Annotated in this window: 60 protein-coding genes (2 of these 60 cut by a window edge); 10 read left to right on the forward strand and 50 right to left on the reverse strand. The window is 45.0% G+C overall.

Annotation, left to right across the window (positions count from 1 at the left end):
* Positions 1-896, reverse strand: partial view of a ribonuclease Z gene (rnz, locus tag AAHT65_RS19325; protein WP_003325526.1) — the 5' portion only. The gene continues 31 nt to the left of window position 1, outside the view; only the first 896 of its 927 coding nucleotides appear in the window; its start codon is at positions 894-896; its stop codon lies beyond the left edge, outside the window.
* A 230-nt stretch (positions 897-1,126) separates the two neighbouring features.
* On the opposite strand from rnz, the gene zwf reads away from it, so the two are divergent.
* Positions 1,127-2,599, forward strand: coding sequence for a glucose-6-phosphate dehydrogenase (gene zwf, locus AAHT65_RS19330; RefSeq protein ID WP_003325525.1), 1,473 nt, complete (start codon positions 1,127-1,129; stop codon positions 2,597-2,599).
* A 107-nt stretch (positions 2,600-2,706) separates the two neighbouring features.
* Here zwf and gndA read toward each other — a convergent pair whose 3' ends face one another.
* The gene (gndA, locus tag AAHT65_RS19335) at positions 2,707-4,116 is read right to left on the reverse strand and encodes an NADP-dependent phosphogluconate dehydrogenase (RefSeq protein ID WP_003325524.1); all 1,410 of its coding nucleotides are present in this window, start codon (positions 4,114-4,116) and stop codon (positions 2,707-2,709) included.
* Between the two features lie 109 nt (positions 4,117-4,225).
* Positions 4,226-5,470 (reverse strand): DNA polymerase IV, encoded by a 1,245-nt coding sequence (locus tag AAHT65_RS19340; protein ID WP_088117537.1) that lies wholly within the window; start codon positions 5,468-5,470, stop codon positions 4,226-4,228.
* 78 nt (positions 5,471-5,548) lie between these two features.
* On the opposite strand from AAHT65_RS19340, the gene AAHT65_RS19345 reads away from it, so the two are divergent.
* The 3 genes from AAHT65_RS19345 (at position 5,549) to AAHT65_RS19355 (ending at position 7,591) form a co-directional block, all read left to right on the forward strand.
* The gene (locus AAHT65_RS19345) at positions 5,549-5,830 is read left to right on the forward strand and encodes a hypothetical protein (protein WP_003325522.1); all 282 of its coding nucleotides are present in this window, start codon (positions 5,549-5,551) and stop codon (positions 5,828-5,830) included.
* 29 nt (positions 5,831-5,859) lie between these two features.
* Positions 5,860-6,693: a membrane protein insertase YidC gene (locus tag AAHT65_RS19350; RefSeq protein ID WP_063638508.1), complete on the forward strand. Its 834-nt coding sequence runs from the start codon at positions 5,860-5,862 to the stop codon at positions 6,691-6,693.
* 163 nt (positions 6,694-6,856) lie between these two features.
* A complete protein-coding gene (locus AAHT65_RS19355) occupies positions 6,857-7,591 on the forward strand; it encodes a YqjF family protein (protein WP_088117538.1) in 735 nt (244 codons plus the stop codon).
* A 54-nt stretch (positions 7,592-7,645) separates the two neighbouring features.
* Here AAHT65_RS19355 and AAHT65_RS19360 read toward each other — a convergent pair whose 3' ends face one another.
* Genes AAHT65_RS19360 through mce form a run of 3 tightly spaced genes read right to left on the reverse strand, consistent with a single transcriptional unit; the run spans position 7,646 to position 10,720 of the window.
* Complete coding sequence (locus tag AAHT65_RS19360; RefSeq protein WP_061572882.1) at positions 7,646-8,761, reverse strand: M20/M25/M40 family metallo-hydrolase; 1,116 nt, start codon at positions 8,759-8,761, stop codon at positions 7,646-7,648.
* A 17-nt stretch (positions 8,762-8,778) separates the two neighbouring features.
* Positions 8,779-10,305: an acyl-CoA carboxylase subunit beta gene (locus AAHT65_RS19365; RefSeq protein ID WP_390840600.1), complete on the reverse strand. Its 1,527-nt coding sequence runs from the start codon at positions 10,303-10,305 to the stop codon at positions 8,779-8,781.
* Positions 10,292-10,720, reverse strand: coding sequence for a methylmalonyl-CoA epimerase (gene mce, locus AAHT65_RS19370; protein ID WP_088117539.1), 429 nt, complete (start codon positions 10,718-10,720; stop codon positions 10,292-10,294). Before mce ends, AAHT65_RS19365 begins: the two co-directional genes overlap by 14 nt.
* 103 nt (positions 10,721-10,823) lie before the next feature.
* Between mce and prli42 the strand changes: the two genes are divergently transcribed.
* Positions 10,824-10,916 carry a stressosome-associated protein Prli42 gene (prli42, locus tag AAHT65_RS19375; RefSeq protein ID WP_149917137.1) on the forward strand — a complete coding sequence of 31 codons (93 nt, stop codon included), beginning with the start codon at positions 10,824-10,826 and terminating at the stop codon, positions 10,914-10,916.
* Between the two features lie 21 nt (positions 10,917-10,937).
* On the opposite strand, the gene AAHT65_RS19380 is transcribed toward prli42, so the two are convergent.
* From AAHT65_RS19380 to brxB, 6 genes are all read right to left on the reverse strand, one after another.
* Positions 10,938-11,468 carry a L,D-transpeptidase gene (locus AAHT65_RS19380; RefSeq protein WP_106360563.1) on the reverse strand — a complete coding sequence of 177 codons (531 nt, stop codon included), beginning with the start codon at positions 11,466-11,468 and terminating at the stop codon, positions 10,938-10,940.
* 51 nt (positions 11,469-11,519) lie between these two features.
* Entirely contained in the window at positions 11,520-12,488 is a 969-nt protein-coding gene (locus tag AAHT65_RS19385; RefSeq protein WP_343310687.1) for an aromatic acid exporter family protein, read from the reverse strand.
* Positions 12,489-12,561: 73 nt separating this feature from the next.
* Positions 12,562-13,284, reverse strand: coding sequence for an arginine ABC transporter ATP-binding protein ArtR (gene artR, locus AAHT65_RS19390; protein ID WP_061670033.1), 723 nt, complete (start codon positions 13,282-13,284; stop codon positions 12,562-12,564).
* Positions 13,277-13,936 carry an arginine ABC transporter permease ArtQ gene (artQ, locus tag AAHT65_RS19395; RefSeq protein ID WP_003325511.1) on the reverse strand — a complete coding sequence of 220 codons (660 nt, stop codon included), beginning with the start codon at positions 13,934-13,936 and terminating at the stop codon, positions 13,277-13,279. The genes artR and artQ overlap by 8 nt, the downstream gene beginning before the upstream one ends.
* A gap of 63 nt (positions 13,937-13,999) precedes the next feature.
* Positions 14,000-14,767 carry a transporter substrate-binding domain-containing protein gene (locus AAHT65_RS19400; protein WP_003325510.1) on the reverse strand — a complete coding sequence of 256 codons (768 nt, stop codon included), beginning with the start codon at positions 14,765-14,767 and terminating at the stop codon, positions 14,000-14,002.
* A 257-nt stretch (positions 14,768-15,024) separates the two neighbouring features.
* Complete coding sequence (gene brxB, locus AAHT65_RS19405) at positions 15,025-15,462, reverse strand: bacilliredoxin BrxB (RefSeq protein ID WP_003325509.1); 438 nt, start codon at positions 15,460-15,462, stop codon at positions 15,025-15,027.
* Positions 15,463-15,626: 164 nt separating this feature from the next.
* Between brxB and AAHT65_RS19410 the strand changes: the two genes are divergently transcribed.
* A complete protein-coding gene (locus AAHT65_RS19410) occupies positions 15,627-16,529 on the forward strand; it encodes a YegS/Rv2252/BmrU family lipid kinase (RefSeq protein WP_268391784.1) in 903 nt (300 codons plus the stop codon).
* Positions 16,530-16,648: 119 nt separating this feature from the next.
* A complete protein-coding gene (locus tag AAHT65_RS19415; protein WP_088117543.1) occupies positions 16,649-17,026 on the forward strand; it encodes a transporter in 378 nt (125 codons plus the stop codon).
* A gap of 85 nt (positions 17,027-17,111) precedes the next feature.
* Here the strand turns inward: AAHT65_RS19415 and AAHT65_RS19420 are convergent, their stop codons facing one another.
* The 8 genes from AAHT65_RS19420 to AAHT65_RS19455 form a co-directional block, all read right to left on the reverse strand.
* Positions 17,112-18,374 carry a dihydrolipoamide acetyltransferase family protein gene (locus tag AAHT65_RS19420; RefSeq protein WP_343310688.1) on the reverse strand — a complete coding sequence of 421 codons (1,263 nt, stop codon included), beginning with the start codon at positions 18,372-18,374 and terminating at the stop codon, positions 17,112-17,114.
* 23 nt (positions 18,375-18,397) lie between these two features.
* Positions 18,398-19,381 (reverse strand): 3-methyl-2-oxobutanoate dehydrogenase subunit beta, encoded by a 984-nt coding sequence (bfmBAB, locus tag AAHT65_RS19425; protein WP_003325505.1) that lies wholly within the window; start codon positions 19,379-19,381, stop codon positions 18,398-18,400.
* A gap of 12 nt (positions 19,382-19,393) precedes the next feature.
* Positions 19,394-20,386: a thiamine pyrophosphate-dependent dehydrogenase E1 component subunit alpha gene (locus tag AAHT65_RS19430; protein ID WP_010789157.1), complete on the reverse strand. Its 993-nt coding sequence runs from the start codon at positions 20,384-20,386 to the stop codon at positions 19,394-19,396.
* A gap of 14 nt (positions 20,387-20,400) precedes the next feature.
* Complete coding sequence (gene lpdA / locus AAHT65_RS19435; RefSeq protein WP_094232399.1) at positions 20,401-21,822, reverse strand: dihydrolipoyl dehydrogenase; 1,422 nt, start codon at positions 21,820-21,822, stop codon at positions 20,401-20,403.
* Positions 21,823-21,847: 25 nt separating this feature from the next.
* The gene (gene buk, locus AAHT65_RS19440; RefSeq protein ID WP_081250972.1) at positions 21,848-22,939 is read right to left on the reverse strand and encodes a butyrate kinase; all 1,092 of its coding nucleotides are present in this window, start codon (positions 22,937-22,939) and stop codon (positions 21,848-21,850) included.
* Positions 22,940-22,957: 18 nt separating this feature from the next.
* A complete protein-coding gene (gene bcd / locus AAHT65_RS19445; protein ID WP_094232400.1) occupies positions 22,958-24,052 on the reverse strand; it encodes a branched-chain amino acid dehydrogenase in 1,095 nt (364 codons plus the stop codon).
* Between the two features lie 11 nt (positions 24,053-24,063).
* A complete protein-coding gene (yqiS, locus tag AAHT65_RS19450; RefSeq protein WP_343310690.1) occupies positions 24,064-24,969 on the reverse strand; it encodes a phosphate butyryltransferase in 906 nt (301 codons plus the stop codon).
* Between the two features lie 124 nt (positions 24,970-25,093).
* Entirely contained in the window at positions 25,094-27,172 is a 2,079-nt protein-coding gene (locus tag AAHT65_RS19455) for a sigma 54-interacting transcriptional regulator (protein ID WP_088117548.1), read from the reverse strand.
* A gap of 151 nt (positions 27,173-27,323) precedes the next feature.
* Here AAHT65_RS19455 and AAHT65_RS19460 point away from each other — a divergent pair, with 151 nt between their 5' ends.
* On the forward strand, positions 27,324-27,566 hold the full coding sequence (locus AAHT65_RS19460; RefSeq protein ID WP_010789163.1) for a DUF2627 domain-containing protein: 243 nt from the start codon (positions 27,324-27,326) through the stop codon (positions 27,564-27,566).
* A gap of 72 nt (positions 27,567-27,638) precedes the next feature.
* Here the strand turns inward: AAHT65_RS19460 and prpB are convergent, their stop codons facing one another.
* The 9 genes from prpB to AAHT65_RS19505 all read right to left on the reverse strand — a co-directional run bounded on the left by prpB (position 27,639) and on the right by AAHT65_RS19505 (position 36,528).
* Positions 27,639-28,544, reverse strand: coding sequence for a methylisocitrate lyase (prpB, locus tag AAHT65_RS19465; RefSeq protein ID WP_063638520.1), 906 nt, complete (start codon positions 28,542-28,544; stop codon positions 27,639-27,641).
* Between the two features lie 19 nt (positions 28,545-28,563).
* Entirely contained in the window at positions 28,564-29,997 is a 1,434-nt protein-coding gene (locus AAHT65_RS19470) for a bifunctional 2-methylcitrate dehydratase/aconitate hydratase (RefSeq protein WP_425524835.1), read from the reverse strand.
* A gap of 43 nt (positions 29,998-30,040) precedes the next feature.
* Positions 30,041-31,159, reverse strand: a complete 1,119-nt coding sequence (mmgD, locus tag AAHT65_RS19475; protein WP_343310692.1) for a citrate synthase — start codon at positions 31,157-31,159, stop codon at positions 30,041-30,043.
* A gap of 88 nt (positions 31,160-31,247) precedes the next feature.
* Complete coding sequence (locus AAHT65_RS19480; protein ID WP_063638522.1) at positions 31,248-32,381, reverse strand: acyl-CoA dehydrogenase; 1,134 nt, start codon at positions 32,379-32,381, stop codon at positions 31,248-31,250.
* A gap of 37 nt (positions 32,382-32,418) precedes the next feature.
* Positions 32,419-33,270: a 3-hydroxybutyryl-CoA dehydrogenase gene (locus tag AAHT65_RS19485; protein WP_088117551.1), complete on the reverse strand. Its 852-nt coding sequence runs from the start codon at positions 33,268-33,270 to the stop codon at positions 32,419-32,421.
* Between the two features lie 28 nt (positions 33,271-33,298).
* Positions 33,299-34,480 carry an acetyl-CoA C-acetyltransferase gene (locus AAHT65_RS19490; protein WP_088117552.1) on the reverse strand — a complete coding sequence of 394 codons (1,182 nt, stop codon included), beginning with the start codon at positions 34,478-34,480 and terminating at the stop codon, positions 33,299-33,301.
* A gap of 244 nt (positions 34,481-34,724) precedes the next feature.
* Positions 34,725-35,468 (reverse strand): glycerophosphodiester phosphodiesterase, encoded by a 744-nt coding sequence (locus AAHT65_RS19495; protein ID WP_003325489.1) that lies wholly within the window; start codon positions 35,466-35,468, stop codon positions 34,725-34,727.
* Between the two features lie 111 nt (positions 35,469-35,579).
* Positions 35,580-36,203, reverse strand: coding sequence for an N-acetylmuramoyl-L-alanine amidase family protein (locus tag AAHT65_RS19500; protein WP_010789171.1), 624 nt, complete (start codon positions 36,201-36,203; stop codon positions 35,580-35,582).
* A gap of 22 nt (positions 36,204-36,225) precedes the next feature.
* The gene (locus tag AAHT65_RS19505) at positions 36,226-36,528 is read right to left on the reverse strand and encodes a hypothetical protein (RefSeq protein ID WP_003325487.1); all 303 of its coding nucleotides are present in this window, start codon (positions 36,526-36,528) and stop codon (positions 36,226-36,228) included.
* A gap of 455 nt (positions 36,529-36,983) precedes the next feature.
* Here AAHT65_RS19505 and AAHT65_RS19510 point away from each other — a divergent pair, with 455 nt between their 5' ends.
* Positions 36,984-38,102: an NADH-dependent flavin oxidoreductase gene (locus AAHT65_RS19510; protein WP_088117553.1), complete on the forward strand. Its 1,119-nt coding sequence runs from the start codon at positions 36,984-36,986 to the stop codon at positions 38,100-38,102.
* Between the two features lie 164 nt (positions 38,103-38,266).
* On the forward strand, positions 38,267-39,124 hold the full coding sequence (locus AAHT65_RS19515; RefSeq protein ID WP_003325485.1) for a manganese catalase family protein: 858 nt from the start codon (positions 38,267-38,269) through the stop codon (positions 39,122-39,124).
* A gap of 167 nt (positions 39,125-39,291) precedes the next feature.
* Here the strand turns inward: AAHT65_RS19515 and spo0A are convergent, their stop codons facing one another.
* The 21 genes from spo0A to spoIIIAB form a co-directional block, all read right to left on the reverse strand.
* Positions 39,292-40,089, reverse strand: coding sequence for a sporulation transcription factor Spo0A (spo0A, locus tag AAHT65_RS19520; RefSeq protein WP_010789174.1), 798 nt, complete (start codon positions 40,087-40,089; stop codon positions 39,292-39,294).
* Between the two features lie 282 nt (positions 40,090-40,371).
* Positions 40,372-41,652 carry a SpoIVB peptidase gene (spoIVB, locus tag AAHT65_RS19525; RefSeq protein WP_003325483.1) on the reverse strand — a complete coding sequence of 427 codons (1,281 nt, stop codon included), beginning with the start codon at positions 41,650-41,652 and terminating at the stop codon, positions 40,372-40,374.
* 195 nt (positions 41,653-41,847) lie between these two features.
* Positions 41,848-43,578: a DNA repair protein RecN gene (gene recN, locus AAHT65_RS19530; protein ID WP_088117554.1), complete on the reverse strand. Its 1,731-nt coding sequence runs from the start codon at positions 43,576-43,578 to the stop codon at positions 41,848-41,850.
* A gap of 35 nt (positions 43,579-43,613) precedes the next feature.
* Positions 43,614-44,063: an arginine repressor ArgR gene (gene argR, locus AAHT65_RS19535; protein WP_003325480.1), complete on the reverse strand. Its 450-nt coding sequence runs from the start codon at positions 44,061-44,063 to the stop codon at positions 43,614-43,616.
* Positions 44,064-44,161: 98 nt separating this feature from the next.
* Entirely contained in the window at positions 44,162-45,007 is an 846-nt protein-coding gene (locus tag AAHT65_RS19540; protein WP_106360549.1) for a TlyA family RNA methyltransferase, read from the reverse strand.
* The gene (gene dxs, locus AAHT65_RS19545; RefSeq protein WP_003325478.1) at positions 45,004-46,905 is read right to left on the reverse strand and encodes a 1-deoxy-D-xylulose-5-phosphate synthase; all 1,902 of its coding nucleotides are present in this window, start codon (positions 46,903-46,905) and stop codon (positions 45,004-45,006) included. Before dxs ends, AAHT65_RS19540 begins: the two co-directional genes overlap by 4 nt.
* 206 nt (positions 46,906-47,111) lie before the next feature.
* On the reverse strand, positions 47,112-48,002 hold the full coding sequence (locus tag AAHT65_RS19550) for a polyprenyl synthetase family protein (protein WP_010789177.1): 891 nt from the start codon (positions 48,000-48,002) through the stop codon (positions 47,112-47,114).
* On the reverse strand, positions 47,992-48,246 hold the full coding sequence (locus AAHT65_RS19555; RefSeq protein WP_003325476.1) for an exodeoxyribonuclease VII small subunit: 255 nt from the start codon (positions 48,244-48,246) through the stop codon (positions 47,992-47,994). Before AAHT65_RS19555 ends, AAHT65_RS19550 begins: the two co-directional genes overlap by 11 nt.
* Positions 48,243-49,589: an exodeoxyribonuclease VII large subunit gene (gene xseA / locus AAHT65_RS19560; protein WP_088117556.1), complete on the reverse strand. Its 1,347-nt coding sequence runs from the start codon at positions 49,587-49,589 to the stop codon at positions 48,243-48,245. The genes AAHT65_RS19555 and xseA overlap by 4 nt, the downstream gene beginning before the upstream one ends.
* Before the next feature lie 154 nt (positions 49,590-49,743).
* A complete protein-coding gene (gene folD / locus AAHT65_RS19565) occupies positions 49,744-50,595 on the reverse strand; it encodes a bifunctional methylenetetrahydrofolate dehydrogenase/methenyltetrahydrofolate cyclohydrolase FolD (RefSeq protein WP_010789179.1) in 852 nt (283 codons plus the stop codon).
* A gap of 11 nt (positions 50,596-50,606) precedes the next feature.
* On the reverse strand, positions 50,607-51,002 hold the full coding sequence (gene nusB / locus AAHT65_RS19570; RefSeq protein WP_003325473.1) for a transcription antitermination factor NusB: 396 nt from the start codon (positions 51,000-51,002) through the stop codon (positions 50,607-50,609).
* A 263-nt stretch (positions 51,003-51,265) separates the two neighbouring features.
* Positions 51,266-51,673, reverse strand: a complete 408-nt coding sequence (yqhY, locus tag AAHT65_RS19575) for a fatty acid biosynthesis protein YqhY (protein WP_003325471.1) — start codon at positions 51,671-51,673, stop codon at positions 51,266-51,268.
* A gap of 20 nt (positions 51,674-51,693) precedes the next feature.
* The gene (gene accC, locus AAHT65_RS19580) at positions 51,694-53,046 is read right to left on the reverse strand and encodes an acetyl-CoA carboxylase biotin carboxylase subunit (RefSeq protein ID WP_003325469.1); all 1,353 of its coding nucleotides are present in this window, start codon (positions 53,044-53,046) and stop codon (positions 51,694-51,696) included.
* 13 nt (positions 53,047-53,059) lie between these two features.
* Positions 53,060-53,533, reverse strand: a complete 474-nt coding sequence (gene accB / locus AAHT65_RS19585; RefSeq protein ID WP_151290448.1) for an acetyl-CoA carboxylase biotin carboxyl carrier protein — start codon at positions 53,531-53,533, stop codon at positions 53,060-53,062.
* Positions 53,534-53,687: 154 nt separating this feature from the next.
* Positions 53,688-54,329, reverse strand: coding sequence for a SpoIIIAH-like family protein (locus tag AAHT65_RS19590; RefSeq protein ID WP_003325467.1), 642 nt, complete (start codon positions 54,327-54,329; stop codon positions 53,688-53,690).
* 3 nt (positions 54,330-54,332) lie between these two features.
* Positions 54,333-55,028 (reverse strand): stage III sporulation protein AG, encoded by a 696-nt coding sequence (spoIIIAG, locus tag AAHT65_RS19595; protein WP_010789180.1) that lies wholly within the window; start codon positions 55,026-55,028, stop codon positions 54,333-54,335.
* Positions 55,021-55,641, reverse strand: a complete 621-nt coding sequence (spoIIIAF, locus tag AAHT65_RS19600; RefSeq protein ID WP_013390598.1) for a stage III sporulation protein AF — start codon at positions 55,639-55,641, stop codon at positions 55,021-55,023. Before spoIIIAF ends, spoIIIAG begins: the two co-directional genes overlap by 8 nt.
* A gap of 14 nt (positions 55,642-55,655) precedes the next feature.
* Positions 55,656-56,855: a stage III sporulation protein AE gene (gene spoIIIAE, locus AAHT65_RS19605; protein ID WP_088117558.1), complete on the reverse strand. Its 1,200-nt coding sequence runs from the start codon at positions 56,853-56,855 to the stop codon at positions 55,656-55,658.
* A gap of 23 nt (positions 56,856-56,878) precedes the next feature.
* Positions 56,879-57,274 carry a stage III sporulation protein AD gene (gene spoIIIAD, locus AAHT65_RS19610; protein WP_080288967.1) on the reverse strand — a complete coding sequence of 132 codons (396 nt, stop codon included), beginning with the start codon at positions 57,272-57,274 and terminating at the stop codon, positions 56,879-56,881.
* A gap of 12 nt (positions 57,275-57,286) precedes the next feature.
* A complete protein-coding gene (gene spoIIIAC, locus AAHT65_RS19615) occupies positions 57,287-57,493 on the reverse strand; it encodes a stage III sporulation protein AC (protein ID WP_003153142.1) in 207 nt (68 codons plus the stop codon).
* A gap of 22 nt (positions 57,494-57,515) precedes the next feature.
* Positions 57,516-57,671 carry the 3' end of a stage III sporulation protein SpoIIIAB gene (gene spoIIIAB, locus AAHT65_RS19620; protein ID WP_063638534.1) on the reverse strand. Its footprint extends 360 nt past the window's final position, so 156 of the gene's 516 nt are visible here — the last part of the coding sequence; its start codon lies off the right edge, out of view; the stop codon is at positions 57,516-57,518.

Here is a 57,671-nt window from a genome sequence, read left to right on the forward strand (position 1 = left end):
TCAAATGCTGTCATACTGTTTGGGAAAATATCCTCCGCTTCCGTTAACAGCATTTGCAAAGAGGCTTCTCCCTGATATCTCGCACTGATATGGGTTAAAATGAGTTTCTTTGCCCCTGCTTCCTTAGCTGTTTTTGCAGCTTGTTCAGTTGTACTGTGAAAATAATCATGGGCAAGCTTATCATCTCCCTTTGCAAAGGTGGCTTCATGGACAAGCACATCTGCATCCACCGCAAGCTCCTTCACATTTGAGCACACTCTTGTATCTCCGGAAAACGCTACGACCCGTCCCTTTTTAGGCTCATCCAGAAAATCTCTTCCATTAATCACGCGCCCATCTTCAAGTGTGACCTCTTCCCCTTGTTTGATTTTTTGATAAATCGGACCCGGCGGGATTTTCATTTCTTTTAATAAATCTGCTTTTAACGCACCCGGCATATCTTTTTCCTGAACGCGATAACCAAATGCAGGAACACCATGAATCACAGGCTTGGCCGTCACGGTAAATTGGTCATCTTCAAAGATAACTCCTTCTTCTATTTCTATAATGGCGAGAGGATAAGTCAGACGTGTCGCTGTCACGTTAAGGCTCGTCTCTATGAAGGCTCTAATACCTTTAGGTCCGTAGATTGTGAGTTCATCCTCTCCCCCTTGAAAGGATCGGCTTCCGAGCAGCCCGGGAAGACCGTACACATGGTCACCGTGCATGTGGGTAATAAAGATTTTTTCAATTTTACGGGGCTTAATAGATGTATGTAATATTTGATGCTGTGTGGCTTCCCCGCAGTCAAACAGCCAGACTGAACGCCTTTCTTCCAGCAGCTTTAACGCAATGGATGAGACGTTTCTTGATTTGGCCGGCATGCCGGCGCCGGTCCCTAAAAATAGTAATTCCACATTTCTTTCCTCCTACGCAACGCTTGTTACCTACAAGAATACAGGATCAAACTCAAAATGTGAATCTCGTCCTGCTTTCGGTTTCTCCACCGATTGGTCATTTAAAAAAGTTTTTTCTCCATTCTGCAAAAAAGAGGCTGAAATGTTTGCTTTCATTGAATTTTAGATTTAAAATGAAGAAAATATACGGGGTACTAAAATAAAGCTTCGAATAAAGTGAGGTACTTTTAGTGAAAACAGATCAAAAACATCCAAAAGCAGTTATTGTTATATTCGGCGCAACAGGAGATTTAGCCAAACGGAAACTTTACCCGTCCATTCACCGTTTATATAAAAATGGCCAGATAGGGGAAGAATTTGCGGTTGTTGGTGTCGGAAGAAGACCTTGGTCGAATGAGGATCTTCGGCAAACCGTTAAAAAGTCCATTTCAGCAGGCGGCGATAAACATACAGATGATTTCACGTCTCACTTTTATTATCATCCGTTTGACGTGACAAATCCGAGTTCGTATCAGGAGCTGAAAGTGCTCCTCGATCAGTTAGAACTTACATACGAAATTCCGAACAACAGAATGTTCTACTTAGCGATGGCTCCTGAATTTTTCGGCACGATCGCGAAATCCCTAAAATCAGAAGGAGTGACGGCTACAACAGGCTGGTCGCGCCTTGTGATTGAAAAACCGTTTGGCCATGACCTGCCGAGCGCGAAAGAACTAAACAAAGAAATCCGTGAAGCGTTCACGGAAGACCAGATTTACCGAATTGACCACTATTTAGGCAAACAGATGGTGCAGAATATTGAAGTTATCCGATTTGCCAATGCGATTTTCGAACCGCTGTGGACAAACCGCTACATCTCAAATATTCAAATCACATCAAGTGAGGATCTGGGCGTAGAAGACCGTGCCAGATATTATGAAACATCCGGCGCCCTTCGCGACATGGTGCAAAACCACATTTTACAAATGGTTGCCCTGCTTGCCATGGAGCCGCCAATCAAGCTTAACACTGAAGAAATCCGCAGTGAAAAGGTAAAGGTTCTCAGAGCGCTTCGGCCGATCGCCAAAGAAGAAGTGGATCAATACTTTGTACGCGGACAATATCAGGCAGGCATGATAGATGGCAGCCCTGTACCGGCTTATCCGGAAGAGCAAAACGTCGCACCAGATTCAAATACAGAAACATTTGTTTCAGGGAAGCTCTTGATTGATAACTTCAGATGGGCGGGTGTTCCATTCTATATCCGCACAGGGAAACGAATGAAAGAAAAATCCACAAAAATCGTGGTTGAATTCAAGGAAATCCCAATGAATCTATACTACGGTAATGAAAAACAAATAAACCCTAATTTACTTGTCATTCACATTCAGCCGGATGAAGGGATTACCCTATATTTAAATGCTAAAAAATTGGGCGGAGCCGCGCATGCTCAGCCGATCAAACTTGATTACTGCAGCAATTGCAGTGATGAAATGAACACGCCGGAAGCTTACGAAAAGCTCATCCACGACTGTCTGCTCGGTGATGCGACAAACTTTGCGCATTGGGATGAAGTGGCGCTTTCCTGGAGTTTCGTCGATTCAATTTCAGAAACATGGGCTTCAAACAAAACCCTTTCCCCTAACTATGAAGCAGGCTCAATGGGTCCGAAAGAATCAGACGATCTTTTATCAAAAGACGGCTTTCAATGGTGGAATATTTAACAGATCAAAGGCCAGAGCTATAGCTCTGGCCTTATCTTTGCATACTTATTATCGTTTTTCGATTATAAAAAACCCCGCAGCGTATAGGTCTGCGGGGTTCATTTTAATTACTTCATCCATTCAGTATGGAATACGCCTTCTTTATCAGTGCGCTCGTAAGTATGAGCACCAAAGTAGTCACGCTGCGCCTGAATTAAATTTGCAGGCAGTACAGCTGTGCGGTAGCTGTCATAGTAAGCAAGTGCGCTGGAGAAAGAAGGAACCGGCACGCCTTGGCTGACAGCAAGTGAAATCACTTGGCGAAGCGCTCCTTGGTAGCTTTCCACGATGTTTTTGAAATAGTTGTCTAGCAGCAGGTTATCAAGCTCCGGCTCACGGTCGTAAGCTTCTTTAATCTGCTGAAGGAACGCAGCGCGGATGATACAGCCGCCGCGGAAAATCATAGCGATTTCGCCATATTTCAAATCCCAGTTGTATTCGTCAGAAGCAGCTTTCATTTGAGCAAAACCTTGTGCGTAAGAACAAATTTTACTCATGAACAATGCTTTTCTGACCGCTTCGATCAATTCAGCTTTGTTTTCAGTAACAGGTTTAGCTTCAGGGCCTGCAAGAAGACCGCTGGCTTTCACACGCTCATCCTTCATTGCTGAAATAAAGCGGGCAAAAACAGATTCAGTGATAATCGGCAGCGGAACGCCTAAATCAAGCGCGCTTTGGCTTGTCCATTTCCCTGTTCCCTTTTGACCTGCTTTATCAAGAATCACATCAACAAGCGGTTTGCCTGTTTCCTCATCTTTTTTCGTGAAGATGTCAGCTGTGATCTCAATCAAATAGCTGTCAAGCTCGCCTTTGTTCCACTCGGCAAATACTTCGTGAAGTTCTTCAGCGGAAAGTCCGAGCACCTGTTTCAAAATGAAGTAGGATTCTGAGATCAGCTGCATGTCTCCGTATTCAATTCCGTTGTGGACCATTTTGACATAGTGACCGGCACCGTCAGGACCGATATACGTTGTACAAGCTTCACCGTCTACTTTTGCTGCAATCGCTTCAAGGATCGGCTTTACAAGCTCATGAGCTTCTTTTTGTCCGCCAGGCATAATAGAAGGCCCTTTAAGCGCTCCTTCTTCTCCGCCTGATACGCCGGTGCCGATAAAGTGGATTCCGCTTTCTGCGAGCTCCTTATTGCGGCGCTGTGTATCTTTATAATATGTATTTCCGCCGTCAATCAAAATGTCGTCTTTCTCTAAGTGAGGAAGAAGCGATTGAATTGTCGCATCTGTTGCTGCACCTGCTTTAACCATAAGCAAGATTTTGCGAGGCGCTTCTAAAGATTGGACAAACTCTTCAATGCTGTATGTACCGACAACGTTCTTGCCTTGAGCTTCTTGCAGAAATTCTTCTGTTTTGCTGCTGGATCTGTTGTAAACCGAAACAGAGAAACCGCGGCTTTCGATATTTAGAGCAAGATTTTTACCCATTACGGCAAGACCGATAACTCCGATTTGTTGTTTTGACATATTCTAACGTCCCTTCTACAAACGTTTAATCATTTTAAAATTTAAATTAAAATAAAATGATATTTATAATATTGAAATTACCATACTTCACCCCCTTTTTTCAAGTTATTCAGCTTTTCTTTTCGTCTTGAAAAAAGTCTTTATTAAAGCTCGTTCCCTTTGTTTTACTTTCTTTCTTTTTGACTTTGGCGCCCTTTTTGATCATATTGGAACCGAACTTCTGATTGAGCTTTTCCATCATTTGTTGAATCGGTTCATCTTTTGCATCTTCTGTAAATGAAAACAAGTCAAGCTGTTTATAAGCTTGTTCTTTTTCAACCAGATCAGTTCCCGTAATGCCGAGAAGTCTGACAGGCTCTCTGCTCCAGTGTTTAAAAAAGAGATTTTCCGCCTCTTGCATAATTTCGTTCTTCTGATCAATTGGATTTTTCAGCATCAGGCTTCTGGTGATTGTTTTCCAATTACTATAGCGGATCATGATAAAAAGCTTTGAAGCCATGACTTCTTTTCGCTGAAGACGGTCGCTGACAGAAGCCGCGAGCTTTCTGAAAACACCAAGCAGTTCTTCTTCGTCCGTGCTGTCATGCGAAAGTGTCGAGGAGTTGCCCACACTTTTAAATTCATAAATACGCTCCGGGTCAACCTCGGCATGGTGAATCCCGTTTGCTTTATTTTTCAGCCGCGGTCCATTTATGCCGAGCAGACGTTTTAATGCATGCTCATCGGCAGCGGCCAGATCTCCGATCGTATATATGCCAAGGCTCTTTATTTTTTCCGCCGTCTTCTTTCCAACACCGTGCATTTCCCCGACTGGCAGCGGCCAAAGAATGTCCGGCACCTCCCTTTTCCTTAAAATGGTAATGCCAAGCGGCTTTTTCATATTAGACGCCATCTTAGCGAGGAATTTATTCGGGGCAATGCCGATGCTTGACGGAAGCAGGAGCTCCTTTTGCAGCCGGTTCTGAATCTCCTTTGCTGTGTCATATGCCGTGGAGCTGTATGGCGTATCGGTAATATCCATATATCCTTCATCAATCGAAACAGGCTCAACAAGCTCAGTATACTGGCGCAGAATCTGGAACATTTCTCTTGACGAGCTTCTGTAACGGTCAAAATTCGGAGGCAGAATGATCAGCTCGGGGCAATTGCGCTTCGCTTCCCACACGGGCATCGTGGTTTTCACGCCGCGCGCTCTTGCTTCATAGCTGCATGTGACCACAATTCCCTTTCTCTCCTTAACATTCCCAGCAACTGCGATCGGCTTTCCTTTTAAAGAAGGATCGTACGCCATTTCGACAGATGCATAAAAACTATTCATATCAATATGAAAAATGATTCTGCCCTTGCCTGACATAAAGATTTCTCCTTTTTCGTTCAATAGACAATCGCTTGTACATATAGTAAACTATAGGTATTGAATGGATGTGATTTGATGGTAGTTGAATCGATGAATGACTTTTTATTCTTAGTCGATTTCTTCACAATTATTCTTCCGGCTTTGACCGCAATCGGCATCGCTTTTTTGTTGCGGGAGTGCCGAATTGGCGAGCAATGGAAGACGAAACGCATAGATGAATACCAGACGGTCGTTCAAATTAACCGAACAGACTTTCTTATTATTATATATCATCGCATTACGACATGGATACGTAAAGTCATTCGCATGAATTCTCCGGCGAATGATGATGAAGAATTCGGTTCCCTTCTTTTATAAACAGCATTTATAAAAAGGAGGAGAACATATTGTTCAAAACTTATAAAAAATTGATTGCTTTCGGATTCTTTTTTATCGTACTATCCACAGGAAATGCGGCTTTTGCCGCAACCCCGCAGACGGGCGGCCTTGGTAATATAGGATTTTTCCACGACTATTTAATCGAGCCGTTTTCAGCATTGCTGAAAGGGGTTGCCGGGCTGTTTAACGGAGAATACGGGCTTTCTATTATGCTTGTAACTATTATTGTCCGGGTGATCGTGCTGCCTTTGTTTGTTCATCAATTTAAAAAGCAGCGTGTGTTCCAGGAAAAGATGGCGGTAATCAAGCCGCAGGTTGACAGCATTCAAGCCAAAATTAAAAAAAACAAAGACCCGGAAAAGCAGAAAGAACTGCAAATGGAAATGATGAAGCTGTATCAGGAAAACAATCTCAATCCGCTTGCAATGGGCTGTCTTCCCATGCTTGTGCAGTTTCCGATTCTGATCGGATTTTATTATGCCATTCGTTCGACGCCTGAAATTGCGTCACACTCTTTCTTATGGTTCAGCTTAGGCCAATCCGATATTCTTGTTTCCCTTTGCGCCGGAGCCATGTACTTTATTCAGGCATATGTGTCGCAAAAACTGAACACTAAATATTCAGCAGCGCCGCAAAACCCTGCAGCACAGCAATCTGCGAAGATCATGGTGTTTTTCTTCCCTGTGATGATGACGATTTTCTCGCTTAATGTTCCGGCCGCTCTGCCTCTTTACTGGTTTACAAGCGGGCTGTTCCTAACCGTGCAAAACGTCATTTTGCAGCAGACCTATCACAAAAATAAAAACAAAGAGATCGCAGCTCAAACCGAGCCTGCAAATTAAATAGTAAATAACCCCGGCTAAAAGCCGGGGTTATTCTTTTGGATTCATAACGGACGCTAGCAGATAAATGGCGATGCACCGTGCCGTGTGGTGATATTTCGTTTAAAAACAGAGTAATCGGGAATAGCTTTACACACATGCAATAAAAAAGGAGCAAAAAATGATGACTGACCGTTTTAATCAAAAAAATATTTCTGTACCTAAGGGTGTATGGATAATGAGACAAACATGGAATGATGTCTTATTTGCCCATTGGCCGGTCGATCCTTCAATCCTTCGTGACAAAGTCCCCTCTGTTTTGGAATTAGATACCTATAACGGGACGGCTTGGATCAGCGTGCTGCCCTTTATGTTAACGGATCTTCGGGCTCGTTTTCTTCCTCCGATTCCCGGAGCTCATTCCTTTCCTGAACTTAACTTCCGTACCTATGTAACCTATAAAGGCAAACCCGGCATTTATTTTTTCAGCTTAGACGCCGATCACAGGCTGGCGGTTCAAGGCGCCCGCACCTTTTTTCATCTTCCTTATTTCTATGCTGATATGAATGCTGAAAAAAGCGGTGATATCATTCAATATACCAGTAAAAGAAAAGATGCCAGAAGCGCGAAGGCTGAGTTCAGCGCCAGTTATCGGCCGATATCTGCCCCTTTTACAGCCGAAAAGAAATCGCTTGATTACTGGCTCACAGAACGATACAGACTATATACCTCTCATAACAACAAGCTTTATTTTGAAGACATTCACCACCATCCATGGATGCTGAAAAGGGCAGAGGCTCACTTTACCATCAATACGACAGCCGAAGCTCACGGTATACAATTGCCGCACTCAGAACCTTTGCTTCATTACGCTGAAAAACAAGACGTCTTATTTTGGCCCCTTAGACGGTGGCGGTGAAATGCTTATGAAAAAACCCGAATGCAAATTATGTCCTGCATTCGGGTTAACTTTTTATTTTGCCGCCTCTTCAATAATCGCAACAACGATTTCTGCTGTTTTGACAAGTTCTTCGACAGGCATTTTTTCATTTTTCGTATGAATCTCTTCGTAGCCTACTGCAAGGTTGACGGTCGGGATGCCGTGGCCTGCGATAACGTTAGCGTCGCTTCCGCCTCCGCTCGTTTGCAGCTCGCTCGGACGGCCGATTTTCGCCGCCGCTTTTTTCGCGACTTCAACAACCTGGTCTCCGTCTTGATATTTAAAGCCCGGATACATGACTTCAATCGTTACTTCCGCGCGTCCGCCCATATCAGCCGCAGCCTCTTCAAAAGCCGCTTTCATTTTTTGAACTTGCGCCTCCATTTTTTCAGGAACTAAAGAACGCGCTTCAGCTAAGATATCAACTTGGTCGCAGACAATATTGGTTTGCGTGCCGCCCTCAAATCGTCCGATATTGGCTGTCGTCTCTTTATCAATCCGGCCTAACGGCATTTTGGAGATTGCCTTAGAGGCGATCGTAATGGCAGAGATGCCTTTTTCCGGTTCAACACCGGCGTGCGCTGTTTTTCCGTAAATAGAGGCTTTCACCTTCGCCTGAGTCGGTGCGGCTACAATGATATTCCCCACTTTTCCGTCTGAATCAAGCGCAAACCCGTATTTCGCGGTAATGAGCGAACGATCGAGCGCTTTTGCTCCTATCAAACCTGACTCTTCTCCGACTGTAATGATAAATTCAATTGTGCCGTGCTCAATATTTTCTTCCTTCAGCACTTTGATCGCTTCAAGCATCGCGGCAAGTCCGGCTTTATCGTCAGCGCCTAAAATCGTTGTGCCATCTGTTTTGACATAACCGTTTTCCACAGTCGGTTTAACGCCGTTTCCCGGAACGACGGTATCCATGTGCGAAGTAAAATAAATGGTATCCGCTTGCTTGGTTCCTTTTAATGTACAAATCAGGTTTCCTGCTCCATGTCCGGTGACAGCCGTTGTATCGTCCTCTGTCACGGTTACACCTAAATCAGAAAATTTTTGTTTTAATACTTTGCAGATTTCAGCCTCATGTTTTGTTTCTGAGTCAATTTGGACAAGTTCTAAAAATTCTTCGAGCAGGCGTTTTTCATTCACCATTTGTAAGTCCCTCCATTTTAAAGCGGTATATTACCGTGCTTTTTTTTCGGTCTCTCTTCTGTCTTATGTGTCAGCATGTCAAAAGCTTGAATCAGCCTTTTCCTTGATTCTTCCGGCAGAATGATGTCGTCCACCATTCCATAGGCCGCTGCTTTGTAAGGGCCGGCATTTTGTTTTTTGTATTCTGCTGTTTTTTTACGCTTTGCTTTTTCCGGATCAGCCGAGGCTTTAATTTCCTTTTCGTACAGTATGGATGCCGCGCCTTCTGACCCCATGACCGCAATTTCAGCGCTCGGCCAGGCGAAAACAAGGTCTGCTCCGATCGCCTTGCTGTTCATTGCGACATAGGCGCCGCCATAAGCTTTTCTGACAATGAGTGTCACTTTCGGAACAGTTGCTTCCGCATAAGCAAACAGCAATTTCGCGCCGTGTCTGATTATTCCGCCATGCTCCTGCTGTATTCCGGGGAGAAACCCGGGGACATCTTCCACCGTTAAAAGCGGGATGTGAAAAGCGTCGCAAAAGCGAATGAACCGTGACGCTTTATCAGCAGCATCAATGGTCAGGCTGCCCGCCAAATGTTTTGGCTGGCTGGCGACGATTCCGATCGCCTTTTGGCCAAGCCTTGCAAATCCAATGACAATGTTTTTCGCAAAATACGGCTGCACCTCAAAAAATGTGTCCCGATCGGCCAGTTCCTCAATCACATGCCGAATGTCATACGGCTTTGAGCCGTCAGCGGGCACAAGTTTATTTAATAACGGTCTGGCCGTTTCTTTTTGAGCGGGGGGCGATGATTGGCGGCTGTGCGGAAAATAGGAAAGCAGCTTTCTAACCTCTGCCAGCACCTCTTCTTCCGTTTTTCCTGAAAAGTGTGCATTTCCGCTTACCACGTTATGTATACCTGCTCCGCCCAAGCTCTCCGCGTCAATGTGTTCCCCGGTTACTTTTTCAATCACTTTCGGCCCTGTGATAAACATCTGGCCCGTGTTTTCGGCCATAAAAACAAAATCAGTGAGAGCCGGAGAATAGACGGCGCCCCCAGCGCACGGACCTAAAATAACTGAGATTTGCGGGATCACTCCGGAATAAAGCACGTTGCGGTAAAATATGTGACCGTATCCATCTAATGATACCACACCCTCTTGAATTCTCGCACCACCTGAGTCGTTCAATCCGATAAACGGCGCTTTGTTTTTCGCTGCCAGATCCATCACAGCGGTAATCTTTTTGGCATGCGTTTCTCCAAGCGCCCCGCCGAAAACAGTGAAGTCATGTGCAAATAAATAAACAGGGCGGCCTTCAATCGTTCCATAACCGGTGACCACGCCGTCTCCGGGAAAAACGCGCTTATGGGCAGGGTAGCGGCTTTCCATAAAGGGATTCAGCTCTATAAAGCTATCCTTATCAAGCAAACATGAAATTCGCTCTCTCGCTGTCAGCTTTCCTTTCTTTCGCTGCTGATTCTGCTTTTCCATTCCACCGCCCTCTGCCGCAAGCAGCCGCCTTTTGTGCAAATCGTTGATATGGTCATTCATGTCCATAGTCCGAATCCCCTTTCTTGCCATACTCACACAGTTCGATGAGCACACCATTTGTTTCCTTCGGAGAGATAAACGCGATCTGTTTGCCGCCCGCCCCTTTTCTTGGCTCGCGGTCTATTAATTCAATCCGCTGATTCGCCAATGCCGTAAGCTTTTCAGATAAATCGCCGCACAAAAAGGCCAGGTGGTGCAGTCCCTGACCTTTTTTCTCCAAAAATGAACCGACGGGGCTGTCCGGAGTTAACGGTTCGATCAACTCCAGCTTTGTTTCTCCAGCATGAAAAAATGCCGTTTTCACCTGCTGGTCTTCTATCACCTCTTGACCGATTAAGGTGAGTCCCAACACACGCTCATAAAACGCTCTTTCCTTTTCTATGGAACATACGGCAATCGCGATATGATCAAGCTTTTTCACAAAAATCCCCACTTTCAATATACTTCAGGCAGGTGATGATATGGCTTGTCCGCCAGTTCAAAACACGTTAAAATAATAGACAGCATAACTAAGGAGTGAAATTATGTCCCAAAAACTAATGAAAAGTGTTTTAATCGTGATTTTGGGAGTTTTTATCCTGTCTACAGTGCTCTCAGGAGTCATGATGTTTTTATAGTGATTAAAAAAGCAGGCGGCCTTATTGAACGGGAACATCCTGCTTTTTTGTCAGGGCTTTGTGCTCTATAGCTATATCCTCAAAAGAACGGCTGTCCTTCGTAATCAACACTTTCGTACCTAAAGGAATGCTATCGAATAAATGAATGACCTCTTGATTATGCATTCTTATACAGCCGTTTGAAACAAATTCACCGATCAATTCGTCACGGTTCGTTCCATGTATCCCATATATTCTTCCGTCAGTTCCTTCCGCGTCAAAACCGATCCACCTTGCGCCAAGCGGATTTTCAGGAGCTCCGCCTTCAATATTTTTCTTTCGGTAATAAGGATTTGCCGCCTTCACCGTAATGGAGAATTCTCCTTCAGGCGTGAGTTCATCTGTTTTCCCGGTTGCTACTTGATAGATGCCTTCAACTTGATTATCCACAATATAAGCAAGCTGATTTGACGCTTTATTAATAATGACATAAGGATCTCCAGGAAGCGGATTTTCACCCAGCGGCCAAAGCGGGGACAGCATAAGCAGGATCGAACATAAAAAAAAGCGCATAAGCTCCTCCTTTTTCATTAGGTTGACCAATGAAGGAGGAGCTCATGCGAATTATCCGAGTGAATTTTGAGGTTTTATTCCTTTAAAGTAGCTTTTAATGACCAAATATTGTTCCATTTCGCCAAGCAAATGAAATAATGCGGCTCTTGCTTCAAATTCTTCTCTTGAAATCGGAAGCGGCATTTCCTCGAATTCTTTTCTCATTTCACAAAGTCTCTTTAAAAACTTATGAGCCGTATTTCCGGGATGGATGGCTTCTCGTAAATCCTGAATAAACGCAGCGATGATTTTCCCCTGCTCTACCGTTATGGATATAGAAGTGATTTTCGGCAGCAGGCGTTCTATAATTTCAAATTGCTTTTCCCGCATTTTAAAGTAATGATAATAAAGATTTTCATGGCGTAAGATATGATTTTGCACATCACGGTATGCGAGGTTTTTCGCCTCATGTATCAGCTGGTGGGTTTCAGGTATTTCTTTTCCCGTCCAGTCTTGCTCACCGGTTAACAAGTAACGTTCTATTTCAGCAAAAATAACGGCAAAGTTGTCCTCAATTTTCTTTTGGTAGGCCAAAAGCTTCCTTTCAAGACTCGGCATATACAGGTTCATTAAAAGAGCCACACCGATACCGATCGTAATTAATTGAACTTCATTCCAGACAAAACCAAACGTTATGCCACCTGACATGTATAAATGCAGAATGATAACTGAACTTGTGACGATGCCTTCATTGATTTTCAGCACAACAGTCGTCGGAATAAAGAGCAGCAGAAGCGCTCCGATGACAAACGGATGATAGCCGATCAGCTCGAAAAAGAGATATGAAAAGAGAATAGCCAAACAGCAGGCCGCAAAACGGGCCCAAGACGCCTGCAGTGACCGTTTTTGCGTGATTTGTATGCACAAAATGGTGATGATTCCTGCTGATGCGAAGTTTTCCAAATGTAAAAGCTGAGCCAAATAGATGGCCAAAGCAGTTCCAAGTGCTGTCTTTAGGGTGCGATAACCAATTTTAAACATTGCGAACTCCATTCTTTTGTTACTTTGAAATCAAAAAAGAAGAAGATCACACCTTCTTCTTTTTCACTTTATTTTATAATATTTTCTCCAAAAAGTCCTGCGCTCTTCTGGATTTTGGGGAAAGAAAAAATTCTTTCGGATTTCCGTCCTCCACAATCATTCCTTCATCCATAAATAACACGCGGTCTGCGACTTCCTTCGCAAAGCCCATTTCATGTGTGACGATGACCATTGTCATTCCTGTTTCGACCAGCTCTTTCATCACTTGCAGCACCTCTTTCACCATCTCAGGATCAAGCGCTGAGGTCGGCTCGTCAAACAGCATGATGTCCGGGTTCATCGCCAAGGCACGTGCGATGGCGACACGCTGTTTTTGCCCGCCTGACAAGCGGTTCGGATAGTCGTTTCTTTTATCAAACAAGCCGACTTTACGCAGAAGTTCTTCGGCTTTCTCCTGAGCCGCCTGTTTGGACTCTTTTTTCACATTCACAGGTGCATACATAATATTTTCGAGCACTGTTTTATGAGGAAACAGATGAAAATGCTGAAAAACCATCCCGATATTTTCCCGCACCTTCAGTGTATTTGTTTTCGGTTTGGTGATTTCGTTGTCTTTGATCATAATTGTGCCGCCATTTGGTTTTTCCAAAAGATTTAAACAGCGGAGGAAAGTTGATTTGCCTGAGCCTGAAGGCCCGATGACCGCGACGACTTCACCTTCGCCTATTGTTGTTGAAATATTCTTTAGCACTTCGTTTTTCCCGAATGATTTTGACAGCTTTTCAATCTTAATCATTGGCTTTCAGCTTCCTTTCTATAGCCTTACCAACAAATGTTAAAATAAGGACAAGCACATAATAAATCAATCCTGCGATGATCAGCGGCTCAAGATAATTGTAAGTGGCCGCTCCTGCCTGATACGCCCGTCTCATGATATCGCCGAGACCGATCACCGTGACAATCGCTGATTCTTTTGTCAGCGTAATTAATTCATTGACGATCGCGGGAGAAATGTTTTTGAACGCCTGAGGCAAAAGCAAGTCCTTCATCATTTTGCTGTAAGGCACCCCGAGGGCGACTGCCGCTTCCTTTTGCCCTTTATCTATCGCGTTGATGCCCGCTCTGATGATTTCCGATACATATGCCGCGGAGTTCAGAGACAATGCTGCAACTGCCGCCCAAAATTGGTCAATTTGAAATCCGAGAAGCTGAGGAAGTCCAAAATACACAATCATCAGCTGCAGGACGAGCGGCGTCCCGCGAAATACGGAAGTATAAAAATCAGCGATCCAAATCAGCGGACGAAACGTGCTGATTTTACATAAGCTTAGCACAATTCCTAAAATAAGTCCGATGACCGCTGAAACCACTACAATTTTGAGAGTAATTCCTAAACCTTCTAATATAAAAGGAATTTGGGGGATTGTTGCCGAGAAATCCAAATTCATAGTTTTTGTCTCCTTTAAGTTCCTATTCGCTAAAAAGGCTCAACGAAAAGTTGAGCCGCCTTTTTATTTCTCGTTGCTGAACCACTTTTTCTTCAATTTATCGAGCTCGCCATTATCTTTCATTTCTTTAAGCGCTTTGTTGAACTTGTCAGTGAGGTCGCTGTCTTTTCTGAACGCAATGGCTGAACCGGCTTCCTCTGCTTTTGCATCCGGAATCGTAAAGCCTTGTAAGTCTTCGTTTGAATTAAAGTAGCCCTCTGCCACCATGTCTTCAATAATGGCTGCGTCAAAACGGCCGGATTTGATCTCTTGGACCAAATCAGAGATTCTGTTGCGGTCTTCTGTTTTAAAATCATAATCCGGAGAAAGCTCTTTACCCTTCTCTTCCTGAATTGAGCCCAGCTGAACTCCGACTGTTTTCCCTTTCAGGTCGCTAAGCGAGTCGATGCCGCTGTCTTTTTTGCTGACGATCATGTGATGCGCCGTGTAATAAATATCAGAAAAGTCGACTTGTTTTTTTCGTTCAGGTGTCGGTGTCATTCCTGAAAGCACCATATCAATCTGCTTTGATTTAAGCGCTGTTATTAAACTATTAAAATCCATATCCTGCACTTCAATTTCGTAGCCTGCTTTCTTAGCAAGCGCCTTTGCCAAATCAACATCAAAGCCGACGATATTATCACCATCTTTATATTCAAACGGTTTATAATCCGCCGATGTACCCATAATTATTTTTTTTTTGCCGTCTGCTGAACCAGAACTGCTTGATCCGCAAGCTGACAGTGCAAATGTAATACAAGCAGCAACAAGCAATAAGAGCCATTTTTTCATGATTGTTTCCCCCATATCATTACTTCTTTCACATTTGAATATTTATTCGTTAATATGTATTTTAAACACTTTCTTATTTTTATGCAATACTATTTTTAAAAATTATCTTATATGCCTTTTCTATCATAGTTTATCTATTCGTTTCTACTGATAAACAAAGCGCCGAAGACTGATCAAGTATTAATATTTATTCATTATAGATGCCAAAATTATGCACAAAAAAACCCGCAGCTGACAGCGCTGACGGGTTTCTTTTCTTATACTTCCTCGCAATATTCTTCAAAGGCTTCTTGAAGTTTGTTGACAACAGCCATTGGTTCATGGCCTTCAATTTCATGACGTTCTACCATTTTTTGAATTTTGCCGTCTTTTAAAATCGCAAAAGAAGGTGAAGATGGCGGATAGCCTTCAAAATATTCTCTTGCTTTTGCTGTAGCCTCTTTATCTTGTCCGGCAAAAACAGTGACAAGTTGGTCAGGTCTCTTATCATAATGGACGGAATGATAAGCGGCCGGTCTTGCGATTCCGCCGGCACATCCGCATACGGAGTTTACCATCACAAGCGTCGTTCCTTTTTTGGCAAGCGCTTCGTCTACTTCTTCAGCCGTTTTCAGTTCTGTATATCCGGCCGCAGTGATTTCCTGTCTGGCCTGACGCACTACATCGTTCATAAACAAATTAAAATCCATATTCAATGAAGACCTCTCCTTTTTCATCAACTGTTCTTATGATAGCAAGGAAATCACCATATCGGCAAATAACATTGCTTATTTCGAATACTTTTTTAAGCGGAAGCCTGGTATCATTAGTTTATCCTTAGATAAAAACGGGAAAAATATGATAAGGAAGGAGCATTTGTATGAGTTATCAAAAAGCTTTATTAATCTATAACGGGAATGCCGGCAAAAAAAATATAGAAAAAACGCTTGGCTCCGTCGTCCCTATTTTATCTCAATCTATAGATGAATTAATCATCAAGCCGACGAGGCGAAAAGATGATGCCTACCAATTTTGCAAAACGTTAGATGATACGATCGACATATTATTTGTTCTCGGCGGAGACGGCACTGTCCATGAATGTATAAACGGAATTGCGGCGCTCGATAAAAAACCTGCAGTAGGGATTTTGCCCGGAGGCACGTGCAATGATTTTTCGAGAGAACTCGGCATCCCCCAAAACCTTCAAAAGGCAGCAGAAGCGCTTGTGTCAGGGAAAAAAATCAGCGTTGATGTGTGTAAAATGAATGACCGCTTCTTTTTGAATTTTTGGGGAATCGGTCTTATTACAGAAACATCAAATAATATAAATGAAACAGAAAAAGCGCTTTTTGGGAAGATCAGCTATTTTACAAGCGCATTGCGGACGGTGTCATCAGCACAGCCCTTCCCTGTAAAACTGAACATTGACGGAGAAGAGCGGGAGGATGAAGCTGTTATGCTGCTGGTGATGAACGGACAATATATCGGCACAAACCGCATTCCGCTTCCAGACGCCAGCATCACTGACGGTTTAGCCGATATCCTCATTTGCCGCAGCACAAACCTTACCGCTTTACGCGAGCTGATGAATATGGAACAGGGCACTTTTGAGAATTTTGCCGGAGAGCTGTCTTACATTCAGGCATCGAAGGTAAAGATTGAAACCGAAAGTGAGATGAAGGTTGATACAGATGGTGAGGTGTATACACATACACCCGGCGTCATTGAAGTGCTCAATCAACATATTGAAATGCTGATTCCGCAAGAAGAAACTGAAGCGTAAGCATATTTCACCTGAGCTTTGCGGGCTTGGGTTTTTTGTTTGGATCGATATAGGCAAGTTCCCAATTCCCTGCTCCTTTCATAATATAAAGCAGAACGTATCATGAAAGGAGTTTTTTCATGTTTCCTTATTATTACTATGATCCTTATGCGTATGATTCTTATGGGTACGATCCGTATCGGCAGCCGACTTTACCAGCACCTCCCGGATTTGACGGACAGGGGCAGGGTCAGCAAGGTCAGTTCGGACAGCCGCCATCTGGGCCTCCTCCCAGTTATGTTCCGCAGCAATCAACGTATGCAATAGACCCCGGCGGAATCAGAGGCTGCTTATACCGTTTCACTTACATCCGCTTAGAAAACGGCAGAAGATTTTGGTTTTATCCGGTGTTTGTCGGCCGCCGTTCCATCGCTGGCTACCGCTGGAGACCGCGCCAATATAGATGGCAATACTTTGGAATAGACCTTGATGAAGTCTCTTCTTTCAGCTGCCACTAAAGACGAAATGCACTCACTGGCTGAGTGCATTTTTTTATCCATTAAAAAATCTCCTTTTGCCTTGGCAAAAGGAGACCACACTTTCTTAATAAACCGATGTCTTTTCGTCAATGGTTTCTAGTATTTGCTTCACTCGTCCGAGGAATCGGCCGCAAACGAGTCCATCAAGCACTCTATGGTCCAGAGACAGACACAGATTGACCATATCTCTGACCGCAATCATGCCATGCTCCATGACTACCGGGCGTTTGACGATGGATTCTACTTGAAGAATCGCAGCCTGCGGGTGGTTGATAATGCCCATGGATTGGACAGAACCGAATGACCCCGTATTATTGACTGTAAATGTTCCTCCCTGCATGTCGTCTGCTGTGAGTTTGCCGGCTTTCACTTTTTTTGCAAGGTCAGATATCTCTCTCGCAATTCCTTTGATTGTCTTCTCGTCGGCATGTTTAATGACAGGGACAAATAACGAATCCTCTGTAGCGACTGCTATTGAGATATTGATATCTTTTTTCTGAATGATCTTGTCACCCGCCCACATGCTGTTCATCTGCGGGAATTCTTTTAACGCTTGAGCGACCGCTTTTACGAAAAAGGCGAAAAAGGTCAGATTGAAGCCTTCTTTTTGCTTAAATGCGTCCTTGATGCTGTTTCGGTATGACACCATACTTGTGACATCCACTTCCATCATTGTCCAAGCATGCGGAATTTCCGTTTTGCTTCTTTGCATATTAGAAGCAATCGCTTTTCTGACACCTGTAACCGGGATTTCTATATCTCCTGCTGCAGACGCCGGCTGCGACGGCTGCTTTTTTTCCGCCTGCTGCGGTGCCGCTTCAGCTGTTTGAGGCTCTGGCATGTTTGTTTGCTGCTGCACGCCGGAGTCCACGATACTCTGAATATCTTTTCTCGTGATTCTGCCGCCCGCGCCTGTTCCAGTGATTTGTTCCAAATTGATGCCGTGCTCTCCGGCAAGGCGAAGAACGGCAGGTGAGTAACGTTTTTTACTTGATTGGTTATTAGCCGCAGGGCTGTCAGCCGCTTCGGTTTCTTTAGGCGCTGAGGCTTCCTGCTTTTCAGGTGTTTCTTCTGCATTTAGCGTTTCTTCTGTTTCTATCTTGCAGATCACTTCACCGATTTGCAGCGTCTGCCCTTCTTCTCCCACCAGCTCTGTGATTGTGCCGGTAAAAGAGGATGGGACCTCTGCATTTACTTTATCTGTCATGACTTCCGCAATCGGATCGTATTTATTCACTTTATCTCCGGAAGAAACAAGCCATTTGCTGATTGTTCCCTCCGTCACGCTTTCACCGAGCTGCGGCATTGTCATTTGTTGTATTGCCATGATCATGACCTCCTTACGTCTGTTTAAAACTCCGCCAATTCGCGCATTGCCGCTTCTACTTTATCCGGGTTCATCATAAAGTATTTTTCCATTGTCGGGGCATACGGCATGGCCGGTACGTCTGCGCCCGCAAGCCGTTTGATCGGCGCATCCAAGTCAAACAGGCAGTTCTCAGAAATAATCGCTGCCACTTCGCTCATGATGCTGCCCTCTTTGTTATCTTCCGTAACCAAAAGGACCTTCCCCGTTTTTGACGCGGCTTCAATAATCGCTTCTTTATCCAATGGGTAAACAGTTCGCAAGTCCACGACATGTGCGGATATGCCATCCTTCTCGAGACGCTCTGCAGCCTGTAAAGCAAAATGCACGCACAAACCGTAGGTGATAACCGTGATATCGTCACCTTCGCGTTTTACATCGGCCTTGCCAATCGGCAATGTATAATCCTCCGCAGGAACCTCTCCCTTTATAAGACGGTACGCCCGCTTATGTTCGAAAAACAGCACGGGATCTTCATCACGAATGGCAGCTTTTAAAAGGCCCTTCACATCATACGGAGTGGAAGGCATAACGATTTTAAGCCCAGGCTGATTCGCAAAAACGGCTTCTACCGACTGAGAGTGATAAAGCGCGCCATGCACACCGCCTCCGTAAGGGGCTCTGATGACGATGGGACAATTCCAATCGTTGTTTGTGCGATAACGGATTTTAGCCGCCTCAGAAATAATTTGGTTGACCGCCGGCATGATAAAATCGGCAAACTGCATTTCTGCGATCGGGCGCATGCCATACATGGCAGCTCCGATCCCTACGCCGGCGATGGCTGACTCAGCAAGCGGCGTATCCATCACACGCTCACTGCCAAATTGGTCGTACAGGCCGGCCGTAGCTTTGAACACGCCGCCTTTTTTTCCTACGTCTTCACCGAGCACGAAGACCTTTGAATCTCTTTCCATTTCTTCTTTCATTGCCAAATTGACGGCATCTATATAAGACATTACAGGCATTTTAATTCCCCCTTACTCCGCATAAACGTTATCGAGCGTGGACTCTGGAGCTGCGTAAGGCGCTTTCTCCGCTTCGTCTGTCGCTTGATTAACGATCGTCATGATTTCTTCAAGCATTTTTGTCTCCGTTTCTTCTGTGAGCAGCCCAGTTTCTTGTAAATAGGCTTGGTAATTGAGAAGCGGATCATTTTTTCGTGCTTCTGTGACTTCTTCCTTGGTTCTGTAGCTCATGTCATCGTCGTCGCTGGAATGGGGTGTGAGGCGGTCAGAGACGGTTTCGATCAGCGTCGGTCCTTCCCCTCTGCGAGCCCGCTCTCTTGCTTCTTTTACAGCTTGATACACAGTCAGCGGATCATTGCCGTCTACCGTGACTCCCGGCATGCCGTATCCGATGGCGCGATCTGAAATCTTCTCGCATGCAACCTGTTTATTATACGGAACAGAAATGGCATATTTATTGTTTTCACACATAAAGATCACCGGCAGCTTATGGACCGCTGCGAAGTTGGCCCCTTCATGAAAATCGCCTTGGTTGGAAGATCCTTCTCCAAATGTGACGAAAGCGGTGATGTCTTTTTTCTCCATGCGTCCTGCAAGAGCGATACCGACCGCATGCGGGACCTGCGTTGTAACCGGTGAAGAACCGGTTACAATCCGATTTTTCTTCTGTCCGAAGTGACCCGGCATTTGCCGCCCGGCGGAATTCGGATCAGCCTCTTTGGCAAATCCGGACATCATTAAATCCGTGGCCGTCATACCAAATGTTAAGACGACTCCCAAATCTCTGTAATACGGTAAAATATAATCGTTGTCTCTATCAAGCGCAAATGCCGCTCCGACCTGAGCCGCTTCCTGTCCCTGGCATGAAATGACAAACGGAATTTTCCCCGAGCGGTTTAACAGCCACATTCTTTCGTCAATCTTTCTTGCTAACAGCATGGTTCTATATATATCAATGGCTTCATTATCTGAAAGTCCTAATGCTGTGTGCCGATTTTTACTCATTCAAGTTGCCTCCTTTAAAAATGAATGGCTTTGCCGTCTGCAGCGAGAGCAGCTTCTCCGATCGCTTCCGAAAGCGATGGATGCGGGTGAATCGTATGGCCGATTTCCCACGGAGAGGCGTCAAGCACCTTGGCGAGCCCAGCTTCAGAAATCATATCAGTCACATGCGGACCGATCATATGTACCCCGAGAATATCATCGGTATCAGCGTCTGCGACGATTTTGACGAACCCGTCAGTTTCTCCGTGAACCAGGGCCTTGCCTATCGCCATAAACGGAAACTTCCCTATTTTAGTCTGATAACCGTTCTGTTTTGCTTCTTCCGCTGTCAGTCCTACACTTGCAGCTTCCGGGTTTGAATAGATGCACTTTGGCACAAATGCAGGATTAAGCGGAAGCGGCTCTAAACCGGCGATATGCTCGGCGGCGATGATGCCTTCACGGGATGCGACATGGGCAAGCTGAAGCCCTCCGATTACATCACCGATCGCATAGATATGTGATTCTTTTGTTTGATACGTATCGTTGACGGAAATGACCCCGTTTTCTGTCAGGATGTCGGTGTTTTCAAGGCCGATTCCCTCGACGTTCGCCTGTCTGCCGACGGATATAAGCATTTTTTCAGCGCTGTATGTTACGGTTTCGCCGTCTTTTTCCGCTTGGATACTGACTCCGTCTGCTTTTGTAAAGGAATCAGTCAGCACTTTCGAACCTGTTACAATCTCAATGCCTTTTTTCGCAAGCAGGTTTTGCATTTCTTTTGAAATATCTTTGTCCTCTGTCGGCAATATTCGATCAGCATATTCAATAACAGTCACCTTCACTCCAAAATCGTGAAGCATTGATGCCCATTCGATGCCGATGACGCCGCCGCCGACAATAATGATAGATTCCGGAAGCTCTTTCAATTGAAGCGCTTCGTCAGAGGTCAGAATATACTTTCCGTCCGCTTCCAGCCCAGGAAGCATCCTCGGCTTTGAGCCCGTTGCGATAATGACATGTTTCGGGATGAGCATATCATTGTCTTCACCGTTGTTCCGCTCCACAGAAATCGTTCCTGGCATCGGCGAGAAGATGGAAGGGCCCAAAATACGCCCGTACCCTTCGTATACATCTATTTTCCCTTTTTTCATGAGATGTTGGACGCCGTTTGCCAGCTTATCTACAATCTCTTGCTTGCGGTGCTGCACCTTTTCAAAATTAAGAGAAACATCCGATGTTTCAACCCCAAATTGAGCCGCTTCGCGGGACGTTTTGTAGACCTCTGCGCTTCTTAACAGGGCTTTACTCGGTATGCAGCCTTTATGAAGGCATGTTCCGCCGAGTTTTTCCTTTTCCACCACGGCTGTTTTCAAGCCAAGCTGCGCCGCTCTGATCGCGGCAACATAACCGCCTGTTCCGCCTCCGAGAATGACTACATCATACTCTGTCGCCATGTGACACACTCCTTTTTTTTAAAACTTATTCATTCGGATATCGTTTCGATTGTTCTTCACCAAGCAAAACCCTAAGCGCTCCTTGCGCCAATGACTGGAGCTCGTTTTCTCCCGGATACACCAATACGTCAGATATCCAATCTATGTATGACCTGATACTGGAAACAAAGCTTTTTCCGTAAGCCAAGCCTCCCGTCAGTACGATCACTTCAACTTCACCTTTTAACACGGCGCTTGCGGCTCCGATCTCTTTTGCCACCTGATACGCCATCGCGTCATAAATTAAGCGCGCTTTTTCGTCGCCGCTCTGAATCATGTTTTCAACTCTGACTGCATCAGTTGTATCAAGATATCCTAAAAGCCCGCCGGTACCTACCAGTTTCTTCATTATATCCTCTCTCGTATACTTCCCCGAGAAACAAAGATCTACAAGGTCCCCCGCCGGCACTGTACCGGCACGTTCAGGACTGAAGGGGCCTTCTCCGTGGAGTCCGTTATTGACATCTGCCACCTTCCCCCGGTCATGGACGCCGACTGTTATGCCGCCGCCCATATGCGTAACGATCATTTTCATGTTTTCATAACGTTTTCCGAGAGATGCCGCCGCTTGCCGGGCGACCGCTTTTTGGTTCAAGGCATGAAAAATGCTTTTGCGTTCGATTTCAGGCATACCTGAAATTTTGGCGAGTGCTGACATTTCATCCACCACAACGGGATCTACAATGTAGGATGGGATATTTAGCCCATCTGCAATTTCTCTGGCAATGATCCCGCCAAGATTTGACGCATGCTGGCCAGCATATCCGCTTTTCAAATCTTCAATCATCACATCATTCACTTCATATGTGCCGCCTTCTATCGGCCGAAGGAGGCCGCCCCTTGCACAAACGGCATCAAACTTTGAGATATTGATGCCCTGTTCGTGAAGAGACTCCAATATATGGCGCTTCCGAAATCCATATTGATCAATGATGCTGTGAAAGCGTTGAAGCTCTTCTGCGTTGTGCCTCAGTGTTACTTCAAAAATACATCGTTCATTATGAAAAACACCGATTTTCGTGGATGTTGAGCCTGGATTTAAAATGAGAATGCGTTTTTCATTATTTAGCACCTTCAAAACCTCCAGATGAATATCTTAGCGTCTGCTTAATATATGATGTCCGTTTTGAAGAAACTGGCTTCTGGACCGGCGCATCCGTGCAATTCTCTCTTCAGCCAAACGGTCTGCCGCCAAATAAGAAGGAATGCCGTCACGTGTTGAAATATCCAGAACACGTTCGATGTTTCCGTAAATTCCTTCTACCTTCTTCATCGCACGGTCCGCATTATATCCGTAAAGCTCATCAGCTACGTTGATGACGCCGCCAGCGTTAATTACGTAATCCGGCGCGTAAACGATGCCCATTTCGTGAATTTGGTCACCGTGGTGCGCTTCCTTCAGCTGATTATTCGCTGCGCCTGCAATGACTTTTGCTTTCAGCTGTTTAATCGTGCTGTCATTGATTGTCGCTCCAAGGGCACACGGTGCATAAATATCACAGTCTTGGGAATAGATATCGTCGGGATCAACAGCGCGTGCGCCAAAATCAGCAACAGCACGTTCTACCGATTGTTTATTAATATCCGTCACAATTAAATTTGCCCCTTCTTCATGAAGATGGCGGCAAAGATTATACGCGACATTTCCGACCCCTTGAACGGCGATTGTTTTGCCTTCAAGCGAGTCAGTGCCGAACGCTGCTTTTGCAGCGGCTTTCATCCCCTTATACACGCCGTAAGCAGTCACCGGGGACGGGTTGCCTGATGAACCGAATGCCGGGGAAATCCCTGTGACAAAGTCTGTTTCATCATGGATGATATCCATATCTTCAACCGTTGTGCCGACATCCTCAGCCGTGATATATCTGCCGTTCAGCCCTTGTATATAGCGGCCGAACGCACGGAACATTTCTTCATTTTTGTCTTTGCGCGGGTCCCCGATAATGACTGTTTTACCGCCTCCGAGATTTAAGCCGGCTGCCGCATTTTTATATGTCATGCCTCTGGCCAGTCTGAGCGCATCTTCTATAGCCGCTTCTTCATTCTCATACGTCCACATTCTTGTTCCCCCAAGCGCAGGGCCCAGTGTTGTATCATGGATAGCGATGATTGCTTTTAATCCGGACTGCTCATCTTGGCAAAACACCAATTGTTCATAATCGTATTGCTCCATATATTTGAAAAGTTCCATATCATTTCCTCCTAAAATTTGTGTTCCTGTGATGCGCATAACACGAGCGCAAGGGAATACAGTTTATTTTCCGCAGAATCTGCTCTGCTGGTTAAAGCAATTGGCGCCTTCGCACCGATAATGGCGGCGCCGACCTTTGCTTTTGCAAAATAAATCAGCGACTTATATAAAATGTTGCCCACTTCAATCGAGGGAACCAGGAGAATATCCGCGCGGCCCGCCACATCTCCAGTAATGTTTTTATGAGCCGCCGCAAGTTCAGAGACAGCGTTATCCAAAGCAAACGGACCATCTACAACACAGCCTTTGATTTGTCCGCGTTTGCACATTTGAGCCAAACTGGCCGCATGAAGCGTCGCCTCCATTTTCGGGTTGACGGTTTCAACAGCGGCAAGAGCGGCCGCTTTCGGATTATTGTTCCCTACCGCACGTGCGACATGAACGGCATTGAGCAGAATCTGCCGAAGCTCCTCCAAAGATGGCGCAATATTCATAGCTGAATCCGTCACATAAATCAGTCTGTCAAAGCCCGGAATTTCAAAAGCCGCCACATGGGAAAGAACATGCGAAGACCTGAGTCCGTCCTGTCTATTCAGCACTGCTTTCAGAAGTACCGATGTCGGCAAATTCCCTTTCATTAACACGTCTGCGTGCCGGCCGCTCACAGACTTCACTGCGATTCTCGCTGATTCTTCGGGAGTATCAGCATGGATAATATCAATATGGTGACTTGATATATTATGAGATGTAATGAGATCTTTCAGTTTTTCACCGTCACCTACAAGTAAAAATCTGGATGACAGGTACTCTGCCGCAAGTTTCACAGCTTGCATCACTTCTGAATCCTCTGCATGAGCTACTGCAATTGTTTTGTTTTTATGCAGCGATGCTTTTTCAATCAAATCTTTCAGCTTCATCAGTTACCACCTTTCCTGCTCCGTGTCAGGTTTATATCATGCAAGTTTTGTGCCATCTTTGAAAAGCCGGTGTCTTTCTAAGCTGAAAAGCACATCGTGCAGCTGATTGCGTTGTATCTGCATGTTATTGCATGCCATCATTTGCAAGACCGTATTTGTCCATTTTGTAATATAAATTCCGAATACTGACGCCAAGAGCTTTTGCTGTTTTCGTCCGGTTATAGCGATGTTTTTCCAGGGTTTGCTGAATCACGTGCGCTTCAAACTTTTCGACTGCTGTGGAAAGTTTTTCCCCCTCAATGTCAGGGAATGGAACGCCTGCTGCCTGATCGGTTCCGCTTGCTTTTTTCTCCGTTTCGAACACGCGCAAATGATCTTTTTCAATGTATTCCATATGAGGATTCAAAAATATCATCGCTCTGCCGAGAACATTTTCAAGCTCACGCACATTTCCCGGCCAATGATAGGAAGAAAGAGCGCGCAAGGCATTTGCAGTCAGCCCCTTTACATTGCGGCCGTAATCTTGATTGATTTTTGAAATAAGGCGTACGCTTAATTCCTCTATGTCCTCCATTCTTTGCCTAAGCGGCGGAATAGAGATGGGATAGCGATTGATTCGGTAATAAAGGTCTTCACGAAATTTGCCGTCAGCCATCGCTTTCTCAATATTTACATTCGTCGCCGCGATAATCCTGACATTGACGGGAATCGCCTTTGTCCCGCCGACTCTGACGATTTCTTTTTCTTGCAAGACGCGGAGCAATTTGGCCTGCGTGTTTTGCGTCAGCTCTCCTATTTCATCCAGAAAAATACTGCCGTTATTCGCTTCTTCAAACAGCCCTTTTTTCCCGCCTCGCTTCGCTCCCGAGAAAGCACCGTCTTCATACCCGAACAATTCAGATTCAAGCAGGGTTTCTGAAAGCGCCGCACAGTTCACCCGAATAAATTTGTTGTATTTCCGATCGCTGTCATTATGAATGGCGTGGGCAAACAACTCTTTTCCAGTGCCTGATTCCCCCCGCAGCAAAATCGTTGCCGGCGTTTTCGCCCCAAGCTTGGCCTGTTCGAGTGCGACCAGCATTTGTTCACTTTTTCCGATGATATCGTCAAACGAGTATTTCGCTTCCAGTGTGCGGATAATTTGCCTTGCCCGGTTGAGTTCAGCCGTCAGCATTTTGATTTCCGACACATCATGAATGACACCGACACTGCCTTTTAAAATTCCGTCCACAATAACCGGCGCTACATTGACGATGACATCCTTTTCGTTGGGGCCGACTTTCATTCTGACGCCCCGCACCGGTCTTCTTGTTTCAAGCACCTTCAAATGCATGCTCTCCCCTTCGGAAATGTCCGTATTCGCGGGTTTTCCGATCACTTCCTTTTCAGAAAGACCGGTCATTTTTGTGTAGGCTTTATTAATTAAGAGACCTGTCCCATTTTCATCGACGACGGAAATGGCTTCGTCCGAGGATTGAAAGATTGCCTCCAGCATCGTGCGGACTTCTTTTAAATTTGTCACTTCCTCCGCAAGCTCCACTGCGTCGGTTATATCTTTAAACACACACAGCGCTCCGAGCAGCGTGCCGCCTTCATCAATAATAGGCAGTCTAGTCGTGACAATTTGAAGGTGATCGCCTAAAAGCTGTTTTTGGTTGTATTCAGGTTCTCTTGTTTTTAAGATACGGTGCAGTTTCGTGTTCGGAATTACATCTTTGATAAGCCTTCCGATCACTTCTTCACGTTTTTTTCCAAGTATTTTTCCAGCCATATGGTTAAACAAAATGATTTCTTCGTTGATATCAATAAAAATCATTCCGTCATGGGTGGAATTGAAAATCCGATCGTGCTTATATGTTTGATCCTTCAGCATCTGAATGAGCTGCTGCTTTTCTTCCATGAGCTGAAACATCATATATGCCATCTTTCCCGGAATCACAATGGTCTGCTTATGTTTTTCCCGGAGCAGCTCTTCCAGCACAGCTTTATCGCCTGTGGTGTTGATCACGATATCAAGTTCACTTTTTATGTAGGGTTTCCAATCTGATGAAGTGGCGATTCCGTATTTCTCAGCTTCTTTTAAACCAGCCGCCTCCGGGTTTTGGTCAACAACCGCAATTACATGAATAAGATTTGTTTTCATCAATATATGTAAAAGCGCTGTTCCCCCTTTGCCAGCACCTATAATCAGCACCTTCTGCATCCCGATACCCCTTTGTATGAAAAAATTTGCATACCTATTTTTTCCGTTGCAATAATTTGCACAACCCTATGTTACCACGTTTTCTTCACTTGACAAAATATTTTTTCCGCTGGACAATAAAGGAAATGATAAGATAAAGGGGTTTTTCTGAATGGGTCGACTCATTGCGCTTTTGATTTTAGTGATCCCCGGGGCTGTTTCCGCTCTCGGCATAAAGCTCATGAGGGATATGCTGTTCGGCAATTTATTGTATCCGTTTCCTTCCCTCTGGCTTCAAGGCTTATCAGGGTTTATCTTTTTTCTGTTCGGCCTTTATATTTTAGCCGGCTTTATTCTTTTCAGAGACAGAAAACGCAATCAGGTCAGCCCGCGATTCAGAAAAAGAAAACTGTAAAAAAGGTTCTTTCGGCTTGAAAGAACCTCATTCAGCAGAGACCTCCATGGCCTCTGCTTTTTTCTATCCCTGTCATTCCTCAGTTAATATCGTCTTTGCGATTGATTTATCTAAGTCCTCGTAATCATCATAAAAAATCGTATCATATAATTCTTTTCTTGTTTGCATCTCCAGAAGCCCTTCTTTTTGTGATCCCTGTTCCTTGATCAGCCGAAACATTCGCTCAAATGCCTTTGCGGCAGTTCGAAGTGATGTTACCGGATAGATCACCATTTGAAATCCCATATCTTCAAATTCTTCCGCATGATAATAAGGTGTTTTTCCAAATTCAGTCATATTCGCAAGCAAAGGAGCGGTGATACTCTTGGCGAATTGACGGAACTCGCTTTCTGATTGAAGCGCCTCCGGGAAAATCGCGTCGGCGCCTGCTTCGATATATGCGGCTGATCGTTTGATGGCGGCGTCAAGCCCCTCTTGGGCCCGCGCATCTGTACGAGCCACGACAACGAGTGATGGCGCGACTTGTTTGATCGCTTTTATTTTTTGCGCCATTTCTTCTGCTGAAACAAGCTGTTTGCCGTTTAAATGACCGCATTTTTTAGGGAGCTGCTGATCTTCAATTTGAACGGCAGCCACGCGCGCTTCCAGCATTTCACGAGCGGTGCGGGCGGCATTCAATACACCGCCGAAGCCTGTATCAATATCCACAAGAAGAGGCAAATCGGCGGCCCGCACAAGATCTTTCGCCCTTTCTGCCATTTCAGACGATGTGACAATTCCTAAATCAGGGAGCCCCCTGCTGGCCGTATAGGCAGCCCCTGATAAATATATAGCGGAAAAGCCGGTTTGTTTTGCGATAAGAGCGGCCATCGCATCGTGTGCACCGGGAATTTGCAATATGCCCGGCGCTGACATAAGCGAACGGAATCGCTGCGCAAGCTCCTCTTGCGTTGACTGCTGATTAACAATCCAAGACATGTTTGAATCCTCCTTTTGCCTATAAAAATAAATCAATAAATTCGTTTACGCTCATAGCAGCCAGTTTTTCGTAGTTCGTGCAGTTCTCATAAATGTTTCGCTGCTGTTTTTGAGAGAAATGTGTTTCAATATTGGCTGAAAATTTCTCTAATAGTTTAGGAACCGCTTCTTCTCTCCGGAAACGATGGCCCAATGGGTATTCACATTCAATCATGTCAGTGCTCGTTCCGTCTTTAAAAATAACTTGAACAGCGTTAGAAATCGAGCGCTTATCCGGTTTAAGGTAGTCTGCCGTGTACGCCTTATTTTCGGTGACTTCCATTTTTTCTCTTAGTCTGTCTATTCTTGGATCACGCGCCGTTTCATCTTCATAATGATCTGCCGTAATGTCACCGTAGATTAACCCGATGGCGGTAATGTATTGCAGACAATGGTCACGGTCTGCCGGGTTGTGAAGCGGGCCTTTTTTGTCAATAATTCTGATTGCCGATTCGTGCGTATTGATGAGAACCCGGTCTATTTCATCAAGGCGGCCCTTCACTTGCGGATGGAGAATGACAGCGCACTCCGCCGCGGTTTGCGCATGGAATTCCGCAGGATAGGAAACTTTAAATAACACGTTTTCCATGACATAAGAATGAAGCGGACGGGCGAGTTTAATCTCTTTCTTATTAAATAAAACGTCCTGAAAGCCCCAGCCCGGAGCAGTCAAAGCTGTCGGGTAACCCATTTCCCCTTTTATCGCCATAATGGCTAAGTGAACACCTCTGCTTGTCGCGTCACCAGCCGCCCATGATTTTCGCGACCCGGTGTTGGGTGAATGCCGATACGTGCGTAAACTGGAATTATCAATCCACGCATGCGATAAAGCATTATTGATTTCTTCCCGGCCCCCGCCTAAAAGCTTTGTTACGACTGCAGCCGTCGCCACCTTTACAAATAAGACATGGTCAAGCCCGACACGGTTTAAGCTGTTTTCTAACGCGAGCACGCCTTGGATTTCATGGGCTTTAATCATCATTTCTAATACATCTCGTACGGTTAAAGGTTCTTTCCCTTCACTCATCCGCACTCTTGATACATAATCAGCCGCCGCCAAGATTCCGCCTAAATTATCCGATGGATGCCCCCATTCTGCTGCGAGCCACGTATCGTTATAATCGAGCCAGCGGATCATACATCCGATATTAAAGGCAGCACGGACAGGATCAAGCACAAACGGTGTTCCGGGAACTCTGCTTCCGTTCGGAACGACTGTTTCAGGAACAATCGGTCCGAGCAGTTTTGTGCATTCGGGATAATTCAATGCCAAAATACCGCAGCCAAGCGTATCAATCAGAACATGACCCGCTGTCGTAAATGCTTCTGAACTTGTAATCTCTTGATGTAAAACGTAGTCTGTCATTTCTTCTATTACTTTATCCATTTGATGAATTTCGTTCGTTTTTAACATTCTCCCATCTTCCTTTCGTACGTTCAGAATCTCTGCTTTTAGTTCACTTACTGTTTATATGCCTCGCTCCCGTGTAATGGACGCGCGGGCGGAATAGGCGATTATGAGCGTGCTGCTCCATGACGTGGGCGCATAAGCCGACCGTTCTGGCGCTGAAAAAGATAGGCGTATACAGAGGGATCGGAATCCCGAGCATCCAATACACCGGTGCCGCGTAATAATCTAAATTTGGATACAACCCTTTTTCTCTAAGCATCAGTTTTTCACCGGCTTCACACATGACGTGCAGATGGTCGTCCCCAGCCTTGTCGCATAGCTGCTGTAACGCCTCTTTCATCATGAGCGCCCTCGGGTCCATTTTCTTCATATACACTCTATGGCCGAATCCCATTATTTTTTCTTTCTTTTGCAGCTTTTGTTCTAGCAGTCTTTCAAAACCCGGCTTTGTTCCTGCTTGCAAAAGCATATGCATGACAGCCTCGTTCGCCCCTCCATGCAGGTTTCCTTTTAAGGAAGCGACGGCTCCCGTTAACGCGCCGTATAAATCTGACTGCGTGGAAGCGATGACTCTGGCGGTGAAGGTTGAGTTAGGCATCTCGTGCTCGCTGTACAGCACAAGAGAGCGGTCGAATATTCGTTCTTCCAATTCACTCGGCTCTCGGCCTGTGATCATGTATAAGAAATTCGCACTGTAGGATAAGTGTTTTAAAGGCTGCATAGATTCTTCTTGATGGATAATCCGATAACTATTGGCCACAAGGTTTGGCATTTTCCCCAAAAGCTGATAAGCACGGTGTTTGTTCACCTCCGGCGAGCGGTCGTCAATCTGGGGATCATAGCCGGCAAGGGCCGATATCCCAGTTCGCAAACCATCCATTGGGTGTGTGTTTTCAGGGAGCAGCTTAAACATACTGAGGATGTCAGACGGCAGCTCACATTCGCTTTCCACATTCGTTTCAAGTGATTTTTTTTCATGCTCATCCGGCAGCGAGCCCTCCAGAAGCAAATGAACCATTTCCATGTAGCTCTTTGTTTTAGAGAGTTCAATCAGATCATAGCCTTGAATTAATATCTGACCCGCCTCGGTATCAAGGTAAGAAATTTTTGTTTCAGCCGCAATGACGCCATCAAGCCCAGGTGAATATTTTTTATCGTTTTCCATTTTCATCATCCTCGCTTCATAGATTTTTAGCCCAAAATGGTCTGTTCTGACGTTGATCATGAAGGTTTGGCAGTATATTAGAGGTCGATTATTGGAGTATATATTTGGAGATGATTTGTCTTTGAATTTCATTTGTACCTTCATAAATTTGCGTTACTTTCGCGTCACGAAATAATCGTTCCACCGGATAATCCTTGGTATAGCCGTACCCTCCGTAAATTTGAACAGCGTCTATCGCCGCTTTCATCGCCGTGTCCGTGGCAAATTGCTTAGCCATGGATGCTTCCTTTCCGCATTTCAAACCGCGGTTATGAAGGTCGGCCGCATGGTAGACAAGATGTTTTGATGCCTCCGCTCTTGTCGCCATATCTGCAAGTTTAAAAGAAATGGCTTGATTGGACGCGATGGGTCTGCCAAACTGCACACGCTGTTTTGAGTATTGGACGGAATAGTCGAGAGCGGCTTCAGCGATGCCGAGTCCTTGCGCCGCGATGCCGATCCGTCCGACATCAAGATTTGCAAGCGCGATTTTAAACCCTTCACCTTCTTGCCCTAACAGGTTTTCCGCGGGAATTTCGGCATTATCAAAGATTAATTCTGTTGTGTTGGAACCGTGCAAACCCATTTTTCTTTCTTTTTTCCCGATTATAAAACCCGGCGTGTCTTTTTCTACAATAAAGGCAGAAATGCCCCTTGTGCCTTTTCCCGGTTCTGTGAGGGCAAACGTGACATATGTATCTGCCGCGCCGCCATTGGTGATAAACATTTTTGATCCGTTTAATACATATTTTCCATTCTTTTTTACTGCCGTTGTACGAATGCTGCCAGCATCTGATCCCGAGTATGGCTCAGTCAGGGCAAATGCGCCGAGGTATTCACCTGATGCAAGTTTGGGTATATATTTTCTTTTTTGCTCTTCTGTTCCGAAATACAGGATCGGATTCGTTCCGACGGATGTATGGACAGATAAAATGACTCCGATCGCAGCGCTGACTTTCGAAATCTCATGAATGGTCAAGATATAGGATGTAATATCAGCTCCCGCTCCTCCAAATGTTTCCGGAACAGGAATACCCATCAGACCGTACTCACCCATTTTCCGTATCAGCTGCAAAGGAAATTCATCTGTCATTTCCATCGTTTCGACAATGGGAGCTATTTCTTTTCTGGCAAAATCACGCACCATTTTCCGCATCATCACTTGCTCTTCATTAAAATACACGTCGGCCACCCCCGGATGGATTTACTTAGGAAGCTTATTACTCATAGGCATAAAACCCGCGTCCGCTTTTTTTGCCAAGCCATCCTGCTTTTACATATTTGCGCAGCAGCGGACATGGGCGATACTTGGGATCACCGAGCCCTGAATGCAAGACTTCCATAATGTAAAGACACGTATCCAGCCCGATAAAATCTGCCAGTTGAAGCGGACCCATAGGGTGGTTCATTCCAAGTTTCATTACTTCATCTATTGCCTCCGGGGCTGCTACTCCTTCATAGATGCAATAGACCGCTTCATTGATCATAGGGAGAAGCACCCGGTTAGACACAAACCCGGGAAAGTCATTTACCTCAACAGGCGTTTTTCCCATCTTTTCAGATAGATTTTTAACTGTTGAAAATGTCTCATCAGAGGTGGCCAAGCCGCGAATCACTTCTACCAGCTTCATAACCGGCACAGGATTCATAAAGTGCATACCGATGATGCTTTCCGGCCGCTTCGTGACTGCCGCAATCTCCGTAATAGGTAAGGAAGACGTATTGCTGGCTAAAATGGCATGCGACGGACAGATATGATCCAGTTTTTTGAATAGTGCTGTTTTCTCTTCCATGCTCTCTATGATCGCCTCAATCACAAAATCAGCATCATTCGCGTTTTCCAGATTGGCGGTACAGGAAATTCTGTTTATGATGGCTTCTATTTCCTCCTCTGTTTTCCGGCCTTTTTCCGCATCTCTTGCCAACTGTTTCTTTATGATGCCAAATCCCTTTTCAACAAAGTCCGGCTTCAGATCGTTCATCATCACATTGAAGCCTGCCTCAGCGGCTGTTTGAGCGATTCCCGCTCCCATTTGTCCCGCACCTACTACCATAATTTTTTTTATTTCCATATTTATCTCCCTTTGCGCAAGATAGGTTTCAATGGACCCGGATTAATATGGCGTCACCTTGGGCGGCCCCGCTGCAGATGGCAGCGATGCCTAAACCGCCTCCCCTTCGCTTCAATTCGTATATCAAAGTCATAAGTATTCTTGCGCCGCTTGCTCCAATCGGGTGTCCAAGAGCAATGGCCCCGCCATTCACGTTTACCTTTTCACGGTCCCATCCGACGATTTTTTCGCATGTCAACGCAACAGAAGCAAATGCTTCATTAACTTCAAACAAGTCGATATCCTGAACCGAAAAACCGGTTTTTTTCAGCAGTTTATTGATGGCAAGCCCCGGGGCCGCAGCAAGACATGATGCTTCCTGGCCGACTGCTGCGAATCCGAGTATCGTCGCCAGCGGTTTCTTTCCGAGCTCGGCGGCTTTTTCTTCTGACATGAGCACAAAAGCTCCCGCCCCGTCATTTACTCCCGGTGCATTGCCGGCAGTGACCGATCCCTCCTTCGAATAAATCGGCGGCAGTTTTGCAAGCTGCTCTAAACTGGTCTCCCGGCGCAGACCTTCATCGGTATCCGCTGTTTTCGTCTTCCCTTTTCGGTCAACCCAAACCACCGGCACAATTTCCTCTTTAAACTTCCCTTCATCAATCGCATGAGCAGCCCTTTTCTGGCTGCGCAGAGCCCACTCATCCTGCTCCTTACGGGTAATTCCATATTCTTCAGCCGCAGTATTCCCATGAACAGCCATGTGAACCTGATCAAAAGCACAGGTTAATCCGTCATAAACCATCAGATCCTGCATTGCAGCATCCCCCATACGGGCGCCCCAGCGTCCCGCAGGAACGGCATAAGGAATATTACTCATGCTTTCCATTCCTCCAGCTACAAGGATATCCCCATCTTGAGCCCTGATGATTTGATCCCCTAAGGTGACAGCCCGAAGACCTGATGCGCATACTTTATTAATCGTTTCAGTCGGCACCTCCCACGGCACCTCCGCCAAACGTGCAGCCTGGCGAGACGGGATTTGGCCTGCGCCTGCTTGAACGACCATGCCCATAATGACTTCGTCTGCTTGACTCCCATTGATTCCCGCCCGGCTCAAAGCTTCCTTAATGGCGATCCCCCCAAGTTCAGCAGCCTTCAGCTCCTTTAAAGCTCCGCCAAATTTGCCAAAAGGTGTTCTTGCGGCACTCACGATGACTGTTTTCGTCATGATTTCACCTCTCCTTACTTCTTTAATCTCCACATCGTTGCGTATGACAGAAACAAGACAGCGCTTACAAATGAAGTTTATCTTACCAATTACTTTTACCCATACATCATCCTATTTGAATGTTATGCATCGGCAAATCCGTTATGAATTGTTAGCAGATATAAAGACTTGTCCACATATGTAAGCGTTATCATTGCTATGTAAATTGCAGACTGCCGAGAAAACACGGCAGCCTGATTTCATTTTAGCATAAAGTATCTTCATTATGGGCAATAGAAACGGCTTTTTCGGGAAAATCTGTAAAAATCCCTTCTGCTCCAGCCTCAATCATCCATTTCATGTCATCTGCATGATTGACCGTAAAAGGCCTGAAGGCAATATGTCCGGCTTTTAGATTTTCTATGATCTCATCGGTTACTGCCGGAGTGTGGAGTTTCGGGTGATAACCGGATGCCGGAATGGCGTTCACATATTGCTCAGGTTTGTAAAGCACATCTAATGTTAAAACCGCCCGTTCTATTTCGGGCGCAAGCCGGCTGCACAACGCAAGGCTCTCATGATTAAACGAGGACAAAATAATCCGTTCCTCAATGCCGAAGCGCTTAATCTGCTCTAATACTTTTTCTTCCATCCCCTCATAACGGAATACACTGTTTTTCAATTCTATGTTAATAAGAAAATCAGCTTTTTCCGCCCATGACAGGACGTCAGAAAGCAGCGGCACCTTGACATCCCCGTACTCCTCTTTCCGATTGGCGGAGGCAGTGGCTGATCGGATCACATCATACGCCGTATCCTTCACAAAACCTGCAGCAGTCGTCGTTCTGTTGAGCTTCTCATCATGAATGACGACAATTCGGCCGTCTTTTGTCAGCTGCACATCCAGCTCAATGCCGTCCGCGCCAGCTTCAATCGCTTTTTCAAACGCGAGCATCGTATTTTCAGGGAAATGCCCGGAAGCTCCCCGATGGGCAAAAATCTTCGTCATTGTTTCACCTCAAAGCCATTCTCAGCATTTTTCTTTATTATAAATGTTTTGGCCCGGCTGATCTAGAAACCAATGCTTTTTTTACACTTTCTTAATAATGGCGGCTGAACGCTACTTCGCGTAATACGTTTCAATTCCTCCGACAATCGCGTCAGCAGCCTTCTCTTGATATTGGCCGCTATTCAGCTTTTCCGCATCAGAGCTGTTTGTGATAAAACCAAGCTCAGCTAATACACTTGGCATCTGTGAATATGTAATAACATAAAATTCCGCTTCCTTGACGCCTCTGTCTGTCGTATCTAATGCCGGCACCAGCTCATTCTGAATGTCGGCCGCTAAGCGTTCACTATTTTCCGCTTCGTAATCAGAATTAAAATAGGTTTCAGTCCCTGAAGCCGAAGAAACACCTGAATTTGCATGAATGCTGACAAACAGGTCAGATCCGTTCATGCTTGCTTTTGCGACTCTCTCCTCCAAGCTTAAAAAGGTATCGTCTGTTCTTGACGCAACAGCCGTTGCACCCTCATTTTTGAGCTTGTCCATTACATCATTAGAGACAGCCAGGTTGATATTTTTTTCGAATAATCCATTGCCGACGGCTCCGCTGTCAGAGCCGCCGTGTCCCGCATCAATATAAATAGTTTTTCCTTCAAGCGGTTCGGCCGCCTTGGCTTCCGGGGCCAGCACCAGAGCCGCCAGCCCGAATATCGCCAAGCTTTTATATAAAACCTTCACGTTACTCTCCCTCCAGGTCTCTCTATAAGTTCTCGTTCTCTTTAATATCTTCAAGCTTCAACGTTCCGTTATCGTCTTTTGTATATTTCACCTGTACTTTCGTATAATCGGGGAGTGATTCACATTCAGCCCGCTTATTCTTGGGCACCTCAATCATTTTTTCTTCGCCGTCAATATTCACCGCTATGGTATGGCGGTCTGCCGCCCCAATATACTTCCCTTCCTGTGTAAATTTCGGGGAAGAATCAGCCTGATTTGCGCTTGCCGCCGCTCCGCACCCAGCCAGCATCAGGACACCGAACAAAAGAAGAACTGTTTGTCTCACGTGATCACCTCTTAATTTCTTGTTCGGCTCTATCTTTTACCAGAATAATAGATTTGTAAAGGACGCCGGTTAGCCCGGCTTCATTTCCATAAATTTATAAAGGGCTATCCTACCTGCTGATTTCCTATTGTTAGAAAGAAAGCAAGCTGAATCGTCCATGAATATGTCTCTATATTTGAATGTCATTTGCAAAAATTAACGGAAATGAACGACTTTTTCATCATTTTTCAAAAATTTGCGCCAATCTAAAAAAGAGGCCCGCAGCCTGAGCTTCTCTTACGTATTTTGGATCAGATTGGAAGCGTGATGAGCGGCGGTGAGGAGTCAGCTAATTTTCATCTAACCATCAGCCATTTTTTAATTGATTCTGAAAGGCTTAAGCAGAACATTTGCATTAAATTTAAGATGTGGGCTAGAATACTCTCGAGTTAACTGACAGAAAGAAGATGATGATATTGAAGAAAAAGTATGAACCTCTGTTTGAGCCATTCACATTTCCAAGCGGTGTAACAATAGATAATCGTATCGCGGTTGCACCGATGACCCATTATTCTTCAAACGAGGATGGAACCATCTCTGACCAAGAACTTGACTATATTATTCCTCGTTCAAAAGAAATGGGCATGGTTATCACAGCTTGCGCCAACGTAACGGCTGACGGAAAAGCATTTCCGGGCCAGCCGGCAATCAACCAAGATTCACAAATATCCGGCTTGAAAAAGTTAGCTCAAGCCATCCAAGCGCAAGGATCAAAAGCGATTGTCCAAATTCACCACGGAGGCATTGAATGCCCTCCTGAGCTTGTGCCGAATCAAGAAGTTGTCGGAGCAAGTGATATATTTGATAATGGCAAACAAATCGTCCGCGCCCTTGAGGATCATGAGGTCGAAAATATCGTAAAAGCGTTTGGAGAGGCAACAAGACGCGCGATTGAAGCAGGCTTTGACGGCGTGGAAATCCATGGAGCGAACGGTTACTTAATTCAGCAGTTCTATTCTCCAAAAACAAACCAGCGCACAGACCGCTGGGGAGGAAGCGCTGAGAAACGTTTAGCATTTCCTCTCGCTATAGTAGATGAAGTAAAAAAAGCCATTGCCTCTCACGCTAAAGAGCCCTTTGCACTCGGCTACCGTCTGTCTCCGGAAGAACCGGAAACGCCGGGGCTTACAATGGCTGAAACCTTTACACTTGTTGACGCTCTTGCAGAAAAAGAACTTGACTACCTGCACATATCGCTTATGGACGTCAATTCTAAAGCCCGCCGAGGAGCAGATGAAACACGCACCCGTATGGACTTGCTGAACGAGCGTGTCGGAAACAAAGTACCGCTAATTGCAGTAGGCTCAATTCATACTGCTGACGAAGCATTGCAAGTTATCCAAAGCGGCATCCCGTTAGCTGCCATGGGGCGAGAAATTTTAGTTGATTCCCAATGGCCTGCGAAAGTGAAAGAAGGCCGTGAAGAAGAAATCGAAACCATTATTAAATTGGGAGATAAACCGAAATATCACCTGCCTGAACCTTTGTGGCAAATGATTATAAACACACCGGGCTGGGTGCCGTTCGAAGATTAAAGCTCGTATTCTAGACTGTCGAAATTCATTCGGCAGTCTTTTTTAATGTAATCCTCTGTTTAGTTGCATCTATGCCTCTGCCAAAGACAAATGCGTGAATAAAAACACCATTAAGCTGAACAATAATAGCTGAATAAAACTTATGTGAGAAATGAGGTTTTTTGATGTACTACTATAAAGAGGAATTAATCAATGTGATTACACCTGATCAGCCTGATCCCGAAGCCGCAAAAGTATTACAGGAAATATTAGGCGGGCACTTTGGCGAGATGCGGACAATGATGCAGTATTTCTTCCAAAGTTCAAATTTCAGAGGAAAAGATACCCAGTACCGCGATTTGCTTCGCGGTGTATTTTTAGAAGAAATTGCCCATGTAGAGCTTGTTCAAAACACAATCAACCAACTATTAAATGATTCAGGCGAATCCTCCCGTCCGGGAAATGCAGGAGCCGATCAGGCGCCTCTTGACGATGCCGTCAGACATGCAAATCCGCATCATTATATTATTGGCGCTCAAGCTTCCCTTCCGGTTGATGCTGCCGGAAATCCTTGGAACGGTTCTTGGGTTTACAGCCACGGCAACCTGATTGGTGATCTTCTTGATAACCTGGTGCTTGAATCAACGGGCGTCCTTCAGAAAACCCGTATTTATGAGATGAGTTCAAACAAAACCTTCCGTGAAACACTGGCGTTTCTGATTGTAAGGGATAACGCGCATCAAAACGCTTTTGCCAAGGCGCTTGAAACGCTTGGTGTAGAATGGGGTAAACTTTTTCCAGTCCCGAATTATGATATTAATAAATATCCGGAATGCAGAAAATATGTAGAGATGGGATATCACAATGCCCAATTTAACTTTAGACTCGATCCAACAAGAATACAAGAAATTTTCCAAGGCCAAACGCCTAGCCGAAATAATGAAACCCTTGCTGTAACAGACCCTCCGAAAGGATTCCCTGTTCCGACGCTGCCTGAAATGCCTAATGAGCACAGCCCGGGGACAAGAGATTTGAATTTCTAAATTGAAAACAGCATCGCTCACAGGCCCCGGGATTGTACCCGGGGTATTTTTATTGTTTATTTACAGACGAAATAAAGACCAACGAACTGGATCATTGGTCTTTGGGAAACAGGTTATTTGGTTTGGAACTGCAATGGAACTTTCAGCAGAACAAGGTGTTACGCGGTTTAGCTTGCTTTATGCTCAAGTCTCAGCTTATCAGCCACCATCGCAATGAATTCTGAGTTTGTAGGTTTTGCCTTCGTCATGCTCACTGTGTACCCAAACAATGAAGAAATCGAATCGATATTCCCTCTGCTCCATGCCACTTCAATCGCATGGCGGATCGCTCTTTCTACACGGCTTGCAGTGGTGTTGAATTTTTTGGCGATATCGGGATAGAGTACTTTCGTGATGCTGCCGAGCAATTCGATATCGTTGTAGACCATTGAGATGGCTTCGCGCAGGTAGAGATACCCTTTGATATGTGCCGGGACGCCGATTTCGTGAATGATGCTTGTTATGCTGGCGTCGAGATTTTTCCGTTTCGGCTCATGATTTCTAATGATGCTGCCATGTGATGAAGGCGCGCGATGTGTCACACTGCTTGAATTTCCGCTGACTTGGCGGATATGCCCGACAAGGTTTTCCATATCAAACGGCTTTAGGATAAAATAAGACGCCCCTAAATCGACGGCTTTTTTCGTAACGTCTTCCTGTCCGAACGCTGTCAGCATGATCACATTCGGCTGCTTTGAAAGATCTGACTCCCTGAGCCGTTCCAATACCGCAAGTCCGTCTAAATGCGGCATTATAATATCTAAGACAAGAACATCAGGATCTTTTTCTTTAAATAAAGACAGGCATTCCTGGCCATTATAAGCCACGCCGATGACTTCCATATCTTCCTGACCCTCTATATATTCACTCAACAGGCTTACGAGCTCTCGATTATCATCAGCAACACAAACTTTAATTTTCTCCACGTTTCTTCCTCCCCCAATGTAGTTAACAGGACAATTCCTATTAAATGACTGCTACATGATAAATTCGACAAAACCACTATATCCCCTTTAAAAAAATCATATTCACCAATAATAGTGGTATATCTTTGTTTTTCTATGTTATTCTCCGTTTTTCGACTAAAAATTAAATTTGACAAACAAGGAAACGTGAATTTGTCGAAAAATCTTCATTTTCATTTTACCGTAATGCCCATGAGAAGTGAAGTGATAATACAGCAAAAAAAACTGCCGGATTTCCGGCAGTCAGCTTGCTTTTTCTTTTCCGTAAATATCAATTCCCGCTTCTGAAAGCATCCATTCAATGTGGACGCCGTAGCCGCTTGTCGGATCATTTACAAACACGTGGGTGACAGCTCCGACAACTTTTCCGTTTTGGATAATGGGACTTCCGCTCATCCCCTGTACAATTCCGCCGGTCTTTTTCAATAATTTCGGATCTGTTATTTTTAAGACCATTCCTTTTGTGGCCGGAAATTTTTGCGGTGTGGTGCTGACAATTTCAATATTGAATTTCTCCACTTTGTCGTTTTCAATGACGGTTAATATTTCGGCCGGTCCTTCTTTCACTTCATTTGATAAAGCAACAGGAAGCGCTTTGTCTGAAATGTTGTTCTCAATCGTCTGGTTTAATGTCCCAAAGATGCCGAACGGGCTGTTTCTGTTAATATCGCCGATAATGTTTCGATCAGAAGAAAATCTTGCAAGTTTTTCACCAGGATTTCCGCCTGTCCCTTTTTCAATCGAAGTGACGGTTGACCGAACGATTTCGCCATCTTCTACAACGATCGGTTTTTTCGTATCCATATCAGAAATCACGTGGCCAAGCGCACCGTATTTTTTTGATTTAGGCTCATAGAAAGTCATTGTGCCGATTCCGGCGGCAGAATCGCGGATATATAGACCGATCCGATACATCCCTTCCGCTTCGTCTTTTTCAGGCACAAGTTTTGTTTTGATTTTTTGTTTGTCCCGCTTAATCAGAAGATCTAACGATTCTCCCGTTTTGCCCGCTTTCTGGATAAAAGGAGCAATATCGCTCATCTTTTCAATTTTTTGTCCATTCATTTCAATAATGATGTCGCCTGCTGTAATTCCGGCTGATTCCCCCGGAGATTTTTTGCCTTCCTCTGTATTCACTTGATGGAACCCGACAACGAGCACACCGACAGAATGAAGTTTCACACCGATGGATTGTCCGCCGGGAATGACTTTTAAATCAGGAAGGACTTGCACTTTTGTTTTTTTGATTGGAAATCCGGCAAGATCATATACTAATTCTGATTTCCCTGCTTTTTGGCCTGTTATTTTTGTTTCGTGCTGATCCTTTTGCAATGTGAATGCTTCTGATAATTCTTCCTCTTGACCGCTTACTGATAAGTTTGTTTCAACGGCTTGTGTTTGCGTTTCGAATACTCTCATTTGCGTTGGAATCAGTAAATATTCTTTAAATGGTTTAAAAAAACCTACACTTAATAAAGAAACAAGGAGAATTACACCTACTGCTTTTCTAATGTTATCGGGCATTTATTTACTTCACTCTCCTCGCTCCTATCCCACACCATTCTTTCTTTATTGATTGCTGCTACATCATTACTTTTGCCTTCTCAGCCTTGATTTATAACTGGCATATTAAGAAAAACATTGGATAAACTGATAAAGGAATGGATGTCCTGCGCGAAAAATGCCATAAAAAAAATAAGCTGCCCGTAAAAGAGCAGCTTATCCTGTCGTTTTCACCTGATTGGCTTGTTTTAAAAGTTCCTTCGCATGCCGTTTGGTCAGATCGGTCACTTCGACTCCGGCAATCATCCGGCCGATTTCCGCCACCTTTTCCTGCTTTGACAGCGGAGTGACATGAGTTGTTGTTCTTCCGTCTTTTGATTCTTTGGCAATTAAAAGATGGGTATCCGCCATAGCGGCGACCTGAGGCAGATGGGTGATGCAAAGCACTTGTGATCCCATTGACACCTTATGAATCTTTTCGGCGATCGCCTGAGCGACTCTTCCGCTGACTCCTGTATCGACTTCGTCAAAGATGATTGACGTTACATCCTGCTGTGAGGAAAAGATGCTTTTCAACGCAAGCATCACCCTCGACAACTCTCCGCCAGATGCTACTTTAGAAAGCGGTTTTAGCGGTTCGCCCGTATTGGTCGAGATCAGAAACTTCACTATATCTATTCCTTGATCAGTCAGTTGGACCGGCTGTCCGTTTACAATCGGAGCTTCTTCATTGCGCGATGCCGTCCTGATAAGAAATTCTGTATCAAATGTTGACTTCTCCATATAAAGGCTTTTCAGCTCCTGCTGAATTTGAACAGCCAGCTTTTTCGCCCACGCTTTTCTGATTTTTGAGACGTTTGCCGCTTCTACCGCCACATCTTTACCGACAGAATCCAGCTCCTGCTTAAGCGTTTGAAGGTGGCTGTCTCTGTTTTGGATTTGGTCAATCTCTTCTTCAATTTTTGAAGCGTATTCCAAAATGTCTTCTACAGTAGCGCCGTATTTACGTTTCAGCTGCTTGATCTCATTTAAGCGGGTTTCAATAAAATTCAAACGCTCCGGATCGTACTCAAGCTCATCCAGCATGTTTCTCATTTGAAATGTAGAATCTTCAAGCAGATAATAGGAGTTAGAGACACTTTCAGAAAGTTTTTGCAGCGGTTCATTGATGTCGGATATATCGTCAAGCTGGCTTGACGCCATGCCGACCCAGTCCAATCCGCCCTGCTCATTTCGAAGCGCGTTATAAGCATTTTGCAGCGCCTCATAAATCTTTTCGAAGTTTGAAATTTGCAGGCGTTCCTCTTGCAGAATATCGTCTTCATTCAGTTCCAGACCCGCTGATTCAATTTCATCCAGCTGGAATTGAATCAAATCCAGCCGGTGGGCCATTTCCTGCTCGCTTTCAGACAGCTGCCTAAGTTTTTTCAGTACCTTCATGTAACGCTGATAACCTTCCCGATAAGCATGGAGCGCGCTGTCAGCTTCTTCTCCGGCAAACTTGTCCAACAACTGAAGATGCTTATCGTCTTCCATCAGCAGCTGATTATCGTGCTGCCCGTGGATATCTAATAAGAGCCTGCCGATTTCCCTTAGCGCTGCAATTGTAACAAGCTTACCATTGACGCGGCACACGCTTTTTCCGCTGGAATTTATATCACGCCTCAACACAATCATATCATCTGATACATCAATCCCCTGTTCATGGCACACCTCAAAAACAGGATGTCCGCTTTCTAAAAGAAACAGCCCTTCAAGTTCAGCTTTTGTTTCGCCGTACCTGACAAATTCAGACGATCCACGGCCTCCGACAAGAAGAGAAATGGCATCAATAATAATGGATTTACCGGCACCGGTTTCTCCCGTTAATACAGTCAGCCCCCGTTCAAAAGAAACCGTCAATTCTTCTATAATGGCAAAGTTTTTTATTGATAGTTCAGCTAACAAACAGCATTACACCTCTTATCATTATAAAATTTACGCTACAGAAGCTCCAACAGGCGGCTTTTTACGCCGTCGGTATCATCAGGCGTCCGGCAAATGATTAATATGGTGTCGTCTCCGCAAATGGTGCCCATGATTTCATCCCAATCCAAGTTGTCCATAAGCGCGCCGATTGCCTGCGCATTGCCCGGCATTGTTTTGAGCACAATCATATGGCTCGCAGAATCAATTTTAACGAAGGCGTCCATCAGCGACCGTTTCAGCTTGGAAAGCGGATTGAAACGCTGGTCAGCCGGAAGACTGTATTTATAGGAACCGTTATTCGTCGGCACCTTTACAAGATGAAGTTCTTTTATATCGCGGGAAACGGTCGCCTGTGTTACCTTGTACCCGTCTTGCTTAAGGATGTCGACTAGTTCATCCTGTGTTTCAATTTCATTGCTGGTAATGATCTCTCTGATCTTAATATGCCTCTGGCCTTTATTCATGTAAGCACCTCAGTTTTACAGCTTTTCTGTTCATTCTATGTTATATGATTCCTTAAAAAAAGTACACGAATGCAGAAAAAAGGAATAATAGCGCACTATTATTCCGGAACTTCTGCTTTTTTTTCTTTTAACGTTTTATGTGCCTCACTCACAGTCAGGCTGATCGCTTCCTCTGACAGCTCAATCCCGTCTTGTCCGTCTCCGTCCCAATACAGGTGAAGAAGGAATTCAATGTTCCCGTCTCCTCCGGTAATTGGTGAAAATGACAGGCCTTTGCACACATAGCCCTCAGCCGCTGCAAACCGGATCATGCGCTGAAGCACTTCCATATGCACCTTGGGGTCTCGGACGATGCCTTTTTTTCCTACAGATTCCCGTCCCGCTTCAAACTGCGGCTTAACAAGCGCGATACAATCGCTTCCTGATACAAGCAAGGTTTTTAACACAGGGAGAATCAGCCGCAATGAGATAAAAGAAACATCAATTGTGGCGAATTCCGGCAGTCCTTTTGTAAAGTCAGCGGCGGTTGCGTATCGAAAATTGGTGCGTTCCATAACAACGACCCGTTCATCCTGCCGAAGTTTCCATGCAAGCTGATTGTAGCCTACATCAACCGCATACGATTGTTTGGCTCCGTTTTGAAGAGCGCAGTCTGTAAAGCCTCCGGTTGAGGAGCCGACATCAATCATTATCTTGCCTTCAACGGAAACAGGAAATTCCTGCAACGCTTTTTCGAGTTTTAAGCCGCCTCTGCTCACATATTTCAGCGGATTGCCTTTTACGGTTAACGGAAGGTCGCGTTCAATTTTTTCACCGGGTTTGTCCAGTCGATTTTCATTGGAATACACGATGCCGGCCATAATGGCCCGTTTTGCTTTTTCACGCGTTTCCATTAACCCTCTTTCAACTAATAACACATCTAATCGTTCTTTCTTTGCTGTCATGATCCAATTCCTTTATGCGTCTTTCTCGGTGTCAATAATCTGAGACGGTTTGCCGCCTGCTGTTTTGTCAGGCCGATTTCTTCAAGAAGCGCTGTGACGCTGCCGTGTTCAATAAATTGATCCGGTATACCCATACGGTCGATCGGGGTATGGTACATCCCCTGTTCCTGAGCAAATTCCAAAATAGAGCTGCCGAATCCGCCTTCTAAGACCGCTTCTTCAATGGTTAAAATCGGAAGGCCTTCCCCGAGTATATCCTTCATCATTTTTTTATCAATCGGCTTAATAAAACGAGCGTTGACAACACGTACCGAACGGCCTTCTTTTTGCAGTTCTTCCGCTGCTTCAAGAGCCATTTCAATGGTTGTTCCAAACGTCAGGATGACCGCGTCAGTTCCCGGACGCAGCACTTCCCATGAGCCAATCGGAATGGTCTGAAGTTTTTCATCCATCTTCACGCCAAGCCCGTTTCCGCGCGGGAACCGCATGGCAATCGGACCGTCATCGTAGCTGATCGCTGTCTGAACCATATGCCGTCCTTCGTTTTCATCTTTCGGCATCATCAAGACTATATTCGGGATGTGGCGCATAAAGGCGATATCAAATACACCTTGGTGCGTTTCTCCGTCTGCCCCGACTAATCCGGCGCGGTCTATTCCGATAAAGACATTTGCGTTCTGGCGGCAAATGTCATGAACGACCTGGTCATACGCACGCTGCAGGAATGTCGAATAAATGGCAAGGAACGGTTTCATTCCTTGTAAAGCCATGGCAGCTGCCATGGTTGCGGCGTGCTGTTCGGCGATCCCTACGTCAAACATACGTTCAGGGAATTCTTTCGCAAAGCCTTCAAGCTTCGAACCGACCGGCATGGCCGGCGTAATGGCAACGATTCTTTCATCGTTTCGAGCAAGCTCCTGAACCGTGCCGCTGACAAGCCCGCTCCAAGAAGGTGCAGCCGCTTTCGGTTTGAGAAAGTCCCCTGTATTGATTTTATAAGGGCCTGTGCCATGCCACGTACCGACAGTGTCCGTTTCAGCAGGCTTATATCCTTTTCCTTTTTTGGTGATCACATGCAAAAGAACGGGCCCTTTTGTTTTCTTGGCGTATTGAAGGTTCTCAAATAGCTCAGTATAGGAATGTCCGTCAACCGGTCCTAAGTACGTAAATCCCAGCTCCTCAAAAAACATGCCGGAGACGAGCATATACTTCAGACTGTCTTTAATTCGTTCCGCTGTAGCGGCAAGCTTTCCGCCAACTGCAGGAATCCGCTTAAACATATATTCAAGCTCATCCTTAACCCATTGGTATTTGCCTGCTGTACGAAGGCGTCCAAGCATGGAATGAATGGCGCCGACATTCGGAGCAATGCTCATTTCGTTATCGTTTAATATCACAATCATATCTTTTTTCTCATGTCCGATATGGTTCAACGCTTCAAGAGCCATACCGCCGGTCAGCGCCCCGTCTCCGATAATCGGGATGATGTATTCATCTGATCCCTTAATATCACGGGCGGCTGCCATTCCCATTGCGCCGGATAAAGAAGTTGAGCTGTGTCCGGTTTCCCAAACGTCATGCTCGCTTTCACTTCGTTTCGGGAAGCCGCAAAGCCCTTTGTACTGGCGCAGCGTTTCAAATTCTTTTCCCCGCCCGGTTAACAGCTTATGGACATAAGACTGGTGTCCGACATCCCATAAAAATTTATCTTTCGGGCTGTCGAATTCCTTATGCAAAGCGATTGTAAGTTCGACAACTCCTAAATTCGGCCCGATGTGTCCGCCTGAAGCCGATAATGACGTAATTAAAAAGCGGCGGATGTCATCACTTAATTTCTCTAATTCATCATTGGTCATGTTTTTTAAAAATGATGGGTCCTGTATTGATAAAAGATCCAAAACGGATCAACTCACTTTCAGCATGAATTTCTGCAAATATATCATGTCTTTTGCCTTAAATGCCTGGATGCAAACTTTTAGCGGCATAAAAAAAGACAAAAAAGCTGCTCTTCTTTTTTCAACTTCGCCCGCAGCCAATTCTGGATGTGATCGAAACTGCTTACATTTTACCATATCAGCCATAATCCCTTCAAATACGGATGGTTTTAATGGTCTCTTGCGGCAATTAAATCACAGAGATCATACAAAAGCTCTTTTTGCAGAGAAAGTCCGCTAATAAGATCCTTAGCCGCTTTCATGTGATCGGCAAGCTTGTTTTTGGCGCCATCTAATGAAAGCAATGACGGATAGGTCGATTTGTCGTTCGTCGTATCTGAACCGACGCGTTTTCCGATTTTTTCTTCATTGCCTTCCAGATCTAAGATGTCATCCCGTATTTGAAAGCCGATGCCGATATGGCTGCTGAAGGCGCGCAGGGTTTCAATTTCATTCTCCGGCGCATCGGCCAAAATCGCACCTGCCATGACAGAAAATGCAAGCAGTTTAGCCGTTTTTCGTTCATGGATGGATTCCAGTTCTTCAAGTGAAACTGATTTGCTTTCAGCTTCCATATCGGCGATTTGTCCGCCAACCATTCCTTCAGTGCCGGCTGCGGAAATCAATTCATTCACAAGACGGAGCCGTTTATCGGCAGAGACGTCTTCTGATACGTGGGAGGTAATCAGCTTAAAGCTTTCTGTAAGCAGCCCGTCACCCGCCAATACAGCCGTTGCTTCTCCGAACACTTTATGATTTGTCGGTTTTCCTCTGCGCAAATCATCGTCATCCATACATGGAAGATCATCATGGATTAAGGAATATGTATGAATCATTTCGACGGCGCAGCCGACCGGAATGCCATCCTTTTCACTTTTTCCGTATGCATGCAATACGGCTAATACAACAACCGGACGGAGCCGCTTTCCTCCGGCTTCGAGGGAATAAAGCATTGATTTTTTTAGCGAGTCCGGCATATTTAGACGTTCAGTGTACACGGAAAGTTGCTGTTCGATGACATTTTTGCGTTCCGCTAAAAATTGTTCAAATTTATTTGCCACCTTCGTCTTCCTCCTGAACGCTGAAAGGTGCCAATTCTCCATCTTCTTTTAAAATAAAATCCATTTGTTTTTCTACTTTTTGCAGCTTTTCATGGCACATTTTTGAAAGAGCCATGCCTTCTTGAAAGTAAGTGATTGCCTGCTCTAACGGCACATCTCCTTCTTCAAGCTTTGCGACAATGCCCTCCAGCCCTTTCATTGCCTCTTCAAATGTGATATTTTCATCTTTTTTCTTTTCTGTCATTTTGCTTCGCCTCTCCTTTCCAGTACTTCACATGTCAACACGCCGTCCTTCAGTTTCACTTCAAGCTGATCATTTTCTTCAACCTGGCTGATGCTTTTTATGAGCTCATCTTCTTTATAGGCAAGGCTGTATCCTCTTTCCATTACCTGAAGCGGGCTTAATGCATTCAGTTTACCAAGAACCGTTTGAAACTGCGAATGAAGCTGCTTTATTTGGATATTCATGCTTCTTGTCAGTTGATTGGTCCGGTCCTCGTGTCTTTTTCTGGCTTGTTTAAGCTGTTCATGAGGATGCAGAGCCGCCAGCCGGTAGGTTTCACGTTCCAGCTGTCTGTTTTTCCGCTCAAAAAGGGAGGTCAGCTGTGTCTGAAATTGCTGGTACGCAAGGTCAAACTGCTGTTCTTTTTGGGCATACAGACGTTTCGGGAATCGGAACGCATATGAAGATTGAAGCGTTTGAATGCGTTCTTTTTTCTGGCTGATATGCTGCTGCATCGCTCGAGTGATTCTGACTTCCGCTGTTTTAATGCGTTCGATTAAGTCCGTTGTATGCGGTACGGCGATTTCAGCCGCTCCGGTCGGTGTGGCTGCTCTTATATCCGCCACAAAATCACTGATAGTAAAATCGGTTTCATGCCCGACCGCCGAAATAATCGGTATTCTTGAAGAAAAAATCGAGCGGGCTACGATTTCTTCATTAAAGGCCCACAGTTCCTCGATCGAACCGCCGCCTCTGCCGACAATTAACACGTCGCACACCTGTTTTTCATTCGCCTCTTCAATGCGCTTTACTATTGATCGGCTCGCGTTTTCGCCCTGAACGAGCGCTGGAAGGACAATGATTTTCACAAGGGGATATCTTCTTTTAAGAGTTGTTATAACGTCTCTGACGGCTGCACCCGTCGGAGATGTCACAACCCCGATCGTGGCTGGAAAAGCGGGGATTGTTTTTTTGTGCCGTTCATCAAATAAGCCTTCATTGGCAAGCTTTTTCTTTAGTTCTTCATAAGCCAAATACAGCGCCCCAACCCCGTCCGGCTGCATTTCTTTTGCATATAGCTGATAATTCCCGCTCGGCTCGTAAACTGAAATGCCGCCTCTGACCAATACCTTCATTCCGCTTTCCGGCTTGAAGGGAAGGCGCGCGCTTTGCCGAGCAAACATCACGGACTGCATCCGGGCGTTTTCGTCTTTTAAGGTAAAATAAATATGGCCTCTTGTATGTATTTTAACGTTCGATAGTTCCCCTTTAATCCAAATATCTTCAAGATGAGGATCGACATCGAATTTTCGCTTTATATACTTTGTCAGCGCCGAGACGGTTACATACGCTGCTTCACTCATGTTTCGAACTCCTCTCGTTTCAGTAACATCTTACTCACCACAACTAAAGAAAACCCGCTTTTGGGCAGCAAGCCTTAGAAGCGGGTAAGGTGCTAAGTTCATCCCGACAGGCTGTCAAAAAACAGCCCGCCGGCAAATGACTCTCTCCAGTTATCTATGATAACGTACGTTTCGCAGATTTTACAGTATTATGCGCAAGCATCGTAATGGTCATCGGACCGACTCCGCCGGGAACAGGTGTAATAAAGGAAGCTTTTTCCTTTGCCTCGTCAAACGCCACATCTCCGCAAAGCTTGCCGCTTTCCAATCGGTTGACGCCGACATCAATCACAATGGCACCTTCTTTAATCTGGTCCGCCGTGATGAAGTTGGCTTTACCGACTGCTACCACCAAGATGTCCGCTTTTTTTGTATGCTCGGACATATTTTTTGTTCTTGAATGGCAATATGTGACGGTCGCATTTTCATTCAGCAAAAGCTGTCCGACCGGTTTGCCGACAATATTGCTTCGGCCGACTACAACAACCTCTTTACCGGAAAGATCTATATTGGTTTTCTTCAAAAGTTCAACAATCCCATGGGGCGTACAAGGGAGAAATGTATCCTCGCCAAGCAGCATCTTCCCCACATTTAGCGGATGAAAGCCGTCAACATCCTTATCCGGAGAAATACGCTCAATGACCGCTTTTTCTGAAATATGATCTGGCAGCGGGAGCTGAACAAGGATTCCGTGGAATTCAGGATCTTGATTGTACCGGTCAATAATAGAAAGCAGTTCAGCTTCTGTAAGACTGCTGTCAAATTGATCAAGCTTAAAGTTCATTCCCATTGTTTCAGCGGCTTTTTTCTTTCCCCGCACGTAAGAATGAGAAGCAGGATCATCTCCGATCAGAATAACCGCCAGGCCCGGTGTGACGCCTTGCTGTTTAAGCTCTTCTACCTCTTTTGCCAGTTGTTCGCGTTTTTCTTTTGCCGTTTCTTTTCCGTCGATGATTGTTGCAGTCATTTTCTTTCCTCCTATGATTGTTCAATATCAGATTTAATGTTAGAAAGAACCCCGTTTACGAATTTTGTTGCTTTGTCATCACCAAAACGCTTTGCCAGCTCGATTGCTTCGTTCATAGACACATTGACAGGAATGTCTTCTACATACACCATCTCATAAACCGCTAATCGCAAAACCGCACGGTCCACATTGGCAATTCGATCAAGCTTCCAATTCACCAGATGCTTGGAAATCATCTCATCAAGCTGAACTTGGTGGTCAATCACACCGTACACCAGTTCTTCAAAGAACGGATCGGTTTTTTGGTCATCAAGCGCATGCTCAATGGCTTCATTCGGTGCAATGTCGCTGACATCAATTTGAAATAGTGCCTGCAAAGCTTTTTCTCTTGCTGTTCTTCTTTTCATTTTCTTTCTCCTTTGATCCTCTTTATCCGCTTGTCGTTAAGCCATAAAGAGATCATAACATATTTTTTTCTCATCCGCATATTGAAATCAAGGTTTTTCACCCTATTACCGAATATTCTCATCAACCTTTACATTATCATTCGGATTTCACGAACATGAAGAAACTCGGCTGCCATGAGCCGGCTTTCTTCATGCTTGAAATACTGGGTAACGTGTAAAAAAACCAAAGGGCCGCCCATCCCCTTGGTTTTCAGTAAAGCCATTTACATTTCTTCGTCGATTTCGACTTCTTGGGCTTTCGTGTCAAATTGAATGCCGACGATGTGAATATTAATTTCGTTGATTGTAAGAGACGTCATATTTAATAAGGTTTGTCGAATGTTTTCCTGAACCGCTGCAGCGACTTTCGGGATGGAAATGCCGAAAGAGACTACACAGTAAACATCAATCGTGATTCCGTCATCTGCCAGATCCACTTTAACACCTTTGCCGTGATTGATTTTACCAAAGCGTTCCACGACACCGGTCGCAAAGTTTCCCCGCATTTCTGCGACGCCCTCAACCTCGGACGCGGCGATTCCGGCAATAACCTCAATGACTTCCGGGGCAATCTCAACCTTACCCAAATGTGTATCGTCGTGATCCATTTTAAGCAAGCTGTTGTCTTTCATTCATTTCACCTCCGCAAAAATTATGAGCCCATTACATCATATGTTTCTAAAAATTTTGTATTAAACTCTCCGCTTACAAATGTTTCGTGTTCAAGCAGTTTTAAATGGAACGGAATCGTCGTTTCCACGCCTTCTATGACAAATTCGCTCAATGCGCGCTTCATGCGGGCAATTGCTTCATCTCTCGACTTGCCGTATGTGATGACTTTCGCAATCATGCTGTCGTAGTATGGAGGAATAGAGTAGCCCGGGTATGCCGCGGAATCCACTCGGACACCGAGACCGCCCGGCGGCAGGTACATTTTAATTTTACCAGCTGATGGCATGAAATTTTTACTTGGATTTTCAGCGTTAATACGGCATTCGATGGCCCAGCCGTCAAACGTGACGTCTTCTTGTTTGAGGCTCAGCTCTATGCCTGATGCCACCTTAATTTGTTCCTTAATCAGATCGGTTCCTGTCACCATTTCAGTGACCGGGTGCTCTACTTGAATTCTCGTGTTCATTTCCATGAAGTAGTAGCGCTGTTCTCTGTAATCATAGATAAATTCGACTGTGCCTGCGCCTGTATATCCAACCGCTTTTGCTGCTTTAACAGCTGCATCTCCCATTTGCTCCCTGATCTCGGAGTCGAGCGCCGGAGACGGGGTTTCTTCCAATAGCTTCTGAAGACGTCTTTGGATAGAGCAGTCACGTTCGCCCAGATGAATCGTATTTCCATAGTTATCGGCCAGCACCTGAATTTCAACATGCCGGAAATCTTCTATGTATTTTTCGATGTAAACACCTGGATTCCCGAATGCCGTTGCGGCTTCCTGCTGGGTAATCTTGATGCCGTTAATCAGCTCTTCTTCAGTGCGGGCGACCCTGATTCCTTTTCCGCCCCCGCCTGCAGTTGCTTTTATAATAACAGGATACCCAATTTCACCCGCAAGCGAAACCGCTTCTTCCGCATTATTTATAATACCTTGTGAACCGGGAACAATCGGAACACCCGCAAGCTTCATTGTTTCCCTTGCCACATCTTTTGTCCCCATTTTTGAAATGGCGTCCGCACTAGGTCCTACAAACGTGACATTTACTTCTTCGCACAGTTCGGCGAAGTCCGCGTTTTCAGCTAAAAATCCATATCCCGGATGAATAGCGTCGGTACCGGTCAGCTTAGCGACACTGACGATATTGGTCACATTTAAATAGCTGTCTTTTGAAGCTTTTGGCCCGATGCAAAAAGCTTCATCAGCCATTTGCACATGCAGGGCTTCTTTATCAGCTTCTGAATAAACAGCCACAGTCTCAATGCCGAGCTCTTTGCAGGCTCTGATGATTCTGACAGCAATTTCTCCTCTGTTCGCGATCAATAGCTTTTTTATCATGATATATATCTCCTTACTCTGCTCTTACAAGAAATAGAGGTTGTCCGTATTCAACCAGCTGGCCGTTTTCCGCTAATACTTCAACAATTTCCCCTTTAACTTCCGCTTCTATTTCGTTAAAGAGCTTCATCGCTTCGACGATGCAGACCACAGTGTTTTCACTTACTTTTGAGCCTGCTGACACATAAGCACCCGCTTCAGGTGAAGAAGAAGAATAGAATGTTCCTACCATCGGCGACTTGATTTGGTGAAGGTTTTCATCATGTTTCGGAGCTTCCTGAGCAGGAGCTGCCCCCGCCTCCGGACTTGCCACCTGCGGAGCCTGTGCCTGAACAGGCGCTGCAGGCGCCTGCTGCATCACTTGAACGGTTCCTGCCTCATGCTTTTTCAGTTTTAAAGTGACGCCTTCGTTTTCATAAGTGAATTCATCAATGGATGATTCGTCAATTCGTTTTATAAGTTCGTGGATTTCTTTGAGATTTAACATGTAATCGCACTCCTATGTATTAAATTTCAATTTTTATAGGTTACTACTAAAAGTTCATACTATGTTTATCTTACAGGAGAGGGCTTTTGAATTCAACTGTTTCATGAATGCCAAAAAAAAGCCCGCAGTATATGCGGGCGTGTTTTAGCTTCCATTATTTTGACGGCTCGAATGTGACGGCGACGTCTTTCATACTTTTCATCTCTTTGGCGACAAGGTCGATGATCGCAGACGCTTTTGATGATGAATGCTTATCCGATTTGACTGTAATGTTAATTTTATCGCCTTCTGCGTTAACCAGCGCGTCTTCGTAACCTTTTGTTTTGATCAACGTTTCAAGCTGTTTTTCCGTTCCTTCCGCTTCACTGAGCGCTGTCATTTTGTCATATGCTTCGCTTTTTTCCTTCGCTGTCGCATCGTCGCTTGAAACGATGGCATTCAGCTCTTCTCTCTCTTTGCTTCTGGCGTCTTCCATATCAAGGCGGTATGTTGTGAAGAGATCATCGTCAGCTGTCTCTGTTACAACTGTGCCGTCCTTTCCGCTTGCTTCAGCAGAGGTTTCTTTGTCTTCGGTTGATTTAGAATCCTTTGTTCCCTTCTCTTCTTCTGTTTTCGTATCAGTTTTATCTTGATTATCTTCCTCTTTTGGTTTTTCCTCTTTAGCCACTTCTCCGCTGCCAGAGGCGCTTTCCATTTTCACAGCGTTTTTGCTTTCCGGCGACATAATGTAGTAGACACTTAGTACCACTACGAGACTGAGCATTGTTAATAGCCAAACAGTTTGTTTTTTCAGCATAATTTATGAATCCTCCTTCATTTTTTTAGGGGCAACTGCGACCCGGTGGCTTGGAACATCCAGCACTCTGGTCACTGCTTCAATGATGGTTTTTTTTATTTGAACGTTGTCCACTCCTTGAGCGACAACGAGTACACCGCGTATGTCAGGTTTTTTTGTCTGAACGACAACCGGGGTTTCTTGGTCGCCATTGCGTATCATCACGATTTCTTCCTCAGATGTTTGATCGGTCACGCTTCTTTTGCCGCCTTCTTTATCGGTTTCTTCCGTTGTGGTATTTTTGCTTGATTTATTTTTTTCAAAAACTTTCAGGGAAGTTGAATCCACATTGACGACAACTGAGACATCTTCCACGCCGATGATCGTTTCAAGAATTTCTTTCAGCTGGTTCTCGTATTCTTTTTCGTAATCGTCAATGGAGTTTTTAGGCTCATCAGCTTTAGAGGTTTTGAAAACAGCGGCTGTTTTTGCGTCGCTCCCCGCAGGGTCCGCTGATGTTGCGGCTGAAGCTGATTCAGCCGTGTCTTTTCCGGCTTTCTGAGATGAAGAAAAGAGCTGACTGACAAGCATAAAGGATACACCGAGTACAAACACAAACAGAAAGTAATGATATTTGGTCAGCTTGGGCTTTTCGCCGTCTTTCGCTTGCCCCGGAAGCAACTGTTTTTTCAGAACATGCCACAATCCGTTTTTATTCATTGCCGTTTCTCTCCCCGCCTTCCATATAAACCGTAATTTTCTCACTGCCGATTTCCCATATTTCCGATAGCTCTTTTTTGACTTTTTCTGCTTCTTTTTTTTCTGCGGTGTCTGCTGATTCATATGTCTTGTCCGTGTTGATGTGAATCGGTGCGATCGTTTGAACGGTTTTTTCAGAAGCCGGGGCCATATGCACGCTGATTTCTGTTATATCCTCTTCTGAATCTACCTTTGCTCCTGCCGAGACATTGAGTTTCTCTATCTTGTAGGCATCATGACTGAACGTCTCCTCCGCTTTCTTTTTTAATTGGACAGCCATTTCTTCTAAAATATATGCACGCTGTGTGGCTTGTATTTCTTTTTTTTCAGAATTGATATGATTTTTTATGTCAGCTGATTGGGATTGGCCGTTTTCCGTCAGATACTCAAAGATCACTTCGGGGTCTGTTTTAAAAAGCTTAAAAATCGGATTGAGCATCACAACGATTAACAGCAGACTGACCACCATTTTTGCGTATTTTTGCATGCTTGAGTTGGGCAGCAGCATGTCAATCACAATCGCAAATAAGATGAATAAGACGATACTCGTCAGCCATTCGGTCAAAAAGCTCATCCTTGAAGCCTCCTTTACTTCATCATCATGGTAAGGTTTCCTGCTGTTATGATTACGGTTATGCTCAAGAAAAACATGAGAGAAACAATGGCGAGGGCCGCAAAAATATAGAGAACGCTTCTGCTGATAACATCCAGGCAGGTAATAACCGGCCCGCCTCCGAGCGGCTGCAAAATTGCGGCTGCCAGTTTATAAATGAAAGCCAGTGAAAGCACTTTTATCGCAGGAAAGGCTGCGATGCAAATTAATATGGCGACACCGATGATGCCTACCGTATTTTTCAAAAGGAGGGAGGCGCTGATCACTGTATCGGTGGCATCTGTAAACATTCTTCCAAGCACGGGGATGAAGTTTCCGGTTATAAATTTAGCCGTTCGCAGCGTAATGCCGTCTGTAACGGCGGCTGAGGTGCCTTGAACGGAGATCACGCCAAGAAAGATAGTTAAAAAGACGGCGAGGGCTCCGATTGCAATTTTTCTTAGAAGACCGGCAAGCTGCGTTACCTTGTATTGATCCGTCATTGTGCTGACAATGCTTAAAATTGCAGACAAGAAGATCAGCGGCATCACAATATTTTGGATCAGCAAACCGCTTGTATTCATTAAAAAGAGAATAACGGGATGAAAGAAGGCTGCCGATACTGCTCCACCAGAGGAAGCCATCAGCGCCAAAAGCATCGGAATGAGGGCGAGTATAAAACTGGTCATCGTTTGAATGGCCTCGCTGGCATAAGTGATCGCTACATGAAAACTGTTCAGTGCAAGGATAATCAAGACCATATATACAATCGAGTAGGCGACCTTGCTGACCGTGCTTTGCTGAAACGCATTTTGCAGCATCTGAAGAATGACACAGAAAATGGTGAGTAAAATCAAAGTGCCGAGGAGTTTTCCATTTGCGAGCACTTCATGAAATAAATAAGAAAAAAGTGCCTTCAGCCATTCTTGCGGAGAAAACGATTTTTCGCCATTCATAAATTCAAGTAAACTTCCTTTTTGGCTTTCAGGGAGCAGCCCGCCATATTCGGACATGATGTCATCCCAAAATTCACCGATGCTGTCGGTTTCAAGTGCCTCTGCCTGCTGTTTCACCAATTCATCCGCTTTATCAGCACTTCCTGCGGTTTCTTCCGTATCCTGAAGAGCCTGTACACTTTCCGTTTGACAAAAAATCAAAACGGCCGCAAGAGCAAGTATCCATCGAAAGCGCTTCATTCAGCCTCCCGCCTCCTTTCCTGTCATGACATTGAAGGGATAAGTCCGAGAATCGTTTCAATAATCACTGTTAAAATAGGAACAGCCATCACGAGGATCAGGACCTTCCCCGCGAGCTCAATTTTTGAGGCGATGGCTCCCTGCCCGGCATCTTTTGTGAGCTGCGCCCCGAATTCCGCGATATAGGCGATTCCGATAATTTTCAAAATGGTTTCGACATAGACCATATTCACATTGGCATTTACTGCTATTTTTTCAATCATTCTGATGATGTCATAGATTTGATCCACCAGATACAAAAAAATGACACAGCCCGCAAACACGACAATCAGAAAAGCGAATGTCGGCTTTTGTTCTTTCACGATTAAGGAGAGGAATGTGGCGATCAGCCCTAAACCTACAATTTGAACGATGTCAATCTGTAAGCCCCCCTATCCTTGAAATAAAAACACAGCTTTTATCTTTTTAAATAGGTCATCAACGATCGTCGCCACCATAAATAAAATGTAGATAAAGCCAAGAAGCGTTACCCATTGGGCATACTCTTTTTTCCCCATTTGGTCCAGGATGGTGTGTAAAAAAGCGACCACGATTCCGACTCCGGCGATTTGGAAAATCACATTTACGTCTACTCCCATTTTATTTTTGCTCCCCTCATGTTTACATCAATAGAAGAATGAGTAATAATCCGGCTAAAAATCCTAAGCTTTTCAGCATTTTTTCATTTTTCGCTTGCGCCCGTTCGGCGTCTGTTTCTGCCGCTTCCAAGTGGTTAAGCGCCAGCTTGATATGCTTTTGCTGGGAGACTCTGTCGTG

It is taken from the genome of Bacillus atrophaeus, from assembly GCF_039519175.1.
Taxonomy (GTDB): Bacteria; Bacillota; Bacilli; order Bacillales; family Bacillaceae; genus Bacillus; species Bacillus atrophaeus.

Bases quoted from the DNA above. Each gene is read 5' to 3' on its own strand.
- gndA (WP_003325524.1), bottom strand. From the start codon at position 4,116: ATGTCAAAACAACAAATCGGAGTTATCGGTCTTGCCGTAATGGGTAAA.
- AAHT65_RS19340 (WP_088117537.1), bottom strand. From the start codon at position 5,470: ATGTCAGGCAAGGGCAGAATCATTTTTCATATTGATATGAATAGTTTT.
- AAHT65_RS19345 (WP_003325522.1), top strand. From the start codon at position 5,549: ATGGTAGTTGAATCGATGAATGACTTTTTATTCTTAGTCGATTTCTTC.
- AAHT65_RS19355 (WP_088117538.1), top strand. From the start codon at position 6,857: ATGACTGACCGTTTTAATCAAAAAAATATTTCTGTACCTAAGGGTGTA.
- AAHT65_RS19360 (WP_061572882.1), bottom strand. From the start codon at position 8,761: ATGGTGAATGAAAAACGCCTGCTCGAAGAATTTTTAGAACTTGTCCAA.
- AAHT65_RS19365 (WP_390840600.1), bottom strand. From the start codon at position 10,305: ATGGACATGAATGACCATATCAACGATTTGCACAAAAGGCGGCTGCTT.
- prli42 (WP_149917137.1), top strand. From the start codon at position 10,824: ATGTCCCAAAAACTAATGAAAAGTGTTTTAATCGTGATTTTGGGAGTT.
- AAHT65_RS19380 (WP_106360563.1), bottom strand. From the start codon at position 11,468: ATGCGCTTTTTTTTATGTTCGATCCTGCTTATGCTGTCCCCGCTTTGG.
- AAHT65_RS19385 (WP_343310687.1), bottom strand. From the start codon at position 12,488: ATGTTTAAAATTGGTTATCGCACCCTAAAGACAGCACTTGGAACTGCT.
- artR (WP_061670033.1), bottom strand. From the start codon at position 13,284: ATGATTAAGATTGAAAAGCTGTCAAAATCATTCGGGAAAAACGAAGTG.
- artQ (WP_003325511.1), bottom strand. From the start codon at position 13,936: ATGAATTTGGATTTCTCGGCAACAATCCCCCAAATTCCTTTTATATTA.
- AAHT65_RS19400 (WP_003325510.1), bottom strand. From the start codon at position 14,767: ATGAAAAAATGGCTCTTATTGCTTGTTGCTGCTTGTATTACATTTGCA.
- AAHT65_RS19410 (WP_268391784.1), top strand. From the start codon at position 15,627: ATGAGTTATCAAAAAGCTTTATTAATCTATAACGGGAATGCCGGCAAA.
- AAHT65_RS19415 (WP_088117543.1), top strand. From the start codon at position 16,649: ATGTTTCCTTATTATTACTATGATCCTTATGCGTATGATTCTTATGGG.
- AAHT65_RS19420 (WP_343310688.1), bottom strand. From the start codon at position 18,374: ATGGCAATACAACAAATGACAATGCCGCAGCTCGGTGAAAGCGTGACG.
- bfmBAB (WP_003325505.1), bottom strand. From the start codon at position 19,381: ATGCCTGTAATGTCTTATATAGATGCCGTCAATTTGGCAATGAAAGAA.
- AAHT65_RS19430 (WP_010789157.1), bottom strand. From the start codon at position 20,386: ATGAGTAAAAATCGGCACACAGCATTAGGACTTTCAGATAATGAAGCC.
- lpdA (WP_094232399.1), bottom strand. From the start codon at position 21,822: ATGGCGACAGAGTATGATGTAGTCATTCTCGGAGGCGGAACAGGCGGT.
- bcd (WP_094232400.1), bottom strand. From the start codon at position 24,052: ATGGAACTTTTCAAATATATGGAGCAATACGATTATGAACAATTGGTG.
- yqiS (WP_343310690.1), bottom strand. From the start codon at position 24,969: ATGAAGCTGAAAGATTTGATTGAAAAAGCATCGCTGCATAAAAACAAA.
- AAHT65_RS19455 (WP_088117548.1), bottom strand. From the start codon at position 27,172: ATGCAGAAGGTGCTGATTATAGGTGCTGGCAAAGGGGGAACAGCGCTT.
- AAHT65_RS19460 (WP_010789163.1), top strand. From the start codon at position 27,324: ATGGGTCGACTCATTGCGCTTTTGATTTTAGTGATCCCCGGGGCTGTT.
- prpB (WP_063638520.1), bottom strand. From the start codon at position 28,544: ATGTCTTGGATTGTTAATCAGCAGTCAACGCAAGAGGAGCTTGCGCAG.
- AAHT65_RS19470 (WP_425524835.1), bottom strand. From the start codon at position 29,997: ATGTTAAAAACGAACGAAATTCATCAAATGGATAAAGTAATAGAAGAA.
- mmgD (WP_343310692.1), bottom strand. From the start codon at position 31,159: ATGGAAAACGATAAAAAATATTCACCTGGGCTTGATGGCGTCATTGCG.
- AAHT65_RS19485 (WP_088117551.1), bottom strand. From the start codon at position 33,270: ATGGAAATAAAAAAAATTATGGTAGTAGGTGCGGGACAAATGGGAGCG.
- AAHT65_RS19490 (WP_088117552.1), bottom strand. From the start codon at position 34,480: ATGACGAAAACAGTCATCGTGAGTGCCGCAAGAACACCTTTTGGCAAA.
- AAHT65_RS19495 (WP_003325489.1), bottom strand. From the start codon at position 35,468: ATGACGAAGATTTTTGCCCATCGGGGAGCTTCCGGGCATTTCCCTGAA.
- AAHT65_RS19515 (WP_003325485.1), top strand. From the start codon at position 38,267: ATGTACTACTATAAAGAGGAATTAATCAATGTGATTACACCTGATCAG.
- spoIVB (WP_003325483.1), bottom strand. From the start codon at position 41,652: ATGCCCGATAACATTAGAAAAGCAGTAGGTGTAATTCTCCTTGTTTCT.
- argR (WP_003325480.1), bottom strand. From the start codon at position 44,063: ATGAATAAAGGCCAGAGGCATATTAAGATCAGAGAGATCATTACCAGC.
- AAHT65_RS19540 (WP_106360549.1), bottom strand. From the start codon at position 45,007: ATGACAGCAAAGAAAGAACGATTAGATGTGTTATTAGTTGAAAGAGGG.
- AAHT65_RS19555 (WP_003325476.1), bottom strand. From the start codon at position 48,246: ATGACAGAAAAGAAAAAAGATGAAAATATCACATTTGAAGAGGCAATG.
- xseA (WP_088117556.1), bottom strand. From the start codon at position 49,589: ATGAGTGAAGCAGCGTATGTAACCGTCTCGGCGCTGACAAAGTATATA.
- folD (WP_010789179.1), bottom strand. From the start codon at position 50,595: ATGACTGCAACAATCATCGACGGAAAAGAAACGGCAAAAGAAAAACGC.
- nusB (WP_003325473.1), bottom strand. From the start codon at position 51,002: ATGAAAAGAAGAACAGCAAGAGAAAAAGCTTTGCAGGCACTATTTCAA.
- yqhY (WP_003325471.1), bottom strand. From the start codon at position 51,673: ATGAAAGACAACAGCTTGCTTAAAATGGATCACGACGATACACATTTG.
- accC (WP_003325469.1), bottom strand. From the start codon at position 53,046: ATGATAAAAAAGCTATTGATCGCGAACAGAGGAGAAATTGCTGTCAGA.
- accB (WP_151290448.1), bottom strand. From the start codon at position 53,533: ATGTTAAATCTCAAAGAAATCCACGAACTTATAAAACGAATTGACGAA.
- AAHT65_RS19590 (WP_003325467.1), bottom strand. From the start codon at position 54,329: ATGCTGAAAAAACAAACTGTTTGGCTATTAACAATGCTCAGTCTCGTA.
- spoIIIAG (WP_010789180.1), bottom strand. From the start codon at position 55,028: ATGAATAAAAACGGATTGTGGCATGTTCTGAAAAAACAGTTGCTTCCG.
- spoIIIAF (WP_013390598.1), bottom strand. From the start codon at position 55,641: ATGAGCTTTTTGACCGAATGGCTGACGAGTATCGTCTTATTCATCTTA.
- spoIIIAE (WP_088117558.1), bottom strand. From the start codon at position 56,855: ATGAAGCGCTTTCGATGGATACTTGCTCTTGCGGCCGTTTTGATTTTT.
- spoIIIAC (WP_003153142.1), bottom strand. From the start codon at position 57,493: ATGGGAGTAGACGTAAATGTGATTTTCCAAATCGCCGGAGTCGGAATC.